The sequence below is a fragment of the Enterobacter sp. 342 genome, from assembly GCF_036663495.1.
In the GTDB taxonomy this organism is placed as follows: domain Bacteria; phylum Pseudomonadota; class Gammaproteobacteria; order Enterobacterales; family Enterobacteriaceae; genus Enterobacter.
In genome coordinates, this window is record NZ_JAWUEI010000011.1 from 57,672 (window position 1) to 105,133 (window position 47,462).

General features: G+C 55.8%; 47 protein-coding genes and 2 tRNA genes (1 of these 49 only partly in view). 26 read left to right on the top strand and 23 right to left on the bottom strand.

Going from position 1 to position 47,462, the window contains the following annotated elements:
* A protein-coding gene (locus V6E55_RS11215) for a LysR family transcriptional regulator (protein WP_316942819.1) crosses the window boundary here: on the top strand, positions 1-371 show its 3' end. The gene continues 517 nt to the left of window position 1, outside the view; 371 of the gene's 888 nt are visible here — the last part of the coding sequence; its start codon lies off the left edge, out of view; it ends in the stop codon at positions 369-371.
* A 62-nt stretch (positions 372-433) separates the two neighbouring features.
* On the opposite strand, the gene mutS is transcribed toward V6E55_RS11215, so the two are convergent.
* The gene (mutS, locus tag V6E55_RS11220; protein WP_114978627.1) at positions 434-2,995 is read right to left on the bottom strand and encodes a DNA mismatch repair protein MutS; all 2,562 of its coding nucleotides are present in this window, start codon (positions 2,993-2,995) and stop codon (positions 434-436) included.
* A 113-nt stretch (positions 2,996-3,108) separates the two neighbouring features.
* Positions 3,109-3,339 (bottom strand): SymE family type I addiction module toxin, encoded by a 231-nt coding sequence (locus V6E55_RS11225; protein WP_114978628.1) that lies wholly within the window; start codon positions 3,337-3,339, stop codon positions 3,109-3,111.
* Positions 3,340-3,514: 175 nt separating this feature from the next.
* Here V6E55_RS11225 and V6E55_RS11230 point away from each other — a divergent pair, with 175 nt between their 5' ends.
* The gene (locus V6E55_RS11230) at positions 3,515-3,859 is read left to right on the top strand and encodes a nitrous oxide-stimulated promoter family protein (protein WP_114978629.1); all 345 of its coding nucleotides are present in this window, start codon (positions 3,515-3,517) and stop codon (positions 3,857-3,859) included.
* A gap of 5 nt (positions 3,860-3,864) precedes the next feature.
* Here the strand turns inward: V6E55_RS11230 and V6E55_RS11235 are convergent, their stop codons facing one another.
* The 10 genes from V6E55_RS11235 to hypA form a co-directional block, all read right to left on the bottom strand.
* A complete protein-coding gene (locus V6E55_RS11235; protein WP_316942820.1) occupies positions 3,865-5,085 on the bottom strand; it encodes an MDR family MFS transporter in 1,221 nt (406 codons plus the stop codon).
* 16 nt (positions 5,086-5,101) lie between these two features.
* Positions 5,102-5,863 carry an ABC transporter ATP-binding protein gene (locus V6E55_RS11240; protein ID WP_129995087.1) on the bottom strand — a complete coding sequence of 254 codons (762 nt, stop codon included), beginning with the start codon at positions 5,861-5,863 and terminating at the stop codon, positions 5,102-5,104.
* Positions 5,863-6,900 carry a FecCD family ABC transporter permease gene (locus tag V6E55_RS11245; protein ID WP_316942821.1) on the bottom strand — a complete coding sequence of 346 codons (1,038 nt, stop codon included), beginning with the start codon at positions 6,898-6,900 and terminating at the stop codon, positions 5,863-5,865. The genes V6E55_RS11240 and V6E55_RS11245 overlap by 1 nt, the downstream gene beginning before the upstream one ends.
* Positions 6,900-7,898, bottom strand: coding sequence for an ABC transporter substrate-binding protein (locus V6E55_RS11250; protein WP_129995089.1), 999 nt, complete (start codon positions 7,896-7,898; stop codon positions 6,900-6,902). Before V6E55_RS11250 ends, V6E55_RS11245 begins: the two co-directional genes overlap by 1 nt.
* Positions 7,899-8,052: 154 nt before the next feature.
* Positions 8,053-10,125, bottom strand: a complete 2,073-nt coding sequence (flhA, locus tag V6E55_RS11255) for a formate hydrogenlyase transcriptional activator FlhA (RefSeq protein WP_114978634.1) — start codon at positions 10,123-10,125, stop codon at positions 8,053-8,055.
* Positions 10,126-10,187: 62 nt separating this feature from the next.
* Positions 10,188-11,198 (bottom strand): hydrogenase expression/formation protein HypE, encoded by a 1,011-nt coding sequence (gene hypE, locus V6E55_RS11260; RefSeq protein WP_316942822.1) that lies wholly within the window; start codon positions 11,196-11,198, stop codon positions 10,188-10,190.
* Positions 11,195-12,316, bottom strand: coding sequence for a hydrogenase formation protein HypD (hypD, locus tag V6E55_RS11265; protein WP_316942823.1), 1,122 nt, complete (start codon positions 12,314-12,316; stop codon positions 11,195-11,197). Before hypD ends, hypE begins: the two co-directional genes overlap by 4 nt.
* A gap of 3 nt (positions 12,317-12,319) precedes the next feature.
* Positions 12,320-12,592 (bottom strand): HypC/HybG/HupF family hydrogenase formation chaperone, encoded by a 273-nt coding sequence (locus V6E55_RS11270; protein ID WP_316942824.1) that lies wholly within the window; start codon positions 12,590-12,592, stop codon positions 12,320-12,322.
* Positions 12,583-13,446: a hydrogenase nickel incorporation protein HypB gene (gene hypB / locus V6E55_RS11275; protein WP_236921107.1), complete on the bottom strand. Its 864-nt coding sequence runs from the start codon at positions 13,444-13,446 to the stop codon at positions 12,583-12,585. Before hypB ends, V6E55_RS11270 begins: the two co-directional genes overlap by 10 nt.
* Positions 13,447-13,449: 3 nt before the next feature.
* Positions 13,450-13,800 carry a hydrogenase maturation nickel metallochaperone HypA gene (gene hypA, locus V6E55_RS11280; RefSeq protein WP_114978638.1) on the bottom strand — a complete coding sequence of 117 codons (351 nt, stop codon included), beginning with the start codon at positions 13,798-13,800 and terminating at the stop codon, positions 13,450-13,452.
* Between the two features lie 210 nt (positions 13,801-14,010).
* On the opposite strand from hypA, the gene hycA reads away from it, so the two are divergent.
* The 9 genes from hycA (at position 14,011) to hycI (ending at position 21,789) form a co-directional block, all read left to right on the top strand.
* Entirely contained in the window at positions 14,011-14,475 is a 465-nt protein-coding gene (gene hycA / locus V6E55_RS11285; RefSeq protein WP_129995095.1) for a formate hydrogenlyase regulator HycA, read from the top strand.
* Positions 14,476-14,545: 70 nt separating this feature from the next.
* Positions 14,546-15,154 carry a 4Fe-4S dicluster domain-containing protein gene (locus V6E55_RS11290; protein WP_236921109.1) on the top strand — a complete coding sequence of 203 codons (609 nt, stop codon included), beginning with the start codon at positions 14,546-14,548 and terminating at the stop codon, positions 15,152-15,154.
* Positions 15,151-16,965 carry a formate hydrogenlyase subunit 3 gene (gene hycC, locus V6E55_RS11295; RefSeq protein WP_316942826.1) on the top strand — a complete coding sequence of 605 codons (1,815 nt, stop codon included), beginning with the start codon at positions 15,151-15,153 and terminating at the stop codon, positions 16,963-16,965. The genes V6E55_RS11290 and hycC overlap by 4 nt, the downstream gene beginning before the upstream one ends.
* Position 16,966: 1 nt before the next feature.
* Positions 16,967-17,890 carry a respiratory chain complex I subunit 1 family protein gene (locus V6E55_RS11300; protein WP_316942828.1) on the top strand — a complete coding sequence of 308 codons (924 nt, stop codon included), beginning with the start codon at positions 16,967-16,969 and terminating at the stop codon, positions 17,888-17,890.
* 15 nt (positions 17,891-17,905) lie between these two features.
* A complete protein-coding gene (gene hycE, locus V6E55_RS11305) occupies positions 17,906-19,615 on the top strand; it encodes a formate hydrogenlyase subunit HycE (RefSeq protein ID WP_316942829.1) in 1,710 nt (569 codons plus the stop codon).
* A 9-nt stretch (positions 19,616-19,624) separates the two neighbouring features.
* The gene (locus V6E55_RS11310) at positions 19,625-20,167 is read left to right on the top strand and encodes a formate hydrogenlyase complex iron-sulfur subunit (RefSeq protein WP_049006115.1); all 543 of its coding nucleotides are present in this window, start codon (positions 19,625-19,627) and stop codon (positions 20,165-20,167) included.
* Positions 20,167-20,934, top strand: a complete 768-nt coding sequence (locus V6E55_RS11315; protein WP_316942830.1) for an NADH-quinone oxidoreductase subunit B family protein — start codon at positions 20,167-20,169, stop codon at positions 20,932-20,934. The genes V6E55_RS11310 and V6E55_RS11315 overlap by 1 nt, the downstream gene beginning before the upstream one ends.
* Positions 20,931-21,341, top strand: coding sequence for a formate hydrogenlyase maturation HycH family protein (locus V6E55_RS11320; RefSeq protein ID WP_114978644.1), 411 nt, complete (start codon positions 20,931-20,933; stop codon positions 21,339-21,341). Before V6E55_RS11315 ends, V6E55_RS11320 begins: the two co-directional genes overlap by 4 nt.
* A complete protein-coding gene (hycI, locus tag V6E55_RS11325; RefSeq protein WP_114978645.1) occupies positions 21,334-21,789 on the top strand; it encodes a hydrogenase maturation peptidase HycI in 456 nt (151 codons plus the stop codon). Before V6E55_RS11320 ends, hycI begins: the two co-directional genes overlap by 8 nt.
* An 81-nt stretch (positions 21,790-21,870) precedes the next feature.
* Here the strand turns inward: hycI and V6E55_RS11330 are convergent, their stop codons facing one another.
* The gene (locus V6E55_RS11330; protein WP_316942831.1) at positions 21,871-23,295 is read right to left on the bottom strand and encodes a 6-phospho-beta-glucosidase; all 1,425 of its coding nucleotides are present in this window, start codon (positions 23,293-23,295) and stop codon (positions 21,871-21,873) included.
* A gap of 18 nt (positions 23,296-23,313) precedes the next feature.
* The gene (gene ascF, locus V6E55_RS11335) at positions 23,314-24,765 is read right to left on the bottom strand and encodes a PTS cellobiose/arbutin/salicin transporter subunit IIBC (RefSeq protein WP_316942832.1); all 1,452 of its coding nucleotides are present in this window, start codon (positions 24,763-24,765) and stop codon (positions 23,314-23,316) included.
* 214 nt (positions 24,766-24,979) lie between these two features.
* On the opposite strand from ascF, the gene V6E55_RS11340 reads away from it, so the two are divergent.
* The 4 genes from V6E55_RS11340 to V6E55_RS11355 all read left to right on the top strand — a co-directional run bounded on the left by V6E55_RS11340 (position 24,980) and on the right by V6E55_RS11355 (position 29,920).
* Positions 24,980-25,993 carry a LacI family DNA-binding transcriptional regulator gene (locus V6E55_RS11340; protein ID WP_316942833.1) on the top strand — a complete coding sequence of 338 codons (1,014 nt, stop codon included), beginning with the start codon at positions 24,980-24,982 and terminating at the stop codon, positions 25,991-25,993.
* 134 nt (positions 25,994-26,127) lie between these two features.
* Positions 26,128-26,673: an electron transport protein HydN gene (gene hydN / locus V6E55_RS11345; RefSeq protein ID WP_114978649.1), complete on the top strand. Its 546-nt coding sequence runs from the start codon at positions 26,128-26,130 to the stop codon at positions 26,671-26,673.
* A 6-nt stretch (positions 26,674-26,679) separates the two neighbouring features.
* Positions 26,680-28,896 carry a carbamoyltransferase HypF gene (hypF, locus tag V6E55_RS11350; protein WP_316942834.1) on the top strand — a complete coding sequence of 739 codons (2,217 nt, stop codon included), beginning with the start codon at positions 26,680-26,682 and terminating at the stop codon, positions 28,894-28,896.
* A 1-nt stretch (position 28,897) separates the two neighbouring features.
* Positions 28,898-29,920 carry a HoxN/HupN/NixA family nickel/cobalt transporter gene (locus tag V6E55_RS11355; protein ID WP_114978651.1) on the top strand — a complete coding sequence of 341 codons (1,023 nt, stop codon included), beginning with the start codon at positions 28,898-28,900 and terminating at the stop codon, positions 29,918-29,920.
* Here V6E55_RS11355 and V6E55_RS11360 read toward each other — a convergent pair.
* From V6E55_RS11360 to srlA, 9 genes are all read right to left on the bottom strand, one after another.
* Entirely contained in the window at positions 29,893-31,557 is a 1,665-nt protein-coding gene (locus V6E55_RS11360) for an SgrR family transcriptional regulator (RefSeq protein WP_316942836.1), read from the bottom strand. The genes V6E55_RS11355 and V6E55_RS11360 overlap by 28 nt on opposite strands.
* A gap of 514 nt (positions 31,558-32,071) precedes the next feature.
* Complete coding sequence (locus V6E55_RS11365) at positions 32,072-32,230, bottom strand: hypothetical protein (RefSeq protein WP_316942837.1); 159 nt, start codon at positions 32,228-32,230, stop codon at positions 32,072-32,074.
* 238 nt (positions 32,231-32,468) lie between these two features.
* Positions 32,469-33,434, bottom strand: coding sequence for an arabinose-5-phosphate isomerase GutQ (gutQ, locus tag V6E55_RS11370; protein WP_236920491.1), 966 nt, complete (start codon positions 33,432-33,434; stop codon positions 32,469-32,471).
* The gene (gene srlR / locus V6E55_RS11375) at positions 33,427-34,200 is read right to left on the bottom strand and encodes a glucitol operon DNA-binding transcriptional repressor SrlR (RefSeq protein WP_316942838.1); all 774 of its coding nucleotides are present in this window, start codon (positions 34,198-34,200) and stop codon (positions 33,427-33,429) included. Before srlR ends, gutQ begins: the two co-directional genes overlap by 8 nt.
* Before the next feature lie 63 nt (positions 34,201-34,263).
* Positions 34,264-34,623, bottom strand: coding sequence for a transcriptional regulator GutM (gene gutM / locus V6E55_RS11380; protein ID WP_114978654.1), 360 nt, complete (start codon positions 34,621-34,623; stop codon positions 34,264-34,266).
* 67 nt (positions 34,624-34,690) lie between these two features.
* Entirely contained in the window at positions 34,691-35,470 is a 780-nt protein-coding gene (srlD, locus tag V6E55_RS11385; protein WP_114978655.1) for a sorbitol-6-phosphate dehydrogenase, read from the bottom strand.
* Positions 35,471-35,484: 14 nt separating this feature from the next.
* Positions 35,485-35,847 (bottom strand): PTS glucitol/sorbitol transporter subunit IIA, encoded by a 363-nt coding sequence (gene srlB, locus V6E55_RS11390; RefSeq protein WP_114978656.1) that lies wholly within the window; start codon positions 35,845-35,847, stop codon positions 35,485-35,487.
* Between the two features lie 12 nt (positions 35,848-35,859).
* Entirely contained in the window at positions 35,860-36,819 is a 960-nt protein-coding gene (srlE, locus tag V6E55_RS11395) for a PTS glucitol/sorbitol transporter subunit IIB (RefSeq protein ID WP_236920492.1), read from the bottom strand.
* Positions 36,816-37,382 (bottom strand): PTS glucitol/sorbitol transporter subunit IIC, encoded by a 567-nt coding sequence (gene srlA / locus V6E55_RS11400; protein ID WP_114978658.1) that lies wholly within the window; start codon positions 37,380-37,382, stop codon positions 36,816-36,818. The genes srlE and srlA overlap by 4 nt, the downstream gene beginning before the upstream one ends.
* Before the next feature lie 268 nt (positions 37,383-37,650).
* Between srlA and mltB the strand changes: the two genes are divergently transcribed.
* The 11 genes from mltB (at position 37,651) to V6E55_RS11455 (ending at position 47,460) form a co-directional block, all read left to right on the top strand.
* A complete protein-coding gene (gene mltB / locus V6E55_RS11405) occupies positions 37,651-38,751 on the top strand; it encodes a lytic murein transglycosylase B (RefSeq protein WP_207220717.1) in 1,101 nt (366 codons plus the stop codon).
* A 258-nt stretch (positions 38,752-39,009) separates the two neighbouring features.
* Positions 39,010-39,663 carry a metal ABC transporter ATP-binding protein gene (locus V6E55_RS11410; RefSeq protein WP_114978660.1) on the top strand — a complete coding sequence of 218 codons (654 nt, stop codon included), beginning with the start codon at positions 39,010-39,012 and terminating at the stop codon, positions 39,661-39,663.
* Positions 39,660-40,520, top strand: coding sequence for a metal ABC transporter permease (locus V6E55_RS11415; protein ID WP_114978661.1), 861 nt, complete (start codon positions 39,660-39,662; stop codon positions 40,518-40,520). Before V6E55_RS11410 ends, V6E55_RS11415 begins: the two co-directional genes overlap by 4 nt.
* A gap of 14 nt (positions 40,521-40,534) precedes the next feature.
* Positions 40,535-41,413: a metal ABC transporter substrate-binding protein gene (locus tag V6E55_RS11420; RefSeq protein WP_114978662.1), complete on the top strand. Its 879-nt coding sequence runs from the start codon at positions 40,535-40,537 to the stop codon at positions 41,411-41,413.
* Positions 41,414-41,544: 131 nt separating this feature from the next.
* The gene (pncC, locus tag V6E55_RS11425) at positions 41,545-42,042 is read left to right on the top strand and encodes a nicotinamide-nucleotide amidase (protein ID WP_049006085.1); all 498 of its coding nucleotides are present in this window, start codon (positions 41,545-41,547) and stop codon (positions 42,040-42,042) included.
* Positions 42,043-42,131: 89 nt separating this feature from the next.
* Positions 42,132-43,190, top strand: a complete 1,059-nt coding sequence (gene recA / locus V6E55_RS11430; protein WP_114978663.1) for a recombinase RecA — start codon at positions 42,132-42,134, stop codon at positions 43,188-43,190.
* Positions 43,191-43,257: 67 nt separating this feature from the next.
* Complete coding sequence (gene recX, locus V6E55_RS11435; protein WP_316942839.1) at positions 43,258-43,758, top strand: recombination regulator RecX; 501 nt, start codon at positions 43,258-43,260, stop codon at positions 43,756-43,758.
* 131 nt (positions 43,759-43,889) lie between these two features.
* The gene (gene alaS, locus V6E55_RS11440; RefSeq protein WP_316942840.1) at positions 43,890-46,517 is read left to right on the top strand and encodes an alanine--tRNA ligase; all 2,628 of its coding nucleotides are present in this window, start codon (positions 43,890-43,892) and stop codon (positions 46,515-46,517) included.
* Positions 46,518-46,758: 241 nt separating this feature from the next.
* The gene (csrA, locus tag V6E55_RS11445; RefSeq protein WP_000906486.1) at positions 46,759-46,944 is read left to right on the top strand and encodes a carbon storage regulator CsrA; all 186 of its coding nucleotides are present in this window, start codon (positions 46,759-46,761) and stop codon (positions 46,942-46,944) included.
* 342 nt (positions 46,945-47,286) lie between these two features.
* A tRNA-Ser gene (locus V6E55_RS11450) sits at positions 47,287-47,379 on the top strand.
* A gap of 4 nt (positions 47,380-47,383) precedes the next feature.
* Positions 47,384-47,460 (top strand) — tRNA-Arg (locus V6E55_RS11455).
* Positions 47,461-47,462: the final 2 nt, after the last annotated feature.

Sequence of the window (47,462 nt, forward strand, 5' to 3'; positions counted from 1 at the left end):
CGAAAAATCCGATCGAATCACTGGAACAACTGGCACACGCCAACTGGATCATTCACGAGCGCCTGGCCTCGCCGTTGCACTGGCAGGTAAAAGATGCCAGCGGTGCACCAGAGACGCTGGAAATTAAAAAAGCACCGCGTTTGTTTGCCGACAGTGCGCAGGCGCTAATGGCCTTTGCACTTGCAGGAAGTGGTGTGGCGTTACTGCCGGAGTGGCTGGTGCGGGAGGCACTGGATGCGGGAAATCTGGTATCTGTTTTACCGGGATACACCTTTGCGCGGCAGGGTATCTATGCGGTTTATCCTGATGCCCGGCACGTACCCGCAAAAGTGCGCAGCTTTATTGATTTTATGCGTTCCAGCGTGAATTAATCTTTGATAAGGATCCGTAGGCCCGGTAAGCGCAGCGCCACCGGGCATAGGACCGCAGAGAACTAAACCAGACTCTTCAGCCGATAAATCCACTCCAGTGCCTGACGCGGCGTCAGGGAATCCGGGTCGAGGTTTTCCAGGGCTTCTACTGCTGGCGACGTCTCTTCCGCGGGTGCTAACAGCGACATCTGTGTGCCATCAATCTGCGTTGCTGCCGCATTCGGTGAGAGGCTTTCCAGCTCACGCAGTTTCTGACGCGCGCGCTTGATCACCTCTTTTGGTACGCCAGCCAGGGCCGCGACGGCCAGGCCATAGCTCTTGCTCGCCGCACCATCCTGCACCGTGTGCATAAAGGCGATAGTGTCGCCGTGTTCCAGCGCATCAAGGTGGACGTTAGCAACCCCTTCCATTTTCTCCGGCAACTGTGTCAGTTCGAAATAGTGGGTTGCGAACAGGGTCATTGCCTTGATCTTATTCGCCAGACTTTCAGCACAGGCCCATGCCAGTGATAGACCATCATAGGTTGATGTTCCGCGTCCGACTTCGTCCATCAGCACCAGGCTGTGTTCGGTCGCGTTATGCAGAATGTTAGCCGTTTCGGTCATCTCGACCATGAAGGTTGAGCGGCCGCTAGCCAGATCGTCCGCTGCGCCCACGCGGGTAAAGATGCGGTCGATGGGGCCAATCTCCACGTTTTGCGCCGGGACGTAGCTGCCGATGTAGGCGAGCAGCGCGATCAGCGCTGTCTGGCGCATATAGGTACTCTTACCGCCCATGTTCGGACCGGTAATGATCAGCATCCTTCTCTGCGGTGACAGGTTCAGGGGGTTAGCGATGAAGGGTTCGTTAAGCACCTGCTCTACTACCGGGTGACGACCTTCGGTAATGCGAATGCCGGGTTTATCGCTAAAAGTCGGGCAGGTATAGTTCAGCGTTTCAGCGCGTTCCGCCAGGTTCACCAGAACATCCAGTTCCGCCAGCGCACTGGCGCTTAACTGCAGGTCGGCCAGGTGCGGCATCAGCATGTCAAACAGCTCGTCATAAAGCTGTTTTTCCAGAGCCAGCGCTTTACCTTTCGAGGTGAGAACTTTGTCCTCGTACTCTTTCAGTTCAGGAATAATGTAGCGTTCTGCATTTTTCAATGTCTGACGACGCACGTAGTGAATCGGTGCCAGGTGGCTCTGCCCGCGGCTGATCTGAATATAGTAACCGTGTACCGCGTTATAACCCACTTTCAGGGTGTCGAGCCCAAGGCGTTCGCGCTCGCGGATTTCCAGCTTATCAAGGTAGTCCGTTGCGCCGTCGGCCAGCGCACGCCATTCGTCCAGCTCTTCGTTATAGCCAGGAGCAATCACGCCGCCATCACGCACCAGAACCGGAGGCGCATCAATAATGGCTCGCTCCAGCAGCTCGCGAAGTTCGGTAAATTCGCCCATGGTTTCACGGAGTTTTTGAACAGGGGCGCTGTCTACGTCGCTTAACTGCGCACGCAGTTCCGGCAACTGCTGGAAAGCATGACGCATTCGAGCGAGATCGCGTGGGCGCGCTGTCCGCAGAGCCAGACGGGCCAGGATACGTTCCAGATCGCCCACCTGTCGCAGGACGGGCTGAAGTTCGGCATAACGATCCTGTAATGCGGCAATCGTCTGCTGACGGCAAACCAACGTATCCGTATTGCGGACAGGCATATGCAGCCAACGCTTTAGCATACGGCTGCCCATCGGCGTCACCGTACTGTCGAGGACCGACGCGAGCGTATTTTCTACGCCACCCGCCAGGTTCTGCGTGATCTCCAGGTTACGGCGCGTGGCGGCATCCATGATGATGCTGTCCTGCTGGCGTTCCATCGTGATAGAGCGGATATGCGGCAGGGCGGTGCGCTGGGTGTCTTTCACGTACTGCAGAAGACAACCTGCTGCGCACAGTCCGCGCGGGGCGTTTTCCACGCCAAAGCCAATCAGATCGCGGGTGCCAAACTGGAGATTCAGTTGCTGACGCGCGGTATCAATTTCGAACTCCCACAGCGGACGGCGGCGCAACCCACGACGACCTTCGATAAGCGCCATTTCGGCGAAATCCTCGGCATAGAGTAATTCTGCCGGGTTGGTGCGCTGCAATTCGGCAGCCATCGTTTCACGGTCAGCTGGTTCACTCAGACGAAAACGTCCGGAGCTGATGTCGAGCGTCGCGTAGCCAAACCCTTTGCTGTCCTGCCAGAGTGCCGCCAGCAGGTTATCCTGACGCTCCTGAAGCAGGGCTTCATCACTGATGGTACCTGGCGTGACGATGCGCACGACTTTGCGCTCAACCGGACCTTTCGAGGTCGCCGGGTCGCCGATCTGTTCGCAGATGGCGACGGACTCGCCCTGATTCACCAGTTTCGCCAGGTAGTTTTCTACCGCGTGATGCGGGATACCTGCCATTGGGATTGGCTCACCTGCCGAGGCGCCACGTTTGGTCAGCGAGATATCGAGCAACTGCGACGCACGTTTAGCATCGTCATAAAATAGCTCGTAAAAATCGCCCATGCGGTAAAACAGCAGGATTTCCGGATGCTGTGCCTTCAGCTTCAGATACTGCTGCATCATCGGCGTATGTGCGTCGAAATTGTCGATTGTGCTCATGGAGTTATGATGTCCATTTCTTTGAAAATAAACCGTTTTGATCGGCTCAGTGGCCGTTTGTTCCTTCTATTGTCGCATGAAAAAAAGGTACGGCGCAGAAAAATGTCGTGGCTTTACGAGGCGCCTTCCGGCATTAACTCAATGACAATTTTTCCATGCTCTACGCCCACTCTGACCTGGGAATTGGTGGTAAACCCTGCCTGTTCAAGCCAGTCACCTTTTAAGCTCAGCGCCGCATGCACGCTGTAACGCTTTGGTATCTTGGTCTTACGGTCTTCATGACGCTTTCTGAAATACCCCACTTTCAAATGGCGGTAGGGTTTGGTTATCACGATCTCTTGCATAGGCCCCCCTGGCAGTACGGACAATAGTCATTTCTGATGCCTGTATAAAATACCAGTGATTTTCGTGAGGTGCAGGCTTAATACTGGAATCAGGCTTCAGAAAACGGAATGCAACAACTGAAATTTGGCGTTTAAAAATGTATTATTAATGCACTTTATTGCTGAGTAAGTCGTTATGTCTGGTAAACGCATATCACGAGAAAAAGAGACAATCGCGAAAATGATCGCGTTGTATGAAAAGCAGTGTCCACAGGCTTCTCAGGAAGAGGGGTATTATCAGGCGCTTAAGGCTTATGCCGATAAACGCCTGGATAAGTGCGTGTTTGGTGAAGAAAAACCCGCCTGCAAACAGTGTCCGGTGCACTGCTACCAGCCTGCCAGACGTGAAGAGATGAAGCAGGTCATGCGCTGGGCAGGTCCGCGCATGTTATGGCGTCACCCCATTCTGACCATCCGTCATCTGATGGATGACCGTCGTCCCGTGCCGGAACTGCCCGAGAAGTATCGCCCGAAAAAGTGACCGGTTTAGCTTCTCAGCGGGCGGCAAATCACGTGCAGGGCTAATGCGCTACAGAGCGGGAAGATGGCCAGCAACAGCCAGGGGTAAATCGCCTGGGTTGAGGGGACTAAGGCGCGATCCAGCAGGCTACCAAACAATAAATTTCCTACCAGTACCGCGACGCCCCCGGCAGTGGAGAGAGCACCGTAGTGTGCCCCCAGTGTTGATTCCCCGGCGAACCGCGGAATGAGATCTTTTGCCGATGGCACCAGCAGCATTTGTCCCAGCGTCAGCAACGTGACAAAAGAGACCGATGGCAGAAGTCGCAGCCAACCTTCGGGCGGTTCTGTTGCCGCAAACATCGCCACGCTCGCAAAGGCGGCAGAAAGCAGCACAAATCCCACCGGCAGAATTCTCACCGCGCCCACGCGACGGGCGAAACGCGCCAGCGGTAGCTGTAAGGTAATAATCAGAATGGAGGCCAGCATAAAAAGTGGGCCGAGATCTTTCTCGTTACCACCAGAACGCTGGATCTCTACCGGCAGCGCCAGATAAAGCTGGTTATAGCTTAACAGCCACGAGCTGTAGGCAATGATAAAGGCGACAAAGCGTGGCTGGCGGAACGTTGTCCACCAGGGCTGTATGTTTAGCGTCTGTGAACGGTGATGTGAAGCTGGAAGGCAGAAGTAGAGCACCACTAGCGCAATGATAAAGACCCCCGCACCCGCCAGCGCTACCTGGCGGAAGCCAAGCCCTGTCAGCAGAGCTCCCGCAACCGGGCCCAGCACTGCACCGAGCTCACCACAGACAGCAAAGAGAGCAAACCATTCCGCCCGGCTACGTTTTCCTTTCGCCTCGCTGTGGGTACCCGCTTTCGCCAGCAGAGCCTCAATGGAGGGGGAGAATAATGCTCCGCCGATGCCGGTCAGACATGCGCCGAGAATAATGGGCCACAGAGATTGACCGAAGGCCAGCAGCAAATAACCCGCTACGCGGATAATGCACCCGCTCAGGATGACGATTTTCGCGCCAAACCGGTCCGAGAGAGCACCACCGACGATAAACATTCCCTGCTGTGAAAAGGTTCGCAGGCCCAGAATCAGTCCGATAAGCCCGCCGGAGAGCAGCATATCGTCGCGCAGGAATATCGCCAGGAAGGGGACAACGGCATAAAAACCAATATTAAAAACAAACTGGCTACCCAGTAAAACGGGTGGCCAGAGTGTGGTGGCAGGACGAAGGGACATCGTTGTTCACTCGCCCCTAAACGATAAAATGAATATGCTTTTTGCCATGGAACGGCGAGATCTCAATTTTGGTTTTTACCCGGAAGACGTCCCAGAGCAGCTCCTCGGTTAAGATCTCCTGCGGGGTTCCCGTGGTCACGATTTGCCCTTTCTGCATTACAATCAGCGAATCACAGAACATCGAAGCATGATTGAGATCGTGGATAGCGACAATACTGGTGACAGGCAGCTCACTGATCAAATGCATTAACTGCATCTGATGGTGAATGTCCAGGTGGTTGGTCGGTTCATCCAGCAGGATTTCAGTGGGAGTCTGGGCCAGCGCACGGGCAATGTGCACCCGCTGGCGTTCACCGCCAGACAGGCTCAGCCAGCCCTGGTCGCTTTTATCCTGCATGTCCACTCTTTGCAGGGCAGCGGTGACGGTCTCGTCATCGTGCATGCTCCAGTTTGAAAAAGGGGAGTGGTGCGGAATACGACCGAGTTTTACCACGTCACGTACGCGCATATTCGCTTCGGTCATCCCGTGTTGCTCAACGAAGGCGACCCGGCGGGCGAGTTGCTTTTTGGCTATCCGGGAAATATCTTGCCCGTCCAGAGTTACGCTGCCGATGTCCGGGCGACGAAGACCCGCGAGGATACGCAAAAGCGAGGATTTACCGCAGCCATTTGGTCCAAGCAGCCCGACGGTTTCACCCCGGGAGACCTTCAGAGAGACGTCATTAACGATGACTTTTTTGCCTACCTTCCAGGTAATATTTTCAGCGCAGATGCTCATCACTTATTCCTTGAGCGGTAGATAATCACGGCAAAGAAAGGTACACCCACCAGCGCGGTCACCACGCCTACGGGCAGACTTTGTGGGGCAATCAGCATGCGTGAGGCGATATCTGCCAGCACCATCAGGATCGCCCCTGCCAGCGCGCTGGCAATCAGCAATGTGCGGTGCAGCGGCCCAAACAGGAAACGCATCACATGCGGTACCACCAGCCCTACAAAGCCGATGGAGCCCGCCATGCTGACGATTGTGGCAGTAATCAGCGCGGTAGTGGTAAAGAGTGCCAGGCGCACCCAGGGGACGGCAATGCCCAGGGACGCGGCGGCATCATCACCGAAAGTAAAGGCATCCAGCGCCCGGGAATAGTAGAGGCAAACGGCTAACCCAATCAGTACCACAACCAGCACCAGCTGGAATTCAGGCCAGCGGACACCGCTGAAACTGCCCAACAGCCAGAACATAACATCACGCGCTTGCTGGGCACTGGCTGAGGTGCTGATGGTGTAGGCGGTAATGGCGTTGAACAGCTGAGAGGCGGCTACCCCTGCCAGAATGGTACGTTCATTGCCGCCACGCGCACCGTTCGTCAGGAAGGCGACGAAGGCAAAGGCGGCGAACGCTCCGGCAAACGCCCCCGCAGAGAGCGACACCGCACCGGTGCCGATGCCCAATACCACGACGGAAACTGCCCCGGTGGATGCACCCGCAGACACGCCCAGCACGTAAGGTTCCGCCAGTGCGTTCTTCAGCAGGCTTTGTAATACGGCGCCGCAGATGGCTAACCCGGCGCCACAGCAGGCAGCCACCAGTGCGCGGCTCAGGCGAAAGTCCCAGATAACACTCTCATAGATGCGATTGAGCGGAACCTCGGTGAACCCCATTTTATTGCTGATAGCATAAAAGACATTTTGCAGTGGGATAGACAGCTCGCCGATGCTGACGCCAAGCGCGATGACCAGAAATAACAGCACAAACGCGAGCAAACATGACATTGTCAGAAACAGGCCCTGTCGGGCCTGAAGAACAGCGACGGTCATCAGTTCAGCCCCAGCTTTCTGAGCTGTTCTCCGACCTGCTCAGCCCCGTAAATCGTGCGAATCGTTGGGTTCATTGCCTGCCCGTCCATCACCACGATATGGCCTTTTTTCACCGCATCCAGCTGGCTGACCGCCGGATCGCTTTTCAGGAATTTGATTTTTTCTTCCGCGTTATCCAGTGCCCAGCGGTTGCGGTCCAGGCTGGAGACGACGATCACATCCGGATTAGCGGCAATAATGCTTTCCCAGCCCACGGTCGGCCATTCGGTCTCAGAGGTGATAGCGTTATGCCCGCCCAGCACATTGGCGATAAACCCGGAGGCGCTGTTTTTACCACCGACATAAGCGTCAGCAGAAGGGGATGAGCTGGAGAACCAGAAGACAAACGAGAGGTCTTTTTTATTTTTGCCGAATTCGTTACGCAGGTCAGCCTCACGTTTTTTGAAATCAGCAATCACGGCCTGACCACGGTCTTCAACATTGAAAATTTTGGCCAAATCATCAATTTCTTTATAGAGATATGTCATATCCCACAGTTTTTGACGGCTGCCGTACATATCTCCCGCAGCTTTTTTCGTGGCGCACATACCCGGTGACAAATAGCTGTTCACGCCGACGGTAGCCAGATCTTCGCGTTTCGCGACCTTGCTTTCAGGGCCCAGCAACAGCGGGAGCTGCGCAGGGACAAAATCAGGGTTTTGCGAAAGGATCGATTCAAGGGTGGGAATTTCTACCGTCAGGGTTTTGATTTTTGCATTTTGAGCAGCCAGTTGCGGCAACACTTTGGTCGGCCAGAAGGCGCTGGCCTTCACTTTATCTTCCAGACCCAGCAGGAGCAAAATTTCGACGGTGTTCTGACCGAGGGCCACGACGCGTTCCGGTGCCTGGGTGAACGTCTCTTTATAGCCACAGTTTTCAATTGTCAGAGGATACGTGGTTGCCAGAGCAGAACTGACCGACGCAATCGTCAGGCCTAACGCGCAGAAGATCTTTTTCATGAAATGCTACCCATCATTAATATTATTTTTTGATGCAAATGAAACTCATTATTAAGGCGGAATTTTATACAGAGGAAACGATTTTGTGTCAATGAGGGACAATTGCGCAGGGTAATAAAAGGCGGTGTCAGGAAAACACCGCCGGAATAACAGCTTAAACCAGACTCTCTTTATCAATTCCCAGCCGCTTCATACGCGACAGCAGGGTGGTCCGTTTTAACCCTAAACGCTGGGCCGCACCTTTTGGCCCGGCTACTACACCGTTGGTCTCTTTCAGTACGCGCATAATGAGCTGGAATTCATCTTCTCCCTCTTTCGCTATCTCGGCGGCGGGAACGGTCACGTCAGGCAGGGTAACCTCAGGCAGGGACAGTTGCAGCACGCTACCTCGCGTCAGTAACACCGCGCGTTCAATAACGTTTTCCAGCTCACGTACGTTGCCAGGCCACTCCATAGAAGAGAGTGTGCGTAACGTTTCGGCAGGAATACTGTCGATATTGCGCCCCATCCGGCGCGCAATCTTGGCAGTAAAGGCTTTGACCAGCAGAGGGATATCTTCCGGGCGCTCGCGCAGGGGCGGCAGAAAGATCGGGAAGACGTTCAGGCGATAGTAGAGATCGCTGCGAAACTCGCGGTCAGCGACCATTTTTTTCAGGTCACGGTTGGTGGCGGCAATGAGCCGTACATCAGTCTGGATCAGCTTGTTGCTGCCAAGACGCTCAAACTCTTGCTCCTGTAATACCCGCAGTAGTTTAGGCTGCAGTTCCAGCGGCATATCGCCGACTTCGTCGAGGAACAGCGAGCTTTTGTCAGCCAGCTCAAAACGACCCAGGCGCTGGCTACTGGCACCGGTAAACGCCCCGCGTTCGTGGCCGAACAGATCGCTTTCCAGCAGACCGGCGGGCATAGCCGCGCAGTTCATTTTCACCATCCGGCGACCATTGCGGTTGCTCAGGTTATGGATGGCACGGGCAATCAACTCTTTACCTGTGCCAGTTTCGCCCAGGATCAGAACTGTACTGTCGCTTTGAGCCACCATCTCCACCTGCTTGAGTACGCTGTACATCGCGTCGCTGCGCCCGATGATTTCACCAAACTCGCTATCCACGTTGTTGAGCTGTTCGGTCAGGGCCAGGTTTTCATCCACCAGCCGCTCTTTCAGACGGTGGATCTCCTGATAGGCCAGGGCGTTATCCAGCGCGATGGAGATTCGCTCGGCGATCTGGCGCAGCAACTTCAGGTTGGCAGTGGTAAACACTCCTTCCTCACATTGCGCCAGCTTTAGCACGCCGAGCATGGTATTGCCAGACATCAGCGGCAGCAGGCACAGGGTCTGAATTTTGTTGCCCCAGGTGTTAAACAGCATCCGCTCATAGGGGGCTACCGGATCCTGCTCGTCAAGGTTAAGCAGCAGGATCTCTTTGCTTTTGAAGACCCGCTCAGACAGCGTACCCGCTTCATCCACTTCGCTTTGCTCGTGTGCCGGGTTGGCTTCATCGAGGTAATGTGTGGAGTAGATATTCAGCTTGCCCTTACGATGCCCCCGCAGCGCAATGCTGATGGCATCAATTTTGAAATAGTGGTGGATCTCTTTCGAGACTTCGCTGACCAGTTCATCCATATCAAGCCGGGAAAGCACGGCGTTGGTAATAGCGACCAGAATGCGGAAGTTGTCGCGCTCGCGGCTCAGCAGGTCGTAATCGACGTTATTGGTGACACGGCTTTGGATTTGCTCCGCGACGACGGCCACAATCTGGGTAAAGGTGTGCAGACGCTCGTATTCCGCCTCGCTCCAGGGCTGGTCGGTTGTGCGGATAAACTCGCAGCCACCAAAAATATGACCTTCCGCGGCCAGCGGCAACATGCAGTAATGACCGAAAGAGTGATAGAGAGAACTTTCCGCCAGCCTCGGCCAGGCCTGCCGGAACTCCTCAAAATTACAGTGCAGGATTTCAGGCCGGGAGAGAATACGGCGCACCGGGCCATGAGCGAGATAGGTTTCATCTTCGTATTCAAACGTTTTGTCATTACCACGCGTGGAGTAGTAGCTCGCGCGATGCGTTCCGCTATGCCAGAGCACAATGGCGGCGCTGTCTGCCAGGGCAGATTGCCTGACCATGCGCGTCAGGGCATCGCTCAGCGCACCGAGATCGGGCTGCTGTAAAAGTGTGCGCGTGATATCAAACAGGCCCTGCTGTCCAAGATCGCTCATCGGTGTATACGGCATATTGCTTTCCAATAGAAACTGGCAAATAAAAGAATTTCAGCGCTGACCGCTTTTGGCGCGGTCTAGCAAATACGGGGTAAGGGTTCAGCGTGCGGTAGATCCAGCGTACGTTTCACGCCGAAAATCCCGGTCAGGCGCACCCCTTTGCGCTCAACCACTTCACCAATAATGGCGGCCTCTTTCCCTAAAGGATGCGCACGTAGCATGTCCAGTACCACGTCAGCGACGTGGCGTTCAACGCCGATCACCAGCTTGCCTTCGTTGGCAAAATTGAGTGGATCAAGACCTAATAATTCACACAGCCCGCGAACGGCAGGCTTAACGGGCAGACTACGCTCGCTAAGTTCAATACCCCACCCGCAGCTTGCCGCGAACTCATGTACCACGGCATTCACGCCGCCACGGGTGGCGTCGCGAAGGGCTTTTACGCCCGGAATGGTACGCAGTGTCTGAATAAGCGGGGTGAGCACCGCGCAGTCGCTGCGCAGTTCACCATCCAGCCCTAAACCTTCGCGCAGGTTAAGGATAGTCGCTCCATGACAGCCCAGCGTTCCTGTCACGAGAAGCACGTCGCCGACGTTAAGCTGTTGTGCCCCCCAGTGAATATCGGCAGGGATAGCCCCCATGCCGGCGGTGTTAATGAACAGCTTGTCGGCTGCGCCGCGCTGCACCACTTTGGTATCACCTGTGACGATGGCAATCCCTGCCTCGCGTGCGGTCTGCGCCATACTGTTAACCACTGTCGTGAGCGTCTCCAGCGCTAAACCTTCTTCAAGGATAAATCCGCAGGAGAGGTAGCGTGGAACGGCACCGCTGACAGCGACGTCGTTTGCCGTGCCGCAGATGGCGAGCTTACCTATATCGCCGCCCCGGAAGAACAACGGGTCAATCACATAGCTGTCGGTGGAGAACGCCAGTCTGTCGCCTTGCGAGGTGAGGGTTGCCAGGTCAATGCGCGCCTGATCTTCCTGCTCAGCGAGCCAGGGGTTATTAAACGCCTCCATAAACAGCCGGCTAATCAGCTGCTGCATTGCCTGCCCACCGCTGCCATGCGCCATTTCCACCGTGCTCATGCTTCACACTCCTGATTGCGATACTGATACCACGCGGCACAGGCTCCTTCTGAGGAGACCATCAGCGCGCCAAACGCCGTTTGCGGGTTACAGGTGTTGCCAAATAACGGGCATTGATGAGGTTTGCATTTGCCCGTGAGGACCTCGCCGCAGCGAGACCGGGGATCGTCGCAAACCTGTTGTGGTTGCGGATGGAAATGCGCTTCAGCATCGAATGATTGATACGCAGGCGTCAGACGCACGCCGGATTCGGCAATCAGTCCCAGGCCGCGCCATTCACTGTCGCCTTCGACGCTAAACACCTCCGCAATGGCTTGCTGAGCGCGTGTATTGCCTGCGTCAGGCACGACGCGGCGGTACTGATTTTCCACCGTACTCAGGGCTGCTATTTTCTGCTCAACCAGCATGGTCACGCCTTGCAGTAGATCAAGAGGTTCGAAACCAGCCACCACTAATGGACGATTGTACTGTTCAGCGATAAAACCGTAGGCGTCTGTACCGATGACCATGCTGACATGGCCTGGTGCCAGGAAAGCGTCAATGCCGTTACCCGGTTCTTCCAGCAGGCTACGCAGCGTGGGGATGAGCGTAATGTGCTGGCAGAAAAAGAAAAAGTTCTTGATGTTGCGGGCTCTGGCCTGTTGTAGCGTGATTGCCGTGGCCGGCATGGTGGTTTCAAAACCCAGACCGAAAAACACGATTTTACGGGTGGGGTTATCCGCTGCCAGCCTCAGGGCATCCATCGGCGAGTAGACGATGCGGATGTCCGCTCCACGCGCTTTAGCCTGCAATAGTGAGCCATTTTTCCCTGGCACACGCATCGCGTCGCCAAAGGTGCAAAAAATGACGTCGGGCTGGCTGGCGATTTCGATACAGCTGTCGATACGTCCCATCGGCAGAACACACACCGGACAGCCAGGGCCGTGAATAAACTCGATGTTCTCTGGCAGAAGCTGGTCGAGACCAAATTTGAAGATGGCATGGGTATGACCACCGCACACTTCCATAATGCGCAGTGGTTTTGCTGCGCTGTAGTCCAGTAGCGCCGCTCGCATTTTCAGGTGTTCGATAAGCTGCATCACTTGTTCTGGCGCGCGGTATTCATCAACGTAACGCATCTGCTATTGCTCCTCGCCGTACAGCAGAGCGCCCACGTCAGGCTCCACGTCGAACATATTTTGCAGCGCATCGAGCGTGTCGCGCGCTTCCGCTTCGTTAATCACACTCATGGCAAAGCCCACGTGCACCAGCACCCACTGGCCGAGGCGTGAAGCGCCAGTTTCATCAATACTGCCGACCAGCGTCAGGTCTACATCGCGCAATAATCCACACACATCGACTCTGGCCTGATTCCCGTCAATGGCGTGAATTTGTCCCGGTACGCCTATGCACATCGTTCGCTCTCCAGCCAGTTCAACCAGTTTTCCATACCGTCGCCGCGCGTGGCGGACACCAGCAGGATGCTAATGTCCGGGTTGACTTCACGGGCATATGCCAGGCACTTATCCACGTCAAAATTCAGGTATGGCAGCAGGTCGACCTTATTCAGCAACATGATGGACGCGGCGGCAAACATATGCGGGTATTTCAGCGGCTTGTCTTCGCCTTCGGTCACCGAAAGCACGGCCACTTTATGCCGTTCACCGAGGTCAAAGCTCGCCGGGCAAACCAGGTTGCCGACGTTTTCAATAAACAGGATGCCGTTATCTGCCAGTGGCAGACGCGGAGTGGCGTCGGCAATCATCTGCGCATCCAGGTGGCAGCCTTTGCCTGTATTGACCTGAATGGCAGGCGTGCCGGTTTCGCGAATACGGGCGGCGTCGTTAACCGTCTGCTGATCACCTTCGATCACCGCGCAGGAGACTCGCGCATTCAGGCGTTTGAGGGTCTCTGTCAGCAGCGTAGTTTTGCCGGAACCGGGGCTGGAGACCAGATTCAGCACCAGCTGTTTGCGGGTAGCAAAACGGGCACGGTTGCGGGCGGCGATCCGGTTATTTTTGTCCAGCACGTTGATTTCGACTTCCAGCATCTGGCGCTGGCTGATGCCCGGCGCATGTGTCCCCGCTTCGCCGTGACCGTAATGCAGGTCACCCGCGTCAGATTGTTGAGGAGCGAAAGTGATACCGGTTAATGCCGATGCAGGGCGCGGGGCGGGTGAAAAGGGCGCGGAGCGAAACGCGGAGTGAGGACGGTGTTCATCCCCTTCTATATACAGGTTGCCTTCGCCGCAACCGCAGGTGCTACACATAATTTACTCCTTCTCGATTTCGAGTCGTTGGATCTGCATGCCGTCATCCGCCACGATGCGCAGCCCGGCACTCTGGCATTGCGGACAGCGCTGAACCTTCGATGAGAGCAGGGTGATGTACTGCTGACATTGTTCACACCAGCACTCTGCCTGCTGCTCTTCAATATGGAGTTCGCAGCCTTCCGCCAGCGTGCCGCGACAAACCAGCTCAAAACAGAAATTCAGGGCGCTGGTCTCGACACAGGAAAATGCCCCGACTTTCAGCCAGACACCGGTGACGCGTTTCGCGTGGTTTTGCACTGCCTGCTGTTCGATAAGCTCCAGAGCCCGCTGGCAGAGGGTGATTTCGTGCATGACGCCTCCTCAATGAATTGCCCCGGTAATGCAATAACAATGCCAGCTTGATTTTTGTTAAGGGGTGACGATGTCAACGCTGTCGAAATGACACGTCGACACCGCGGAGTTGACAGGTGTCTCTTATTTTAATTTCTTTAAAATCAATAAAATAAAAACTGGCATGGAATCTGCTTAACAGCCGCTATCTCCATTAACCGGATACCTTTTATGACTATTTGGGAAATCAGCGAAAAAGCGGATTACATCGCGCAGCGCCATCAGCAATTACAGGACCAGTGGCACCTGTACTGCAACTCTCTGGTACAGGGCATCACCCTGTCGAAAGCACGTCTTCACCACGCAATGAGTTGTGCAGCACAAGGTGATATGCGCTTTGTCCTCTTCGGCCATTTCACCATCAACGTTACCCTGGCGGATAACTTCAACAGCCACACCATTGAGTACTACCTCGAGACAAAAGACGGTGAAAAACAGTGTATTGCGAAGGCACAGTTGATGGCAGACGGCATGGTGGATGGTCACGTCAGTAACCGTGATCGCCAGCAGGTGCTGGAGCACTATCTGGAAAAAATCGCGCCAGTTTATGACGGTTTATACGCCGCCGTTGAACACGATCTCCCGGTCAATCTGGCGCAGTTAATGGATGCACATGCCTCAGCGAATGTGGCCTGACTCTTACGTGTCGAGAAGTGTCGACAAGACAGTTTTTCGTCAAAAATGACTATCACCAGAGGATAACCCGGTGAACCGTTTTGTAATTGCTGACTCGACGGTCTGTATTGGCTGTCGAACCTGTGAGGCGGCGTGTTCGGAAACGCATCGCCTGCATGGGTTACAGTCCATGCCGCGCCTGCACATCATGCGTAATGAAAAAGAGTCTGCCCCGCAGCTCTGTCATCACTGTGAAGATGCCCCTTGCGCGGGTGTTTGCCCTGTGAATGCCATCACTCGCGTTGATGGCGCTGTCCAGTTGAACGAAAGCCTGTGCGTGAGCTGCAAGCTGTGCGGCATTGCCTGCCCGTTCGGCGCGATTGAATTTTCCGGCAGCCGCCCACTGCATATTCCGGCCAATGCCAATACGCCGAAAGCGCCTCCTGCGCCTCCGGCCCCCGCGAAGGTAAGTTCGCTGCTCGACTGGGTCCCCGGCATTCGTGCCGTAGCGGTGAAATGCGACCTGTGCAGCTTCGATGAGCAAGGCCCAGCGTGCGTACGCACCTGCCCGACCAAAGCACTGATTCTGGTTAACATTCGCGACATCGCCCGTACCAGCAAGCGTAAACGTGAGCTGACCATCAATAGCGATTTTGGCGATCTATCGCTTCTGCAGGCGCTTAATGAGGAGGCGAAATGAACGCCATAACCATGATCAACAGCGCCGTGGCGTACTTTACCGCCGCCGCAGTACTGGCGCTGATCTTCTCTTTGCATAAAACCCTGAGCGGCTGGATCGCCGGGATCGGCGGGGCGGTCGGTAGCCTGATGACGCTGGCGGCAGGTGGTGTCGTCCTGCTCGGCGGCCAATCCGTAGAGGCCGTGATGCCGCTGATTCGCCACACTGTGGAAATTACGCCGCTAAATGCCATCTGGCTGGTGACGTTTGGTCTGTGCGGTCTGTTTATCAGTCTGTTCAATATCGACTGGCACCGCCATCAGAATACTAAAGCCAACGGCCTGCTGGTCAACCTGCTGCTGGCAACGGCGGTCTGTACCGTTATCGCCAGTAACCTTGGGGCTCTGGTGGTGATGGCGGAGATCATGGCGCTGTGTGGTGTCTTCCTGACGGGCTGTAGCGCCTCCGGCAAACTATGGTTTGCGCTGGGCCGCCTCGGGACGCTGCTGCTGGCGCTGGCCTGCTGGCTGGTGTGGCAGCGCTTCGGCACGCTGGACTTCTCCGTACTCAACGGTCATCCATTGGGGAATGATGTCTGGCTACTGGGTGTGCTCGGTTTTGGCCTGCTCGCCGGGATCATCCCGCTGCACGGCTGGGTGCCACAGGCGCATGCAAATGCCTCTGCACCCGCTGCCGCGCTGTTTTCTGTGGTGGTGATGAAAGTGGGGCTGTTCGGCATTCTGGCGATTACGCTGACCAGCGGACAACCGCCGCTGTGGTGGGGTGTCGTGCTGTTGGTCGCCGGGATGATCACCGCGTTCGTCGGCGGTCTGTACGCCCTGATGGAGCATAATATCCAGCGTCTTCTGGCGTACCACACGCTGGAAAATATCGGCATTATCCTGCTCGGTATTGGCGCGGGCGTGACCGGGTTAGCGCTCAATCAACCGGCGCTGATTGCGGCCGGTTTTATCGGCGGTCTCTATCACCTGATTAACCATAGCCTGTTTAAAAGCACGCTGTTCCTGGGCGCGGGGAGCGTCTGGTTCCGCACTGGCCATCGCGATATCGAAAAGCTTGGTGGCATTGGCAAAAAAATGCCCGTTATCTCTTTGTGCATGCTGGTGGGGCTGATGGCGATGGCGGCATTACCGCCGCTGAACGGCTTTGCCGGGGAGTGGGTGATCTATCAGTCCTTCTTCGCGCTCGGTCAGAGCGATGTGTTCATCGCCCGGTTATTAGGTCCGCTGCTGGCGGTTGGTCTGGCGATGACCGGGGCGCTGGCGGTGATGTGTATGGCGAAAGTTTACGGCGTCACCTTCCTCGGCGCACCGCGCACGCGTGAAGCGGAAAACGCCTGCTGCGCACCGGTGTTGATGGGCGCGAGCGTTGTCGCGCTGGCACTGTGCTGCGTTATCGGCGGTGTGGCTGCACCGTGGCTGCTGCCGTTGCTGGGTAGCGCGATACCGCTGCCGCTCACCACGGCGCACACCACCGTGTCTCAGCCGATGATTGCGCTGCTGCTGATTGCCGCGCCGCTGCTGCCATTCATTCTGATGCTGTTCTTCAAACGCGACCGACTCGCGTCCCGTTCGCGCGGTGCGGCGTGGGCCTGCGGTTATGAACATGAGCAATCAATGGTGATCACCGCCCACGGCTTTGCCATGCCGGTGAAAGAGAACTTTGCCGCCGTGCTGAAGCTGCGCCACTGGCTGAACCCGGTGGCCTGGATCCCTGGCTGGCAGAGTGCTGCCGTACCTGCGCTGTTCCGCCGTCTGGCTGTTATTGAGCTGGCGGTGCTGGTAGTGATTGTGATTTCACGAGGAGCCTGACATGAGTTTGTTACTGGCACTACTTCAGGCGCTGGTGTTATTCGCCGTCGCGCCGCTGCTTTCCGGGGTGAGCCGTGTGGCGCGCGCCCGGATGCATAACCGTCGCGGGCCTGGCGTGCTGCAGGAGTACCGCGATCTCTTCAAATTGCTCACTCGCCAGAGCGTGGCCCCGGATGCTGCAGGCTGGGTTTTCCGCCTGACACCGTTTGTGATGGTGGGCGTGATGCTTACCATCGCCACCGCGCTGCCGGTGGCAACGGTGGGTTCACCGTTGCCGGTACTGGGTGATTTGATCACGCTTATCTATCTCTTCGCCATCGCCCGTTTCTTCTTTGCGATAGCAGGCCTGGACACGGGGAGCCCGTTTACCGGTCTTGGCGCAAGCCGTGAGGCGATGCTCGGCGTGCTCGTCGAGCCGATCCTGCTGCTGGGACTCTGGGTGGCGGCGCAGGTTGCAGGCTCAACCCATATCAGTTTTATCACTAACACCGTTTATCACTGGCCGGTGGCCCGTTCCATTCCGCTGGTTCTGGCGCTGTGTGCCTGCGCGTTTGCCACCTTTATTGAGATGGGCAAACTGCCGTTCGACCTCGCGGAAGCGGAGCAGGAGCTGCAGGAAGGGCCGCTGACGGAGTACAGCGGCTATGGCTTTGCGGTGCTGAAGTGGGGCATCAGCCTCAAACAGCTGATGGTACTGCAGATGTTTGTCGGTGCCTTCTTCCCGTGGGGACAGATGACGCATTTCTCGGTGAGTGGTCTGGTGCTGGCCGTGGTCGTTGCGGCGCTCAAACTGCTTGTCGGTGTACTGGTAATTGCCCTGTTTGAAAACAGCATGGCGCGTCTGCGTTTTGTCGCGACTTCGCGCATCACCTGGGCCGGTTTTGGTTTCGCATTTTTAGCGTTCGTCTCCTTGCTGGTGGCGTGATTAAAGAGAGTTTTTATGTCTGAAGAAAAGAAAGGTCAGCAGTATCTCGCCGCGTTGCATCAGGCTTTCCCTGGCGTCGTGCTGGAGGAGTCCTGGCAAACCAAAGACCAGATCACCGTCACCGTGAAGGTGAACTATTTGCCGGAAGTGGTGGAGTTTCTGTATTACCAGCAGGGCGGTTGGCTCTCTGTACTGTTCGGTAACGACGAACGCCAGCTGTGCGGCAATTACGCGGTGTACTACGTGATGTCGATGGAGCAGTTCGAGAAGTGCTGGCTCACTGTGCGCATCGAAGTGGACCCAAACAAACCGGAGTATCCGTCCGTCACACCACGCGTGCCCGCCGCCGTCTGGGGAGAGCGTGAAGTACGCGACATGTACGGCCTGGTGCCTGTAGGCCTGCCGGATGAACGTCGCCTGGTGCTGCCGGACGACTGGCCGGACGAACTCTATCCGCTGCGTAAAGACAGCATGGACTACCGCCAGCGCCCGGCGCCGACCACCGACAGCGAAACCTACGAGTTCATCAACGAGCTGGGCAGTAAAAAGAACAACGTGGTGCCGATCGGCCCACTGCACGTCACTTCTGATGAACCGGGCCACTTCCGCCTGTTCGTCGATGGCGAGAACATTATCGATGCCGACTACCGCTTGTTTTACGTCCATCGCGGGATGGAAAAGCTGGCGGAAACCCGCATGGGTTACAACGAAGTCACGTTCCTTTCAGACCGCGTGTGCGGCATTTGCGGCTTCGCCCACAGCACCGCCTACACCACCTCGGTGGAAAACGGCATGGGAATTGTGGTGCCGGAGCGCGCGCAGATGATCCGCGCCATTCTGCTGGAAGTGGAACGCCTGCACTCACATCTGCTGAACCTCGGCCTGGCCTGCCACTTCGTTGGTTTCGACTCCGGGTTTATGCAGTTCTTCCGCGTGCGTGAAGCGTCGATGAAGATGGCAGAGATCCTCACCGGCGCACGTAAAACCTACGGTCTGAACCTGATCGGCGGGATCCGCCGTGACCTGCTGAAAGACGACATGATCCAGACCCGCCAGCTTGCGCAGCAGATGCGCCGCGATGTGCAGGAGCTGGTGGATATGCTGCTCAGCACGCCAAACATCGAGCAGCGTACCGTCGGGATTGGTCGTCTTGACCCGGAAATTGCCCGCGATTTCAGCAACGTGGGTCCGATGGTGCGCGCCAGTGGCCATGCCCGCGACACCCGTGCCGATCACCCGTTCGTTGGTTATGGCCTGCTGCCGATGACCGTGCACAGCGAGCAGGGCTGCGACGTTATCTCTCGCCTCAAAGTGCGCATCAACGAGGTGTTCACCGCCCTGAACATGATCGACTTCGGTCTGGATAACCTGCCGGGCGGCCCGCTGATGGTTGAAGGTTTCACCTACATTCCAAACCGCTTCGCGCTTGGGTTTGCCGAAGCGCCACGTGGAGATGACATCCACTGGAGCATGACCGGCGACAACCAGAAGCTCTACCGCTGGCGCTGCCGTGCGGCAACCTACGCCAACTGGCCAACCCTGCGCTACATGCTGCGTGGAAACACGGTTTCCGACGCGCCGCTGATCATCGGCAGCCTTGATCCGTGCTACTCCTGTACCGACCGCATGACGGTGGTGGATGTGCGCAAGAAGAAAAGCCAGGTGGTGCCATATAAAGAGCTTGAGCGCTACAGCATTGAGCGTAAGAACTCGCCGCTGAAATAAGGACTCGTCATGTTTACCTTTATTAAAAAAGTCATCAAAACCGGCGCGGTAACCAGCAGTTATCCGCTGGAGCCGATGCCGGTGAATAAAAACTTTCGCGGTAAGCCGGAGCACAATCCGCAGCAGTGCATCGGCTGCGCGGCCTGTGTAAACGCCTGTCCGTCGAATGCCCTGACGGTGGAAACGGACCTCAAAACCGGTGAACTGGCCTGGCAGTTTAACCTCGGGCGCTGCATCTTCTGTGGCCGCTGCGAAGAGGTCTGCCCGACGGTCGCAATCCGCTTGTCACAGGAATATGAGCTGGCGGTATGGAAGAAAGAAGACTTCCTGCAGCAGTCGCGCTTTGAACTGTGTAACTGTCGCGTCTGCAAGCGTCCATTCGCCGTGCAAAAAGAGATCGACTATGCCATCGCGCTGTTGCAGCACAACGGAGACGCTCGCGCAGAACATCATCGTGAAAGCTTTGAAACCTGCCCGGAGTGTAAGCGCCAGAAATGCCTGTTGCCGTCCGACCGCATTGATATTACCCGCCATATGAGAGAGGCCAGCTGATGGATAACCTACTGGGCCCACGCGACGATAACGGCATTCCGGTGCCGATGACGGTGGACGAATCCATCGCCAGCATGAAGGCGTCGCTGCTGAAAAAAATCAAACGCTCGGCCTACGTCTACCGCGTGGACTGCGGCGGCTGCAACGGCTGCGAGATTGAGATCTTCGCCACCCTGTCGCCGTTGTTTGACGCCGAGCGTTTCGGCATCAAAGTTGTACCGTCTCCGCGCCATGCCGACATTTTGCTGTTTACCGGCGCCGTCACCCGCGCCATGCGCTCGCCTGCGCTGCGCGCCTGGCAATCTGCGCCTGACCCGAAAATCTGTATCTCGTACGGAGCCTGTGGTAACAGCGGCGGCATTTTCCATGATCTGTATTGCGTCTGGGGTGGTACTGACAAAATCGTGCCGGTGGATGTTTACATTCCGGGCTGCCCACCGACACCGGCCGCAACGCTGTACGGTTTTGCCATGGCGCTCGGTCTGCTGGAACAGAAAATTCATGCCCGTGAACCTGGGGAACTTGATAACCAGCCTGCGACCATCCTGCACCCGGAAATGGTGCAGCCACTGCGGGTGAAGGTCGACCGCACGGCACGCAAACTGGCGGGCTATCGTTATGGTCGCCAGATTGCCGACGATTACCTGCGTCTGCTGAGTCAGGGTGAGCATCAGGTGGCTCGCTGGCTGGAGGCGGAGAACGATCCGCGTTTGAATGAGATTGTGGCAAACCTGAACAACATCGTGGAAGAGGCGCGTATCCGATGAGTGAAACGGTGGTGTTCAGTCAGTTGAGCCGTAAGTTTATTGATGAGAACGATGCCACGCCGGATGCGGCGCAGCAGGTGGTCTATTACAGCCTGGCGATTGGGCATCACCTCGGGGTGATTGACTGCCTGGAAACGGCGTTAAGCTGCCCGTGGCCGGAGTACCTGGCGTGGATCGCCACGCTGCAGGAGGGCAGTACGGCGCGGCGTAAAATGGAAGGCGTACCGAAGTATGGTGAGATCGTCATCGACGCCAACCACATTACGATGCTCGCCAATGCCTTTGACGCGGCGCTGAACAGGCAAACCCCTGAACAGCAGGCGTGGAGCAAAACGCTACTCAGCATGCTGCATGATATTCATCAGGAGAGCGCCATCTACCTGATGGTGAGGAGATTACGTGACTGACGTTTTACTGTGTGTTGGCAACAGCATGATGGGCGATGACGGCGCAGGCCCATTGTTGGCAGAAATGTGTGCGGCAAATTCTCAGGGCAACTGGGTGGTCATTGACGGTGGCAGCGCGCCGGAAAACGACGTGGTGGCTATTCGTGAGCTGCACCCGGACAGGCTACTGATCGTTGATGCCACCGATATGGGACTCAACCCCGGTGAGATCCGCCTTATCGACCCCGACGATATCGCCGAGATGTTTATGATGACGACACACAATATGCCGCTGAACTACCTGGTCGATCAGATTAAAGACGACGTGGGCGAGGTGCTGTTTTTGGGGATTCAGCCGGATATCGTGGGGTTTTATTACCCGATGACACCACCGGTGAAAGCGGCGGTGGAAGTGGTGTATTCACGGCTTGCCGGATGGGGTGGGGACGGGGGATTTTCCCGGCTCTGAACAGCGCCCGGTGGCGCTACACTTACCGGGCCTACGCTTTTGTAGGCCGGGTAAGGCGAAGCCGCCACCCGGCAAAACAGTCTACTCCAGATCCGCCCCGTTACTCGCAATCACCTTCTTATACCACCAGAACGATTTCTTGCGTTTCCTGTCCAGTGTCCCGTTCCCGGCGTCGTCCCGGTCGACGTACACAAACCCGTAGCGCTTGCTCATCTCGCCCGTTGAAGCCGACACCAGGTCGATACAGCCCCAGGTGGTGTAGCCCATCAGCGGCACGCCGTCCTCAATGGCATCACCCATCGCGCGGATATGCTCGCGCAGATAGCTGATGCGGTAATCGTCGTTAATCTCGCCGTTTTCATCAATGACATCTTTCGCACCGAGACCGTTTTCCACCAGAAACAGTGGCTTCTGGTAGCGGTCGTACATCATGTTCATGGTGATGCGCAGGCCGAGCGGGTCAATGCCCCAGCCCCATTCACTCACCTGGATGTGCGGGTTGCGCAGGGATTTGACGATGTTTGCGGCGCTGGTGTTGCCCGCGTTCATATCTGCCGACGCGCAGCGCGAGGCGTAATAGCTGAACGAGACAAAATCGACAGTGTTTTTTAGCAGCGCATCGTCGCCAGGATCTTTCACAATTACCACGCCTTTGTCGCGGAATACGCGGGCAGAGTAGGCCGGGTAGCTCCCGCGTGCCTGCACATCGATAAAGAACAGGTTCTCGCGATCTTTCTCCAGTGCCATCCACACGTCTTCAGGTTTGCAGGAGTACGGATAGAAATTCCCACCCGCCAGCATGCAGCCGACCTGGTTTTCCGGGTTTACCTCGTGGGCGATTTTGGTCGCCAGCGCGCTTGCCACCAGCTCGTGGTGTGCGGCCTGATATTTCACCTGATCTTCGTTCTCGCCTTCTTCAAATACCAGACCCGCGCCAGAGAACGGACTGTGCAACATGATGTTGATTTCATTGAAGGTCAGCCAGTATTTCACCAGACCATTAAATTCCTCGAAACAGGTGCGGGCGTAACGGGCGAAGAAATCGACCATTTTGCGATTGCGCCAGGAGCCGTACTCCGTCACCAGATGCATCGGTACGTCGAAGTGACACAGGGTGACCAGCGGCTCGATGTTGTACTTTTTGCACTCTTCAAACACCGCGCGGTAGAAGGCAATACCTTCTTTATTGGGCAGCGGCTCATCACCATTTGGATAGAGGCGGCTCCAGGCAATTGAGGTGCGGAACACTGTAAACCCCATCTCCGCCATCAGGGCGATGTCTTCTTTGTAGCGATGATAGAAATCAATCGCCTCATGGCTTGGGTAAAACTCGTCGTCATGCAACGAAAACCGCTTTTCCTTACCGACCTTTACCGCCAGGCGATTCGCGCCGTGGGGGATCATATCGACCGTTGTGAGTCCTTTGCCACCTTCGCGGTAAGCACCTTCACTCTGGTTGGCGGCAAGCGCGCCGCCCCATAAAAATCCTTGTGGAAAAACAGACATTCTTACCTCACTCTCAATTTATGCTTTTGCTGCTTTGCTCTGAACCGGGGCACTCTGGAGGGCGCGCGCTTTTTCAGCATCGTCTTCAACCGGAATATCTTCAAAACCTAATATCAGGGTCAGAACGAACGACAGCACTACCGCCAGCGCCATGACACCGAACACCCAGACAATGGTCATCGGGTTCGCCGGGTCGAAGAACTGCACGCTGGTAAACAGCCCTGGTGCTGCCATTGAATGGCTGGCAAGTCCGGCAATACCGGCCACCGCACCGCAGATAAAACCACTGATCAGGCTCGCAATCAGCGGACGTTTCAGTCGTACCGCTACACCGTACAGCGCGGGTTCAGAGATCCCCGCCATGATGGCAGAGGCTGCCGCCGCTAACGCCGTCTGGCGCAGTTCCGGGTTTTTGGTTTTCCAGGCTACCGCCAGAGACGAACCGCCAAGGGAGAGGTTGGCGCCGATTTCCGACGGCATGACCATCCCTTCTTTGCCCGTTTCGGCAATGGTCTGGATGATGGTTGGCGTAAAGACGCGGTGCATCCCGGTCATCACCAGCAGCGGCCAGAGTGCTCCCATGATCGCCACGGAGAGCCAGCCCAGATAACCGTGAATGGTGTAAACCAGCGCGGAGATGGCGCTACCGATCCAGATCCCCAGCGGCCCAATCAGCACAATGGCGAGCGGGGCGGCAATCAGCACGATCAGCATCGGTTTGAGGAAGTTTTTGGTCACCGCCGGGGTAATGCGATCAACCCAGCGTTCGATGTACGACAGGCACCAGGTCATCACCAGCGCCGGGATCACGGTGTAGGTGTATTTCACCGCCGTCACCGGAATAAAGGCGAACTCAACGTGCTCGCCCTGCGCGGCTTTTGCCATCAACTCGATAAAGCTCGGATGCACCAGCACGCCCGCGATGGCAATTGCCAGTGACATGTTAGTTTTGAATTTCACCGCTGCCGAGGCCGCCACCATCAGCGGCAGGAAGAAGAAGGCGCCGTCGCCGATGACGGTCAGAATGGTCAGTGTCGGCGCGCCTTTTGGCAGCACGCCGGTCATCTCAAGGATCATCGCCAACAGTTTAACCATCGAGCCACCGATGATCGCTGGGATCAGCGGCGACATGGTGCCGATGAGTGCATCGAGGATCCCGGCGCCAATGCGGCGCAATGTCAATTTCTGCGGACCTTCCGGTAATGCAGGTTGCAGGTCGGTTGGCAGCAGGCTGACTACCTCACGGTACGCCTGAGAAACGGTGTTGCCAATGATCACCTGGCACTGGTTGTCGTTGCGCACTACGCCGAGTACGCCGCTAATGCTTTTCAGACGCGTAGCGTCGGTGAGGCTTTCGTCTTTCAGGACGAAGCGCAGACGCGTCATACAGTGGGTGACGGCGACGATGTTCTCTTTGCCGCCCAGCGCGCTGACGACATCATTCGCCAGCGCAGCGTAATTTTTGGCCATCGGATGAGATCCTGTTATCGTTGTGAGAAATGTAGGAAACCGGTTCCACATAATCATCATGAGTTTCTTTGAATGAAACAAGATCACATTCTGACCATTTTTTCATTTCGTGATAATGATCACCGAGCGGTGCGAAAAGCGTGATTTCACCGCTGCGACAATTTTTCTGCAGTGCAGTACACTGCGCTCCATCAGTTTCAGACGGAATAACAAGATGACCACGATGCTTGAAGTGGCGAAGCGGGCAGGCGTTTCGAAAGCAACGGTATCCCGGGTGTTGTCGGGAAATGGCTATGTCAGCCAGGAGACCAAAGACCGGGTGTTTCAGGCCATTGAAGAGAGCGGCTATCGCCCGAATTTACTGGCGCGCAACCTGGCGACCAAACGCACCCAGACGCTGGGGCTGGTGGTGACAAACACCCTGTATCACGGCGTCTACTTTAGCGAACTGCTGTTTAACGCCGCGCGGATGACAGAAGAAAAAGGGCGGCAGCTGATCCTGGCTGATGGCAAGCATAGCGCCGATGAAGAGCGTGAGGCGATCCAGTATTTACTCGATATGCGTTGCGATGCGGTGATTATCTATCCGCGTTTCCTGAGCGTGGATGAGATGGATGAGATCGTCGAGAAGTGTGAGCAACCGATTATGGTGCTCAACCGCCGCTTGCGGAAAAACAGCAGCCACAGTGTCTGGTCCGATCATAAAGCCTCCTGTCAGGAGGCGGTGTCGCAGCTAATTGAGAAAGGGCACAGAGAGATTGCATTTATCACGGGTTCGCTGGATTCACCCACCGGGGTTGAACGTCTCTCCGGCTACAAGGATGCACTGGTTCAGCACGGTATTCCGCTCCACGAAGGGCTGATTGCGCAGGGTAAGTGGAACCCCGCGAGCGGCGCGGCGGCGGTGTCCGAACTGCTTGCTCGCGGCGAACGTTTTACGGCGCTGGTGGCGAGTAATGACGATATGGCAATCGGTGCCATGAAGCAACTGCACGACAGCGGCGTGGCCACCCCGGGCGCGGTATCGGTGATCGGTTTTGACGACGTGGCCATCGCGCCTTATATCGTACCGTCGCTTTCCAGCGTTCGCATCCCGGTGACGGAGATGATCAAAGAAACCATCAGCCGCCTGATCTTTATGCTCGACGGCGGTGAGTTTAAATATCAGCAAACGTTCTCCGGTGAGCTTGTCCTGCGCGACTCCGTCATTGACGGCCCTCATCGTTGATGTCGACAGCTGTCATCGTCAGAAGTGACGATGACAGTGCCACTGTCATTTTTAAATTCATTTAAAATCAATGCGATAATAATTGGCACGGTTTATGAATATCTCCGCGCATAACAGTAATGCTGGAGAAGCAGATGAACCGTTTTATTATGGCCGATGCCAGTAAGTGCATTGGTTGCCGTACCTGTGAAGTGGCGTGCGTGGTTTCCCATCAGGCAGAGCAGGATTGTGCGTCGCTTACCCCTGACACATTTTTGCCGCGCATCCATGTCATTAAAGGCGTGAATATTTCCACCGCCGCCATCTGTCGTCAGTGCGAAGATGCACCGTGCGCGAATGTCTGCCCGAACGGGGCGATTAAACGCGAAAAAGGGTTTGTGCACGTCATGCAGGAGCGCTGCATCGGCTGTAAAACCTGCGTGGTTGCCTGCCCGTATGGCGCGATGGAAGTGGTTGTCCGTCCGGTTGTGCGTAACAGCGGTATGGGGCTGAATGTGCGCACGGACAAAGCCGAAGCCAACAAGTGTGACCTCTGCTACCACCGTGAAGCGGGCCCGGCCTGCATGGAAGCCTGCCCGACACACGCCCTGGTGTGTGTTGATCGCGAAAAGCTCGAACAGATGAGTGCGGAAAAACGCCGTCGTGCGGTGTTCGATACCTCTTCATCTCTGCTGTTCTGATCCGTCATGTGCAGTAACGGCGTACAGTTGCGCGTGCGTGGCAAAGTGCAGGGCGTGGGATTTCGTCCCTTCGTCTGGCAACTGGCGCAGTCGCTTCAGTTGACCGGTGACGTCTGCAATGACGGAGAGGGCGTGCTGGTGCGGCTCGCGGGTAATGGGGGGGCCTTTACCGCGAGGCTGCGCCAGGACTGCCCACCACTGGCGCGTATCGACGCGATCGACACACAGCCCTTCACCTGGAGGCGTGTGCCGGAGAAATTTACTATCCGTCACAGCGCGGGTGGGACGATGGACACCCAGATTGTGCCGGATGCCGCCACTTGTCCGGCGTGCCTGGCTGAGATGCGCGATCCCCGTGAACGCCGTTATCGCTATCCGTTTATCAACTGCACCCACTGTGGTCCGCGTTTTACCATCATTCGCGCCATGCCTTATGACCGCCCGTCCACGTCGATGGCGACATTCCCGCTGTGCGAACCGTGTGAAACGGAGTATCGCAACCCCGCAGACCGCCGTTTTCATGCGCAACCCGTCGCCTGCCCGGACTGTGGGCCGGAGCTGGAATGGCGTGCGGGAGACATCATTACTACCCGCGAGTCTGCGTTAAGCGCAGCGGTAGAGATGCTGAAAAACGGCGGCATTGTTGCCATCAAAGGGTTAGGGGGTTTTCACCTCGCCTGTGATGCGCTCAATCCGCAGGCGGTCGCGTTACTTCGATCACGCAAACAGCGTCCTGCGAAGCCGCTGGCCGTGATGATCCCGCAGGCGAAAGCGCTGCCGACGGCGATTCAGACGCTGTTATGCTCACCCGTAGCCCCCATTGTGCTCACGCCAAAGGTGTGTCTGCCCGCGTTACCCGACGAGATAGCGCCTGGCCTGGACTCGGTAGGCATCATGCTGCCCGCAAACCCGCTGCAACATTTGCTCATGCTCGACTGTCAGCGTCCGCTGGTGATGACTTCCGGCAATCTCAGCGGCAAACCGCCCGCTATCAGTAATCAGCAGGCGCTGGACGAGCTTGGGGAGATTGCTGACGGTTTTCTGCTCCACAACCGCGACATTGTGCAGCGGATGGATGATTCGGTCTTGCTTCAGGACGGGACAATGCTACGCCGTGCGCGCGGGTTTGTACCGGATGCCATCACGTTGCCGGCAGGTTTTCGCAATATCCCCGCCATGTTATGTACAGGTAGCGAGATGAAAAATACTTTCTGCCTGGTGCGGGGGAACCAGGCCGTACTGAGCCAGCATTTTGGCGATCTCAGTGACGAGGGTGTCGAAGCCCAGTGGCGTTTGGCACTGGCGGTGATGCAGCAGATCTACACCTTTCAACCGGAGCGTGTGGTGTGCGATGCCCATCCGGGTTACCACTCCCGACAATGGGCACACGAGCAGGCGTTGCCGGTCGACACCGTGTTGCACCATCACGCACACGCGGCGGCGTGCCTGGCTGAAAACGGCTGGCCGCTCGACGGTGACGATGTTATCGCGTTGACGCTGGATGGGATCGGTATGGGCGAGAACGGTGCGCTGTGGGGTGGGGAATGTCTGCGGGTGAACTACTGCGTCTGCGAGCATCTCGGCGGGTTGCCTGCCGTTGCGCTACCGGGAGGCGATCTCGCAGCCCTGCAACCGTGGCGAAATCTGCTGGCCCACTGTCTGGCGTTTGTGCCTGACTGGCAGCACTACCCGGAAACGCGGGCGGTACAGCGCCAAAACTGGCCGTTGCTGGCGACAGCAATCGGGCGTGGCGTCAATGCGCCGCTGGCCTCGTCATGCGGTAGGCTTTTCGATGCAATCGCCTGTGCGCTGGGCATAGAAACGCAACGCTACGAAAGTGAAGCGGCTTGCCGCCTGGAAGCCCTGGCTTCGCAGTGTGACGGCGTAGTGCACCCGGTCACACTGTCGGTGGATAATCTCTCCCTCTTCTGGCAGCAATGGCTGAACTGGCAGGCGGAGCCCTGCGAACGCGCATGGGCGTTTCACGATGCGCTGGCAAAAGGGTTGGCGCAATTAGTCAAATTGCATGCCATGCGTTTATCACTTTCCACGGTGTGCTTCAGCGGTGGGGTGTTACACAACCGCCTGCTGCGTGCGCGTCTGCGTCATTATCTTTCTGACTTTACGCTTCTTTTTCCTTCGCGCCTGCCCGCAGGTGACGGAGCGATCTCCTTCGGGCAGGCGGTAGTCGCCGCCGCCCAGTCATGTTCACAAAGGACTTAAAATGTTACGACTCTTACGCAATGAACCTCGCGCCGCGCTTCTGCTGCTGGCTCTGGTAATGGCAAACCTGCTGGCCTGGGGATGGGCATGGCAAACCTTCAGTGGCAGCACGGCGTTGATGGCGGCAAGCCTGCTTGCCTGGTGTTACGGACTTCGCCATGCGGTGGATGCCGACCACATTGCGGCTATTGATACTGTCACGCGTAAGATGATGCAGCAGGGCAAACGCCCATCCGGCGTAGGGGCCTGGTTCTCGCTGGGGCATTCCACCATCGTGGTGCTGGCCTCTATTGCCATTGCTGCCACCGCTACGGCGTTTCAGAAGAATATGGCATGGTTTCATGAGACAGGGAGTCTGATTGGAACAGCCGTTTCCGCGACTTTCCTGCTGGCGATGGCGCTGGTCAATATGGTGATTTTACGCGGCGTCTGGCGCAGCTTTCAGGCGCTGAAAAAGGGGCGCGCGACAACCAGTGACGTGGAGCTACCTGCACAGGGCGGCGTCATGAACTGGTTATTTGGCGCAACCTTCCGCCTCGTCAGCAAAAGCTGGCAGATGTACCTGGTCGGTTTCCTGTTTGGTCTGGGGTTTGATACTGCCACCGAGATTGGTGTACTGGGGATCTCTGCCGCCAGCGCATCTCATGGCATGTCCGTGTGGTCAATCATGATCTTCCCGGCGCTCTTTGCCAGCGGCATGGCGCTGGTCGATACCCTCGACAATTTGTTGATGGTTGGTGCTTACGGATGGGCGTTTAACAAACCGCAACGTAAGCTCTACTACAACATGACCATTACCGGGACATCTGTGGTGGTGGCGCTGTTTATTGGTGGGCTGGAAGCGCTGGGTCTGCTGATGGATAAATTCGCCCTCAGCGGCGGCGTCTGGGATGTGATTGGCGCGGTAAACGACAATCTGGGCAACGCCGGATTTGTGGTGGTCGGGTTGTTTGTCGCCTGCTGGCTGATCTCCATGGTCAACTACCGCTGGCGCGGCTACGACGCGCTGGTCGTGCGCTCCTGAGCCGGCGGCAGCCAGGCGCGGGTGAAATCAAGCCAGCCGCTGGCGGTCAGCGCTATGTTCTGCACGTTTTCCAGGGTGTTGAGGCGATAGCGGTAGTGGAACAGCGGCGTGCAGGCGCCGCTTTTTAGCAGGTGATGAAAGAAGGCGGGCAAGTGTGTTCTCAGCGTATCCTCGCTTTCGCAATACGCCATCAGCGTCTGCTTTGCGTTTTGCCATGCGCTCTCACCCAGCGCGGTGATCCACGCGGGCTCTTCAGTAAACCACTCTGCCAGTGCAAAGACCGGTACTTCACCGGCAAGATAATCCCCCAGTAAGATATCCGCTTGCGCCAGTGTGTCAGGCGCATGCCACTCTTCGCGATCTTTCCAGTGAATCGTGACGTCACAGCCACGCTTTTTCAGGCGCGTTTGCAGCATGCTGGCAAGATCGCACAGTACCGGCGTGTGATAGCAGACCAGTGAAAGGGCAGGTGGAAGCGTCACGTCAGGCGCTTGAGGATACGCGGGTGTCGTGATCCCGGGCAGTATTTCCGTGCGGGTTTCAACATCATCCCGGCGGATGAAATGCTGGTTAAGATGCTGGATTTCCTGGCGTAACCAGGCGGCCAGCGTTTTTGGTAACCGGGCATTCACCATCAGCCAGGAAAACCCACCGCTGGTGGTGGTGATGGACTCCTGGGCGTTTTCTCCTTTACCAACGGTTATCCATGCCGGTTTTTCTGTTCCGGCGCGGGTCCGCCAGAACTCAATCGCATGCAGAAGGGGATGCGTTGCAAAGTACCACGGCTGACGCTCAAGGCGCAGGTAGTGCGAGTGATGATGAGCAATCGCAAAGGGGCCAGCACCCACATTCGGTTGTTGCGGATGCGGCAAACGACAAACATGATGCGCGAGACGATGCGTTAGCATGGCATCTGGCGCATTTAGTGTGATCTCCAGACACCACGGCGCGATAAGCACCACCTTGCTCACGTGGGTGAGCCCCGAATTGCGTGCGGGATCGGCCAACAGCTGGTGTAGTGCGCCGAGAATATCTTCATCGCTGATCGCCTGTCCGTTGTGCCAGTGCGCACCGCTGCGCAGGTAAAAGCGCCAGTGAAGTTTGTCGTCACTGCAATCCCAGTGGTGGGCTAAATCGGCCACCGGTTGCGGGTGGCCGGGGGTGTAGCGGGTCAGCCCCGCGTGAACCGCGCAGATAATATGCTGCTCGGCGCGGCGACGTTGCAGGGCGGGATGCAGAGACGTGAGCGGGCGATACCACGGAATGCGCAGCGTCGGCTGGTGTTTAAGCCATTTTCCGCCTAAAAACGGCGTGATGATGTGATGCAGGCTGGCCGGGTCGCCATCGGCCAGCTGCAGCGCGCTCTGGTAGTCCCCTTTTTCCAGGCAGGCATGCATCAGCGGTGCGCTGAGTTCGCTGGTGGTTGCCAGGCAGTGCAGGGTGGCGCGGTGCCCGCGCCCCGGTTGTGCGCTCCAGCTTAACCATCCGCTCTTGGTGAGCTGGCGCAGCAATGTGCGTGCATGGCGCTCACTGCACAACGCGACCCCGGCCACTTCCGCGATGGTCGTGGGCTTTGGCTCTGTGCCGTAGTGCTGATAAAGCCGTTGATACTGACGGATTTTCTGAAGCTGACGCATGGCGGCATACCGGTAACAAAAGGAGAATGGTGAGAGTGTAGGGTGTTTTGCGGAATAAATAAGGGTGGGATATATAAAGTGTTCCTGTTTTATTCCCTCTCTGGTGAGAGAGGGAACAGGATTGTGCAGCGTCAGGCTTCGATCTGCGCCCGGATCTTCAGCACGATGCTTTCGGCCTGTGGGCCCAGAATCACCCGTTACCATGTCGTCGTCTTCGCGACCCGGCGTTTTCAGCTTGAATAAGCGAATCGCGAACGTGAATACTACAAAGTAGATCGCGAAGATGCATTTATGAGAGAGGATTCCAAAAAGACTTAATTTACATCGGAAATTAATGGCTCTTATTTTAATGTGGAAGCAGGGAAGATAAAAATGTGATGCGACATAAATTAATTCTTATTATATTTCTCAGGTGAGTCATTCCTGAAATAAACAATGATGCATTCTATTTTTTGTTCCGGTTTTTGCTGGTGGCGCTTCATACATTTGCTGAAGGGGAAGCGCCGCCAGACCTTCAGTTATCACGTTTGGTTACCGGCATCATCAGCTCCCGCAGGCGCTCAATACGAGCTTCAGGACTCAGCCATAGCCAGCGAAATAAAATGTGCTCTGCTTTTCTGACCTGCTTAAAATAGTGAGCGAGATAGTTAAGCTCTTCGGTGAAATGTGCCATGAAATACCCCTTTCGCGTTAATGTGTGATCAGAGTAGATTGTTATTAGGGAATAAAACAGGGCAATGTTTTTCAGGTGTTCAGGTTTTAAGTATTGATGGAAATAATAAATAAAGGATTGATAGCGATGATTTATCTGATTTGTATTTATTTTATGAATAAATTGCGTAAAAAAAAGCGTTTAGACTTTTGAAATTCGCCAACCTGCACCGGCTGGCGAAACGTCTCGGACTGAAGGGTTAGATAATCCCGGCCTGGTAGAAATCCTGCAGGTTGATGGCGCCGCACAGCTTGCCGTTGTCATCCACCACCGGCGCGGCGGTGATTTTGCGTTTCATCAGCACCTCTTTGGCTTCAATGGCGCGGCTGTCGGCGTTCAACGTCAGGCCGCCTTGCGTCATCGCTTCAGAAACCAGTGATTCCAGCTTGCCGCCGCCGACCAGCCAGCGACGCAGATCGCCGTCGGTAAACACACCCTTCACGAAGCTGTCGCTGTCACACACCGCGACCAGTCCCAGCCCGGTACGGCTGAGCTCCAGCATCGCGTCCATCACGCTGGTATCAAGTTTGACCTGCGGAATGGCATCGTCGGTGCGCATCAGGTGATGAACCTTATTGAGCAGGCGTGCCCCAAGCGCTCCCGCCGGATGCGAACGGGCGAAATCTTCTTCGTTAAAGCCGCGCGCCTGCATCACCGCCATCGCCAGCGCGTCGCCCATCATCAGCGTGTTAACGGTGCTGGAGGTGGGAGCGAGGTGCATCGGGCAGGCTTCGCGCTCAACGGAAATGTCCAGCGTGGCTTTGGCGGCCAGCGCCAGCGGCGAGCGGGATTTCCCGGTCATCGCCAGCAGAGCGACCGACTTTTCCTGCAGACGCGGAATGATGAGATCCAGCTCTTTGGCCGAACCGGAATAGGAGATAAACAGCATCACATCGCGGCTTTCGATCATCCCCAGATCGCCGTGCAGTGCTTCTGCCGGATGAACAAAAAAGGCCGGAGTACCGGTGCTGGCAAGCGTCGCAGCAATTTTCTTACCGATGTGACCCGACTTGCCGATCCCGGAGACAATCACCTTACCTTCGCACTGAATAATGGTGTTGGCCGCGCGAACAAAATCCTCGCCCAACCGCTCCGGCAGGCGGCTGGCTTCCTGTAGTTCCAGCATCAGGGTCTGGCGACCCGCGTTTAACAGAAAATCACTCATCTTTATCTCCGGTTACGATCACATCGATGCCTTTCTCTTCCAGCGCTTTTTTGAACGCCGGGTCGATACCTGCGTCGGTAATCAGTTTGTCGACGCTTTCCAGGCTGCAAACGATATTGGGGCTTTTACGGCCAAACTTCGATGAGTCTGCCATCAGAATCACTTCCCGCGCGGCGTTACACATGGCCTTGCTGACGCTGAACACTTCGTTAAAGGTGGTCACCCCCGCGTTCAGGTCAATGCCGTCGGTGCCCATAAAGAGTTTATCAAAGCTGAAGTGGTCGAAGGCGTTCTCGGCCAGCTGGCCGTGGAACGACGCAGATTTCTTACGGAAGGTACCGCCCGGCATCAGAATGGTTTGCTCGCTGTCGAATTCAGAGAGAGCGTTGACGATGTGCAGGCTGTTGGTCATCACCGTGATGTTGTTAAAGCGGCTGAGCAGCGGGATCATCTGCAGGACGGTACTGCCTGCATCAAGAATGATGGAGTCGCCATCGTGGATAAATTTCACCGCCGCTTCGGCGATCAGCGCCTTCTGGTGGGTGTTGATCAGCGTTTTGTGATCGATAGGCGGGTCGGTTTCGTCCTTATTGAGCACCACACCGCCGTAAGTTCGAATGACGGCACCAGAGTTTTCGAGCAATACCAGATCCTTACGTATTGTCGTGCCGGTAGTGTCAAAGTAGTGGGCCAGATCGTCTACCGAGCATTTTCCCTGCTTCTGCAGATGCTCGAGAATAGCCGCCTGCCGCTGACGTGGTTTCATAGGCACTTCGTTCCTTAGGTTGCGAAATGATAATTTCGCAAGTCTATAGCTTTCACAACGAAATTATCCATGTTTCAGATTAAGCGCTAATGATAGTGCATTCTGACAGAGTGGATCATGGGGAAAGATCACATCAGGCTGCAATTCCTGCAACGACAGACCGTTAATCGCCTGGATTTTCGCCGGACGGGCGAAGACGGTCATGCCACGCATGATGAGGGAATCGCAGACCTTGTCATCTTTATCCAGCGCAACGGCAACCACCACGCGTGGTTTGAAACGTCCACCAGAACGCCCGACGCCCACGCGGCCTTTCTGACACAACGCATCAAACGCACGGTTAAACTGATGGATTTGCCAGCCGCCGAAAGCCATCTGGCAGAGCCAGGCGAGGGCGGCGACGGTGATGAGTGCTGTGACCATATCGGCTCCTTGTTGTGTCCCCTCTCCCGGTGGGAGAGGGTTAGGGTGAGGGTATCAGCCTGCTCGATCAGAACATCACCTGCCCACCGGTGACGTTGATTGACTGCCCGGTGCAGTACGAGGCTTTCGAACTGGCGTAAAACAGCAGCATGTTCAGCACGTCCTGATAATCGCAACCGCGTTTGAGCGGCACTTTATCAATGTAATACTGTTCCACTTCTTCAGTTTTGATGCCGAGCTTGGCTGCATACTGTGGCAGCAGGGACTGGAACATTGGCGATTTCAGCAGGTTGCCGAGCATCAACGAGTGCACGGTAATGCCATATTCGGCCAGATCCAGCGCCAGTGATTGCGTCAGCCCGACGCCACCAAATTTCGCCGCGCTGTAACCGGAGTTGTGTTTGCTGCCCACTTTGCCCGATTTCGAGTTGATCTGAATGATACGTCCCTGAATGCCGTCGCGGATCATCAGGCGGGAAAACTCGCGGGCGCAGAGGAAATAACCCACCAGATTCACCTGCAGTGAGCGATCAAAATCCCCCAGAGCGAAATCGCTGATAAACGCTGCTTTCGCAATTCCCGCGCTGTAGACCAGCAGATCGGTGCGTCCAAAGATCTCGTCCACACCACGGGCAAGCGCCATCACGCTCTGTTCGCTGGTCGCGTCGGCACCAAACCCGTATGCCATTCCTTCACCAAACTCGGCATTGATGCTGTCCGCCACGCGGGCGGCTTTTTCACTCTGAATATCCACTACCGCCACGCGGTAACCCTCTGCGGCAAGCCCATGACAGAGGAACTCACCTAACGTTTGTCCCCCGCCAATGACAACGGCAACCTGACTCATATGTCTCTCCTTAATTACTCGAAAAATTTTAATGTGCAGCCTGGGATGACAGCCTGCGGAACCGGGCCCGCCACGTGAACCGTTCCGGGGTATTCCGCCTGCGACTGGCCGTCAAAACGCAGGGTGATATGGCCCAGCTCGCGCAGGTTTTGTTCGGCCACATCACCGACGGCGGTAACGGCATAGTGCATGTCACACAGTTCCAGTTGATTTCCCACCTTGAGCTCACCCTTTAGTTCGCCGTGGCAGTGGATAAAGCAAAACTCTTCGATATCCGCCGGTGCGCCCTCGCGAAAGGTAATCAGCATCTTGTCGCTCAGGGCCTCTGCTGCGCTCTGGCCGATGCGGGTAATGGTGGTTTGGTAAATCACGGTCATCGAAGAAACCTCTTATTGATAAATGAAGCCAGAGACAAACCAGGCAATCAGCACCGTGGGGGCGCCTGTCAGGAAGCGCCCCACCAGAACCGATGGCACGCCTACGCGTACGGTGTCCTGGCGCGCTTCGGCCAGCGATAACCCAACGGGAATGAAGTCGCACGCCGCCTGAGCGTTAATGGCAAACAGGGCGGGCAGAGCCAGGTGCGGGGGAATATTGCCCAGACCTATCTGCACACCAATCAGCACGCCGATCACCTGTGCAATGACCGCGCCCGGGCCGAGAAACGGTGACAGCAGTGGGAAGGAGCAGATCAGTGCCAGCGTAACCAACCCAAGCGGATGGCTGGCAAGTGGGGCGAGACCGTGGGCAATCCAGTCACCTAAACCGGAAGCCATGATGATGCCGATCAGCGCTGAGACGAATGCCATAAATGGCAGAATGGTTTTCAGCACGGTATCAATAGTGTCGCGCCCGGACTGGAACAGCACCGCCACGGCAGACCCCATGCCCATGCCGACTTTTGCCAGCAGACCATCGCTCTGCTCGGTGATTTTTTTGCTGGTGTCGTAATCACGTGGAGTGGCTTTTTGCGGGGCCGAAGAGCCACTCACCAGAGTGATGTTGTCCTCTTTCACGCCCGACACATAGATGTCTTCAAGGATGTACTGCGCCAACGGGCCTGACTTTCCGGTGGAGTGAATATTCACTGTCGGAATGCGACGCTTCGGATAGATGCCGCAGCGCAGCGTACCGCCGCAGTCGATTACCGCCACGCCGATTTCCGCTTCCGGTGGCTCACCCTCTTTAAAGCCATCGACCGCTTCCCAGCCGGTCAGATCGCGTAGTTTGTCAACGATCGCCGGGCGTGTGCCTGCGGTGATGTAGACGATCTTTTTGCCTTCTGTGGCGTCGAACTCCAGTGGGCCGCCCCAGCCGCCCGTACCTTTCTCAATGCGGATCCGGTTCATGCTGTCGCTCCTCCGGAAAGATGGACTTTTTGCTCAAGCTGGATACCCATTTTTTTCTCGAAAATGGCGGTGGTGAGGTCCGTCACCCAGCCCCGGAAAAAGTTGGTAACCAGTCCGACCAGCAGATAGCTCACCGCAAGTGGTCCGAGCGGCAGGCCAAGAGTGGTAAGGCCGCTGGCGATCCCGAGGTAGACAAACAGCTCGCCGGGGTTGATGTGTGGGAACAGGCCATTCATTGAATGACAGCTGTAGGAGGCCGCTGCGTAGTAACTTGGTTTGTACTTTTCTGGCATAAAACGCCCGAGGCTTAAGGTCATCGGGTTGCAGAAAACGAAGGTACCGATGCAGGGCAATACCAGGTAGCGGGACAGTGGGTTGCCAGCACAACGCTGAGCAAAGCGTTCAATGCGTTGCTGGCCGATAAAGTTAATCAGCGCGTTCATGATGACCAGCAGGCTGATCAGCAGGGGCAGGATCCCGGTCACCATGCCGGTGAACACCTCTCCACCTTTCTGAAACAGCCCGATGAACCACTCGGCGCCGCTGGTGATGGTTTCTATCATTCTTCTCTCCTCAGGGCTTTGTTTGTATAACGGAGACTAATAATAATCACTTTGAAAGGTTTTAAAGTGTTAGTTAGATCTCACAATGAAAGAAAAATGTGTTATTTTGAAAGTTAATGGGTATGGACAGGCATTTTTGGTTGAAAAATGCGCGAGTTTGCGTTGGGGAGCGTAAAGATTTGGTGGGGGCTGCGTGTACCGCTTCCTTGAGGTGTTGTGGATGCTTTACCATACTGGGTTCTTATCGAACCCATTAAATGGATGTCTCATGTTCAAGCGTCGTTATGCAGCGTTGTTACCTGCGCTTATTCTGCTGTCTGCCTGTAGTAGCAAACCTAAGACCGAAGCCGTTCAGCAAACGGCAGGTGCGCCTTCCGGAGGATTCCTGCTGGAGCCGCAGCACAATATGATGCAGATGGGCGGCGACTTCGCGAATAACCCGGCGGCCGAGCAGTTCATTGATAAAATGGTGAGCAAACACGGCTTTGACAGACAACAACTGCACGAAATTTTGTCTCAGGCGAAGCGTCTGGATTACGTGTTGCGCCTGATGGACAGACAGGCACCGACGGCCCAGGTGCCGAGCGGGCCAAATGGCGCATGGTTGCGCTACCGCAAACAGTTTATTACCCCGGACAACGTGCAGAATGGCGTCGTGTTCTGGAATCAGTATGAGGATGCGCTGAACCGTGCGTGGCAGGTCTATGGCGTGCCGCCGGAAATTATCGTCGGGATTATCGGCGTGGAAACCCGCTGGGGCCGCGTGATGGGCAAAACCCGCATCCTGGATGCGCTGGCGACACTGTCCTTTAACTACCCGCGCCGTGCCGAATATTTCTCTTCCGAGCTGGAAACCTTCCTGCTGATGGCGCGTAATGAGCAAGATGATCCGCTCGATCTGAAAGGTTCGTTTGCCGGTGCGATGGGTTATGGCCAGTTTATGCCGTCCTCCTATAAACAATACGCCGTCGACTTTAACGGCGATGGTCACATCAACCTGTGGGATCCGGTGGATGCCATCGGTAGCGTGGCGAACTACTTCAAAGCGCATGGCTGGACGGCAGGCGGCCAGGTGGCGGTGCAGGCCAACGGCCAGGCACCGGGGCTGGAAAACGGTTTTAAAACCAATTACAGCATTTCGCAGCTGGCAGCCGCAGGCCTGACGCCAACGCAACCGCTGGGCAATGCGCAGCAGGCAAGTCTGCTGCGTCTGGATATCGGGACCGGTTATCAGTACTGGTACGGTCTGCCAAACTTCTACACCATCACCCGCTATAACCACAGTACCCACTATGCGATGGCCGTGTGGCAACTGGGGCTGGCGGTATCGCAGGCGCGTGTGCCTGCTGCGTCGCCGTTTAGTCAGTAACTCGTCTTATTCAGCCCTCTCCCTGTGGGAGAGGGCTGTGATAACCTCCAATTTCTCGCAGAAACATTTCGCCACACTCCCTTTTCAAACACGCCATTTACAACGCCAATACCTTTCATTATTGTTATGTTATAACATTATTGTGGGTGTCGAGATGTCAATTTCCCTTTTTTCGCTCTCTGCGCCGGTTCGCCTTTTGCTGGCGCTGGCCATTATTGTGTTTCTCAGCCTGGCGGTGTGCTGGGCGGTAGCATTGCCATGATTGTAATGAATGAACTGACCGCAGGTTATGAACGCCAGCCTGTCACGCGGCCGTTATCCGGCGTCATTGAACGCGGGAGTATGACCGCAATCGTGGGTGCCAACGGCTGCGGGAAATCGACGCTACTGAAAACGCTCGCAGGGTTTATCGCTCCCGTGGGCGGCAGTTTGCGCTGGCAGGGAAAGCGTCCGGTGATTGGCTGGCTGGCACAACGCCACGCGCTGGAGGCGCAATTTCCGTTGACCGTGCAGGATGTCGTCAGTATGGGGTGCTGGCCGGGCATTTCGCTTTTATCCGGCTTTCGTCGTGAAACACGCTTGCGGATTGCCGGTGCGATTGAGCGTGTAGGGCTGGAGTCAATGGCGCTGTCGACCATTGATGAGCTCTCCGGTGGCCAGTTTCAACGCATGCTTTTTGCCCGTGTACTGGTGCAACAGGCACCGCTGGTGATGCTTGATGAGCCTTTTACCGGCGTCGACGAAGCCACCTGCAACGTGTTGATGGATTTGATGCTGGAGATGTATATGCAGGGACAAACCTTGTTAGCGGTACTCCACGACAGTGAACGCGTCTCGCGCCACTTCCCGCAGACATTACGGCTGGATGCCGATATTCCCCAATGGAAAACCGAGCGGGTGAGGGTGGCATGATTTGGCAACTCTTTTTCCAGCCGTTTATCGAGTACGGCTTTATGCGTCGCGCACTGGTAGTTTGTCTGGCGCTGTCGGTCAGCACCACGGCGCTGGGGGTTTTTCTTCAGCTACGCAGGATGAGCCTGATGGGTGATGCCCTTTCTCACGCCATTTTGCCGGGTGTTGCCGTGGGATATTTGCTCAGCGGAATGTCGTTGCTGGCGATGAGTATCGGCGGTTTTATCGCCGGGATTGCTGTTGCACTGGTGGCCGGGCTGGTCAGTCGCCGCACGCCTCTCAAAGAAGATGCCAGTTTTGCCGGATTCTATCTGGGATCGCTGGCATTAGGTGTCACGCTGGTGTCGTTGCGTGGGTCGAATGTTGATCTGCTGCACCTGCTGTTTGGCTCTATTCTCGCCGTGGACAACGATGCCGCACTGTTTGTGGCTGGAGTTTGTATCTTCACGTTAATCGTACTGGCTATTTTTTATCGCGGGCTGGTGACAGAGGCGTTTGATACGGCGTGGTTGCAGGTGAATGCCCGTTGGTTACCCGGTTTGTTGCATGGCCTGTTTCTGGCGCTGCTGGTGCTTAACCTGGTGGCGGGCTTTCAGGTGCTTGGCACGCTGATGGCCGTCGGGTTGATGATGTTACCCGCCGTGGCCGCGCGATGCTGGGTGCGCACTCTACCTGGATTACTTCTGATGGCAGGGGTGAGCGGCATTTTCTGTGCATGGTTCGGGTTAAGCCTTTCCTGGGCTGTGAGCCTGCCTGCGGGGCCGTCTATTGTGCTCACCGCCAGCGCACTTTTCTTTATTTCTATTTTATTTGGCACGCGAAGCCAGCTCGCTGGCAGTCTGCGTGCGTTTTTTTAACGCAAGGGGAAACGATGAAACGTACAGGATTAGCAGTGGCGCTCGCGCTGGGGATGATGTCGCACGGCGTGATGGCGAAAACACTTAATGTGGTCACGAGTTTTTCGATTCTGGGGGATATTACCCAGGAGGTCGGTGGCGATCATGTGAAGGTGACAACGCTGGTCGGGCCGGACGGTGATCCGCACACCTTCGAACCCTCACCGAAAGACAGCGCAGCGCTCAGCAAGGCTGACGTGGTCGTCGTGAATGGGCTGGGGCTGGAGGGTTGGCTCGACCGTCTGGTGAAAGCCTCCGGATTCAAAGGCCAACTGGTAGTGGCTTCTTCGGGGGTGAAAACCCATACGCTTGACGAAGAGGGCAAAACCGTGACCGATCCGCATGCGTGGAATAGCGCGGCTAACGGGGCGCTGTATGCACAAAATATTCTCAACGGGCTGGTAAAAGCCGATCCAGAAGACAAAGCAGCACTGGAGGCCTCAGGGAAGCCGTATATCGCGCAACTGACTCAACTGGATAGCTGGGCCAAAACCCGCTTTAGCCAGATCCCGCAGGCGAAGCGTAACGTACTGACCAGTCATGACGCTTTCGGTTATTTCGGCCGGGCCTACGGTGTCACGTTTATGGCGCCACAGGGGCTGTCGTCAGAGAGCGAGGCCAGTGCGGCGCAGGTTGCTGAGATTATCAATCAGATTAAAGCGGACGGCGTGAAAACCTGGTTTATGGAAAACCAGCTCGACCCACGTCTGGTTAAACAGATTGCGTCAGCCACAGGCGCTCAGCCAGGGGGCGAACTCTACCCTGAAGCCCTGTCGGCAAAAGGTGGAGTGGCAGACACCTACGTTAAGGCGTTTCGCCACAATGTGAATACCCTTGCCGACAGCATGAAATAACATTATCCAGTGGCCGGTGCGCCCGCATCGGCTTTTTTCTGAAGCCCTCTCGTAAAACCTGAAGCGCATCCCCATATCTGACGAGAAAGTGCTATCTTGTGCTGCACGTTTTTCTGATGCCTGGAGCGAGAATGACTGACCATGAATTGATGCAGCTTAGCGAGATAGTTGGGCTGGCGCTTAAGCAACGTGGTGCGACAATCACCACTGCAGAATCCTGTACTGGCGGCTGGGTTGCGAAAGTGATTACCGATATCGCCGGCAGTTCCGCCTGGTTTGAACGTGGCTTTGTGACCTACAGTAACGAGGCTAAAGCGCAAATGATTGGCGTGCGTGAATCTACGCTGGAACAGCATGGCGCGGTCAGCGAACCGGTGGTGATTGAGATGGCGATTGGTGCGCTCAAAGAGGCGCGGGCGGATTATGCCATTTCAATCAGCGGCATCGCTGGCCCGGACGGCGGTAGCGACGTGAAGCCTGTCGGCACTGTCTGGTTTGGTTTTGCCACGTCCAAAGGTGAAGGGATCACCCGCCGGGAGTGTTTTAGCGGCGATCGCGAAAGCGTGCGCCGTCAGGCAACGGAATACGCGTTAAAAACGCTCTGGCAACAATTTCTACAAAACACTTGATACTGTATGACCATACAGTATAATTGCACCAACAGAACAGAAATCCACGGTGAAGCACAGTCGCTTCTCCCGGCATGACAGGAGTAATAATGGCTATCGACGAAAACAAACAGAAAGCGTTGGCGGCAGCACTGGGCCAGATCGAAAAGCAATTCGGTAAAGGCTCCATCATGCGCCTGGGTGAAGACCGTTCCATGGACGTGGAAACCATCTCCACTGGTTCGCTTTCTCTGGATATCGCGCTGGGCGCTGGCGGTCTGCCGATGGGCCGTATCGTAGAAATCTACGGACCAGAGTCCTCAGGTAAAACGACGCTGACGCTGCAGGTTATCGCTGCGGCACAGCGTGAAGGTAAAACCTGTGCGTTTATCGATGCCGAGCACGCGCTGGACCCTATTTATGCTCGTAAACTGGGCGTTGATATCGACAACCTGCTTTGTTCTCAGCCAGACACCGGTGAACAGGCGCTGGAAATTTGTGACGCGCTAGCGCGTTCAGGTGCTGTTGACGTTATCGTGGTCGACTCCGTTGCCGCACTGACGCCAAAAGCTGAAATCGAAGGCGAAATCGGTGACTCTCACATGGGCCTCGCGGCACGTATGATGAGCCAGGCAATGCGTAAGCTGGCCGGTAACCTGAAACAGTCCAACACACTGCTGATCTTCATCAACCAGATCCGTATGAAAATTGGCGTAATGTTCGGTAACCCGGAAACCACCACTGGTGGTAACGCGCTGAAATTCTATGCGTCTGTCCGTCTTGATATCCGTCGTATTGGCGCGGTAAAAGAGGGGGAGAACGTCGTCGGAAGCGAAACCCGCGTGAAGGTTGTGAAGAACAAAATTGCTGCGCCGTTTAAACAGGCTGAATTCCAGATCCTCTACGGCGAAGGGATTAACTTCTTCGGTGAGCTGGTTGACCTGGGCGTGAAAGAGAAGCTGATTGAAAAAGCGGGCGCCTGGTATAGCTACAACGGTGACAAAATTGGTCAGGGTAAAGCAAATGCGATCTCCTGGCTGAAAGAGAACCCGGCAGCGGCGAAAGAAATTGAGAAGAAAGTGCGTGAGCTTTTGCTAAACAACCAGGACTCCACACCTGATTTCGCAGTTGATAGCGCGGATGCTGAAGAAACCAACGAAGATTTTTAATTCTTCGTATAAAAATGAAGGGCTGCTGATGCGGCCCTTTTTGCATTTCTGAACCAGCAGGTTTTTTATGAGTGAACCTACTCCACGTCGACCCGCGTACGCACGCTTACTGGACCGGGCAGTACGTATCCTTGCCGTCCGTGACCACAGTGAGCAAGAGTTGCGACGAAAACTGTCGGCTCCCGTAATGAGCAAAAATGGCCCGGAAGAGATTGATGCTTCAGCAGAAGATTACGACCGCGTGATTGCCTGGTGCTATGAGCATCACTATCTTGACGACGAGCGCTTTGCTTCCCGGTTTCTCGCCAGCCGTAGCCGCAAAGGATACGGCCCCGCACGCATCCGCCAGGAGCTGAACCAGAAAGGGGTTGCCCGCGAGTCCATTGAAAAAGCGATGCGCGAATGTGACGTTGACTGGTGCGAACGGGCAAGAGAGCAGGCCATTCGTAAGTACGGTGAACCCCTGCCGCGTGATTTTTCAGAAAAAGTGAAAATCCAGCGCTTTTTGCTCTACCGCGGCTTCCTGATGGAAGATATTCAGGATATCTGGCGTAATTTTGCCGATTGAACGCATGCGGGATTTTACTTCCCACTAAAGAAAACTTATCTTATTCCCACTTTTTCCAGTAGCTGGTCTGTCCAACTGTTTACAGGTACAGGCTTGCTACGACATTTCGTTAGCTTGATTTCAGGATAATTATGAGCAAGAGCACCGCTGAGATCCGTCAGGCGTTTCTCGATTTTTTCCATAGTAAGGGACACCAGGTTGTTGCCAGCAGCTCCCTGGTACCAAATAACGACCCGACTTTACTGTTTACCAACGCCGGGATGAACCAGTTCAAGGATGTGTTCCTTGGTCTCGACAAGCGTAATTATTCCCGCGCCACAACGTCACAGCGTTGCGTGCGTGCGGGCGGTAAACACAACGACCTGGAAAACGTCGGTTACACCGCGCGTCACCACACCTTCTTCGAAATGCTGGGCAACTTCAGCTTCGGCGACTACTTCAAACACGATGCCATTCAATATGCGTGGGAACTGCTGACCGGTGAAAACTGGTTCAACCTGCCGAAAGAGCGTCTGTGGGTTACCGTCTATGAAACCGATGACGAAGCCTTCGAAATCTGGGAAAAAGAAGTCGGTATCCCGCGCGAACGTATTATTCGCATCGGCGATAACAAAGGCGCACCTTATGCGTCCGACAACTTCTGGCAGATGGGTGATACCGGTCCTTGTGGTCCGTGCACTGAGATCTTCTACGATCATGGCGACCACATCTGGGGTGGCCCTCCAGGTAGCCCGGAAGAAGATGGCGATCGCTACATTGAGATCTGGAACATCGTCTTCATGCAGTTCAACCGTCAGGCTGACGGTACCATGGAGCCGCTGCCGAAGCCTTCCGTTGATACCGGTATGGGTCTGGAGCGTATTGCTGCGGTTCTGCAGCACGTTAACTCCAACTACGAGATTGACCTGTTCAGTACCCTGATCAAAGCCGTTGCGGAAGTGACCGGCGCGACCGACCTGAACAACAAATCCCTGCGCGTTATCGCGGACCATATTCGTTCCTGTGCGTTCCTGATTGCCGACGGCGTTATCCCGTCGAATGAAAACCGTGGCTACGTGCTGCGTCGTATCATTCGTCGTGCTATCCGTCACGGCAACATGCTGGGCGCGAAGGACACCTTCTTCTATAAACTCGTTGGGCCACTGATTGGCGTGATGGGTGCTGCCGGTGATGAGCTGAAACGCCAGCAGGCGCAGGTAGAACAGGTTCTGAAAACCGAAGAAGAGCAATTTGCGCGTACACTGGAGCGCGGTCTGGCGCTGCTGGATGAAGAGCTGGCAAAACTTAAGGGCGATACGCTGGATGGCGAAACCGCTTTCCGCCTGTACGACACCTATGGCTTCCCGGTTGACCTGACGGCGGACGTTTGCCGCGAGCGCAACATCAAAGTTGACGAAGCGGGCTTCGAAGCCGCGATGGAAGAGCAGCGTCGTCGTGCGCGTGAGTCCAGCGGTTTCGGTGCAGACTACAACGCGATGATCCGCGTAGATAGCGCGTCTGAATTCAAAGGTTATGACGCACTGGAACTGACGGGCAAAGTGACTGCCCTGTTTGTTGACGGTAAAGCCGTAGACAGCATCAGCGCCGGTCAGGATGCGGTTGTGATTCTGGACAAAACGCCGTTCTACGCGGAATCCGGTGGTCAGGTTGGCGATAAAGGCGAACTGAAAGGCAATGGCTTCAGCTTCAGCGTAAGCGACACCCAGAAATACGGTCAGGCGATTGGTCATCAGGGCAAACTGGTTTCCGGTTCTCTGAAAGTGGGTGATGGCGTGCAGGCTAACGTTGATGAAGCTCGCCGCGCGCGCATTCGTCTGAACCACTCTGCAACCCACCTGATGCACGCTGCCCTGCGCGACGTACTCGGTACCCACGTTGCACAGAAAGGTTCTCTGGTTAACGACAAAGTGCTGCGTTTCGACTTCTCGCATTTTGAAGCAATGAAACCGTCTGAAATCCGCGCGGTGGAAGATCTGGTGAACGCGCAAATCCGTCGTAACCTGCCAATCGAAACCCATATCATGGATCTCGATGCGGCGAAGAAAAAAGGTGCGATGGCGCTGTTTGGTGAGAAATATGACGAGCGTGTTCGCGTACTGAGCATGGGTGACTTCTCAACTGAACTGTGCGGTGGTACTCACGCATCGCGCACTGGTGACATCGGCCTGTTCCGCATTGTTTCCGAGTCGGGTACGGCGGCAGGCGTGCGTCGTATCGAAGCGGTGACCGGTGAAGGTGCGATTGCCAGCCTGCATGCGCAGAGCGATCAACTGCATGACATCGCGCAGTTGCTGAAAGGCGATAGCCAGAACCTGGGCGAGAAAGTGCGCGTTGCGCTGGATCGCACGCGTCAGCTGGAAAAAGAGCTGCAGCAACTGAAAGAACACGCGGCAGCGCAGGAGAGTGCAAACCTCTCCAGCAAGGCTGTAGATATTAAGGGCGTCAAACTGCTGGTCAGCGATCTGGCGGGCGTTGAGCCTAAGATGCTGCGTACTATGGTCGACGATCTCAAGAACCAGCTTGGTTCTACCGTTATCGTGCTGGCGACAGTGGCAGAAGGTAAGGTTTCTCTGATTGCGGGGGTCTCTAAGGATGTGACTGACCGCGTAAAAGCAGGGGAACTGATTGGTATGGTTGCCCAGCAGGTGGGCGGCAAGGGTGGTGGTCGTCCAGACATGGCGCAAGCCGGTGGTACGGATGCGGCGGCACTTCCGCAAGCTTTGGCCAGCGTTGAAAGCTGGGTAAGCGCGAAACTGTAATAATTACAAAGCACAAGCAGACGCCATAGCGGTAACGTTATGGCGTCTTGTTCACTGTGCTATCGATAACGATAAAGTCAGGTTGAGTTTGTGTATATCGGCTAAACTTACGTTTAACAGAATGTGATGCCGTGACTGCTTACACTTTACGTGTTTGTCATCGCTTACTTTTTGGCGTTATATGATGGATAATGCCGGGATACAAGAGACCCGACTCTTTTAATCTTTCAAGGAGCAAAGAATGCTGATTCTGACTCGTCGAGTTGGTGAGACCCTCATGATTGGGGATGAGGTCACCGTGACAGTTTTAGGGGTAAAGGGTAACCAGGTACGTATTGGTGTTAACGCTCCTAAAGAAGTATCTGTCCACCGTGAAGAGATCTACCAGCGTATCCAGGCTGAAAAATCCCAGCAGTCCAGTTACTGATATTGTCGCGTCTCGCTGTCGGGCGAGACGCAACCCTCCTGTCATTTTTCCTGCCCAAAGTTACCGTTTAATTTCAATCGCTCTCTTTTTAACCACTCTGTTACCCTTAACTCGTCCTGACACCGCCATTTCTGCATAGGTTTTCTGTGAAGATGCCTGCAAAATCCGCTTATAAAACACCCTCTTTGCGGCTTTTACATGCGAATTGCGTGTGATTTGTGCAAACGATAAAAGCTTTTGGAAAATTGTTTGACTTATAAGTCCCAGAAAGTAATATATGCGCCACGCAGCGACGAGAAGCTCTTAACGAGTTACTCAAAGCACTCGAAAGAGGCGTTGTGTGGTGAGGTGGCCGAGAGGCTGAAGGCGCTCCCCTGCTAAGGGAGTATGCGGTCAAAAGCTGCATCCGGGGTTCGAATCCCCGCCTCACCGCCATTTTGCATCCGTAGCTCAGCTGGATAGAGTACTCGGCTACGAACCGAGCGGTCGGAGGTTCGAATCCTCCCGGATGCACCATC

What these genes read in the sequence shown, in the direction of transcription:
- V6E55_RS11225 (WP_114978628.1), bottom strand. Translation starts at nt 3,339, where the DNA reads ATGCAAGAGATCGTGATAACCAAACCCTACCGCCATTTGAAAGTGGGG.
- mutS (WP_114978627.1), bottom strand. Translation starts at nt 2,995, where the DNA reads ATGAGCACAATCGACAATTTCGACGCACATACGCCGATGATGCAGCAG.
- V6E55_RS11235 (WP_316942820.1), bottom strand. Translation starts at nt 5,085, where the DNA reads ATGTCCCTTCGTCCTGCCACCACACTCTGGCCACCCGTTTTACTGGGT.
- flhA (WP_114978634.1), bottom strand. Translation starts at nt 10,125, where the DNA reads ATGCCGTATACACCGATGAGCGATCTTGGACAGCAGGGCCTGTTTGAT.
- recA (WP_114978663.1), top strand. Translation starts at nt 42,132, where the DNA reads ATGGCTATCGACGAAAACAAACAGAAAGCGTTGGCGGCAGCACTGGGC.
- V6E55_RS11415 (WP_114978661.1), top strand. Translation starts at nt 39,660, where the DNA reads ATGATTTGGCAACTCTTTTTCCAGCCGTTTATCGAGTACGGCTTTATG.
- V6E55_RS11240 (WP_129995087.1), bottom strand. Translation starts at nt 5,863, where the DNA reads ATGAGCATCTGCGCTGAAAATATTACCTGGAAGGTAGGCAAAAAAGTC.
- V6E55_RS11320 (WP_114978644.1), top strand. Translation starts at nt 20,931, where the DNA reads ATGAGTGAAACGGTGGTGTTCAGTCAGTTGAGCCGTAAGTTTATTGAT.
- gutQ (WP_236920491.1), bottom strand. Translation starts at nt 33,434, where the DNA reads ATGAGTGATTTTCTGTTAAACGCGGGTCGCCAGACCCTGATGCTGGAA.
- V6E55_RS11310 (WP_049006115.1), top strand. Translation starts at nt 19,625, where the DNA reads ATGTTTACCTTTATTAAAAAAGTCATCAAAACCGGCGCGGTAACCAGC.
- V6E55_RS11360 (WP_316942836.1), bottom strand. Translation starts at nt 31,557, where the DNA reads ATGCGTCAGCTTCAGAAAATCCGTCAGTATCAACGGCTTTATCAGCAC.
- gutM (WP_114978654.1), bottom strand. Translation starts at nt 34,623, where the DNA reads ATGGTCACAGCACTCATCACCGTCGCCGCCCTCGCCTGGCTCTGCCAG.
- hypA (WP_114978638.1), bottom strand. Translation starts at nt 13,800, where the DNA reads ATGCACGAAATCACCCTCTGCCAGCGGGCTCTGGAGCTTATCGAACAG.
- srlB (WP_114978656.1), bottom strand. Translation starts at nt 35,847, where the DNA reads ATGACCGTGATTTACCAAACCACCATTACCCGCATCGGCCAGAGCGCA.
- V6E55_RS11410 (WP_114978660.1), top strand. Translation starts at nt 39,010, where the DNA reads ATGATTGTAATGAATGAACTGACCGCAGGTTATGAACGCCAGCCTGTC.
- hycA (WP_129995095.1), top strand. Translation starts at nt 14,011, where the DNA reads ATGACTATTTGGGAAATCAGCGAAAAAGCGGATTACATCGCGCAGCGC.
- V6E55_RS11330 (WP_316942831.1), bottom strand. Translation starts at nt 23,295, where the DNA reads ATGTCTGTTTTTCCACAAGGATTTTTATGGGGCGGCGCGCTTGCCGCC.
- hydN (WP_114978649.1), top strand. Translation starts at nt 26,128, where the DNA reads ATGAACCGTTTTATTATGGCCGATGCCAGTAAGTGCATTGGTTGCCGT.
- srlE (WP_236920492.1), bottom strand. Translation starts at nt 36,819, where the DNA reads ATGAACCGGATCCGCATTGAGAAAGGTACGGGCGGCTGGGGCGGCCCA.
- recX (WP_316942839.1), top strand. Translation starts at nt 43,258, where the DNA reads ATGAGTGAACCTACTCCACGTCGACCCGCGTACGCACGCTTACTGGAC.
- pncC (WP_049006085.1), top strand. Translation starts at nt 41,545, where the DNA reads ATGACTGACCATGAATTGATGCAGCTTAGCGAGATAGTTGGGCTGGCG.
- V6E55_RS11270 (WP_316942824.1), bottom strand. Translation starts at nt 12,592, where the DNA reads ATGTGCATAGGCGTACCGGGACAAATTCACGCCATTGACGGGAATCAG.
- hypF (WP_316942834.1), top strand. Translation starts at nt 26,680, where the DNA reads ATGTGCAGTAACGGCGTACAGTTGCGCGTGCGTGGCAAAGTGCAGGGC.
- V6E55_RS11300 (WP_316942828.1), top strand. Translation starts at nt 16,967, where the DNA reads ATGAGTTTGTTACTGGCACTACTTCAGGCGCTGGTGTTATTCGCCGTC.
- alaS (WP_316942840.1), top strand. Translation starts at nt 43,890, where the DNA reads ATGAGCAAGAGCACCGCTGAGATCCGTCAGGCGTTTCTCGATTTTTTC.
- hypD (WP_316942823.1), bottom strand. Translation starts at nt 12,316, where the DNA reads ATGCGTTACGTTGATGAATACCGCGCGCCAGAACAAGTGATGCAGCTT.
- hypB (WP_236921107.1), bottom strand. Translation starts at nt 13,446, where the DNA reads ATGTGTAGCACCTGCGGTTGCGGCGAAGGCAACCTGTATATAGAAGGG.
- V6E55_RS11245 (WP_316942821.1), bottom strand. Translation starts at nt 6,900, where the DNA reads ATGACCGTCGCTGTTCTTCAGGCCCGACAGGGCCTGTTTCTGACAATG.
- ascF (WP_316942832.1), bottom strand. Translation starts at nt 24,765, where the DNA reads ATGGCCAAAAATTACGCTGCGCTGGCGAATGATGTCGTCAGCGCGCTG.
- csrA (WP_000906486.1), top strand. Translation starts at nt 46,759, where the DNA reads ATGCTGATTCTGACTCGTCGAGTTGGTGAGACCCTCATGATTGGGGAT.
- mltB (WP_207220717.1), top strand. Translation starts at nt 37,651, where the DNA reads ATGTTCAAGCGTCGTTATGCAGCGTTGTTACCTGCGCTTATTCTGCTG.
- V6E55_RS11420 (WP_114978662.1), top strand. Translation starts at nt 40,535, where the DNA reads ATGAAACGTACAGGATTAGCAGTGGCGCTCGCGCTGGGGATGATGTCG.
- V6E55_RS11250 (WP_129995089.1), bottom strand. Translation starts at nt 7,898, where the DNA reads ATGAAAAAGATCTTCTGCGCGTTAGGCCTGACGATTGCGTCGGTCAGT.
- hycC (WP_316942826.1), top strand. Translation starts at nt 15,151, where the DNA reads ATGAACGCCATAACCATGATCAACAGCGCCGTGGCGTACTTTACCGCC.
- hycE (WP_316942829.1), top strand. Translation starts at nt 17,906, where the DNA reads ATGTCTGAAGAAAAGAAAGGTCAGCAGTATCTCGCCGCGTTGCATCAG.
- V6E55_RS11340 (WP_316942833.1), top strand. Translation starts at nt 24,980, where the DNA reads ATGACCACGATGCTTGAAGTGGCGAAGCGGGCAGGCGTTTCGAAAGCA.
- V6E55_RS11230 (WP_114978629.1), top strand. Translation starts at nt 3,515, where the DNA reads ATGTCTGGTAAACGCATATCACGAGAAAAAGAGACAATCGCGAAAATG.
- srlD (WP_114978655.1), bottom strand. Translation starts at nt 35,470, where the DNA reads ATGAGTCAGGTTGCCGTTGTCATTGGCGGGGGACAAACGTTAGGTGAG.
- srlR (WP_316942838.1), bottom strand. Translation starts at nt 34,200, where the DNA reads ATGAAACCACGTCAGCGGCAGGCGGCTATTCTCGAGCATCTGCAGAAG.
- V6E55_RS11315 (WP_316942830.1), top strand. Translation starts at nt 20,167, where the DNA reads ATGGATAACCTACTGGGCCCACGCGACGATAACGGCATTCCGGTGCCG.
- V6E55_RS11365 (WP_316942837.1), bottom strand. Translation starts at nt 32,230, where the DNA reads ATGGCACATTTCACCGAAGAGCTTAACTATCTCGCTCACTATTTTAAG.
- hypE (WP_316942822.1), bottom strand. Translation starts at nt 11,198, where the DNA reads ATGAGCACGGTGGAAATGGCGCATGGCAGCGGTGGGCAGGCAATGCAG.
- V6E55_RS11355 (WP_114978651.1), top strand. Translation starts at nt 28,898, where the DNA reads ATGTTACGACTCTTACGCAATGAACCTCGCGCCGCGCTTCTGCTGCTG.
- srlA (WP_114978658.1), bottom strand. Translation starts at nt 37,382, where the DNA reads ATGATAGAAACCATCACCAGCGGCGCCGAGTGGTTCATCGGGCTGTTT.